The sequence below is a fragment of the Sphaerisporangium melleum genome, from assembly GCF_014646695.1.
GTDB lineage: Bacteria > Actinomycetota > Actinomycetes > Streptosporangiales > Streptosporangiaceae > Sphaerisporangium > Sphaerisporangium melleum.
Genome location: NZ_BMNT01000016.1, coordinates 52,144 through 109,814 on the forward strand (window position 1 = coordinate 52,144; position 57,671 = coordinate 109,814).

Sequence of the window (57,671 nt, forward strand, 5' to 3'; positions counted from 1 at the left end):
GCTCGGCCACGGCGGGGTCGATGCCGGTGAGGTCAACGCCGGCCAGCGGGTCGTCGGAGGCCGTGGGCGGCGCGCTCGGCTGATCGGAGGCCGCGGCGCTCGGCGCCGGGGTCGCCTCGCCGCTCGGCTTGGCCTTGCCCGAGACGGAGACCGAGGGAGCCGGGGTCGGAGCGGTCAGTCCGGACGACAGCGCGCGGCCCGCGGGGGTGGCGCTGGTGGCAGGCTTGGCCGTGGACTTCGGCGTGCTGGTCGTGCCCGGCTTCGGCGTGCCCGTGCCGGGCGAGGCGCCGGCGGAGGGCGTCGCGGGCGCGGTCGGCAACGCGCTCGGGGGCGTGATGACGGCGGGGGCCACCGCGAGCACTTGACGGAAGCGCAGCTCGGCCGTGGTGCCCAGCAGCCGGACGACCTCCGCCTGTCCGGCGCCCGGCACCTGGATGACGATGTTGTCACCCGCCTTGGCGACCTCGGCGTCGGAGATGCCCGTGCCGTTCACCCGGTCGCGGATGATGTTGACAGCGAGGTCGAGGCTCTCTTGCGAGGGGGCCGCGCCGGTCTGCGTGACGGGCGAGAGCGTCACCGTGGTGCCGCCTGCGAGGTCGAGGCCGTACTTCGGGACGAAGGCCTTCTGCAGGAGCATCACCCCGCCCATGGCGAGGATGAGCGCCAGCAGCGCCAGGAGCGTGCGTCCCGGCCTACTCTGGCTACTGGTCGATGGGGCCACTGGTGGTCAGTTCTTTCGTCAAGGGGTTTGCGGTGAGCCTACTCAGGACTTCTTGTCGGACGAACCCTCGTCTCCCCGGACCTCCGGGGTGGCGTCGGCCGGCCTGACGTCGGTGACGTCGCCCGGTGCGCCGTCTCCATTCTCCTCCGTCTCCTCCTCGACGGGGACCAGCACGCGGCCGATGGCCGACTTCGTCCAGCGGGTCTGCACGCCGGGGGCGACCTCGAGGATGAGGTCGTCGTCCTCGACGGCGGTAACGGTCGCGAACAGGCCGGTCGTGGTCATCACACGGCTGCCCGGCGTCAGGCTGTTCTGCATCTGCACTTGCTCCTGCTGCCGCTTGCGCTGCGGGCGGATCAGCAGGAAGTAGAACACCACGACCAGCAAGATCAGTGGCACGAACGATCCAAGGCCCTGCACGGGGCTTCCTTCCGGTAAAAATGGACCGGCCTGGCGCCGGAGGTCTGGCGACGATCGGCACGGCCACACTGATCACGTCAGCGTACACAGCCAGCCAAGCCACGGAGTTTAGGCGAGCTTGTCAAAGCCCGGCAACGAACCCACGCTCTGGCACGCAGGAAAGTTCCCGTTGTCACCGATCTGTGACCGGCGGATACGAGTATTTTGAAAGTTTCAGCGCCCCTCGGCGAGGATCCATTCAAGATCATCTGACGGCCGGACGATCCGGAACATCGCCACATAACCAATCAGACTTCCCCGCACCTCCGGGATGCCGGTCAAGCCCGCGGTCAAATCGCACCCCTCCCCGGCCACACTCCCCATCGGCCGCCCCGTCATCCCCCCGCGGCCCTCTCGCCGCGGGTGGGCCGGGCGGCCGAGCCGGGCGTCATCGGCAAGCACGGCCGCCGGCGCGAGCGGGCCGTCGAACGGCCCGGCGACCCCTGGACGCCAGCCGGACCGGGAGTTCGCCGGGCAGGTCAGAGGTGTCCGCGGTCCGGGGAGCCGAGCGGAGCAGGGCCCTCCTGATGCCCAGGAGCACCGCGCAGAGCGGATGCGCCCCAGCGGGCGGATGTCCCGCTCGGATGGACGTCGCGGTGCCGTTCGGCTCACGCGGGGCTGGGCGGGTCGTCGAAGAGAACGGGCTGGGCCGCTCCGAAGGCGTCGGGCGGCGGGGCGAGACCGAGGTGCGTCCAGGCCGAAGCCGTGGCGACCCGGCCCCGGGGAGTGCGGGCGATGAGGCCCTGCCGCACGAGGAAGGGCTCGGCGACGACCTCCACGGTCTCGGGCTCCTCCCCCACGGCCACCGCCAGTGTGGACAGCCCGACCGGGCCGCCGCCGAACTTGCGCAGCAGCGCGTTGAGGACCGCACGGTCAAGGCGGTCGAGCCCCTCGGCGTCGACCTCGTACAGGTCGAGGGCGGCGGAGGCGACATCCCTGGTGATCACGCCGTCGACCCGCACCTCGGCGAAGTCGCGCACCCGGCGCAGCAGCCGGTTGGCGATGCGGGGCGTGCCGCGCGACCTGCGGGCGATCTCGTGCGCTCCGGCGTCGGGGAGGTCGAGTCCCAGCAGGCGGGCCGAGCGGCGCAGCACCTGCTCGAGCTCGGGCACGTCGTAGAAGTCCATGTGCGCGACGAAGCCGAACCGGTCGCGCAACGGCGCGGGCAGCAGGCCCGCCCGCGTGGTGGCGCCGACCAGCGTGAACGGCGCGATCTCCAGCGGGATCGCGGTCGCGCCGGGCCCCTTGCCCACCACGATGTCGACCCGGAAGTCCTCCATGGCGAGGTAGAGCATCTCTTCGGCGGGGCGGGCCATGCGGTGGATCTCGTCGATGAACAGCACCTCGCCCTCGGACAAGGTGGACAGGATCGCCGCCAGGTCTCCGGCGCGTTCGAGCGCCGGGCCCGAGGTGAGCCGCAGCGGCATGGCCAGCTCGGCCGCGATGATCATGGCGAGGGTGGTCTTGCCGAGCCCGGGTGAGCCGCTCATCAGGACGTGGTCGGGCGGCCGGTTGCGGCGCAGCGCGCTCTCCAGCACCAGGGAGAGCTGCTCGCGCACCCGCCCCTGGCCGATGAACTCGGCCAGGCGCTTGGGCCGCAGAGCGGATTCGATGGCCTGCTCGTCTCCCTCGGCGTCCGGGGACACCAGATCGCGTTCCAGGCTCATCGCACCGGCTCCGTCCACCGCGCGGGACCCGCCGCCCACCGCACCCGGCCCGGCGACGGGCACGCCCGGTGATCGGCGCCCGCCGCGAGCGACGCCGCCGAAGGCCTTCCGCCGCGCGGATGAGCGGCCCGCCGGCGCGGCGCAGGCGGCACGACCTGAACGCCGGTTCTGGCTCTCCCACCTGGTCTCCGGGATGGACGGCGCCGGGCGGGAAGGTGCTCCTCGGGGATCACACCGGCCGCCCTCATCGGACGCTCAGCGCGCGAAGGGCCGACTTGAGCAGGGCCGCCACCGCCGGGGTGCGCCCGGCGGCGACCTCGGCGTCGGCCTCGGGCGTGACGGCGGCGATGGCCTCGTCGGCGTCCTTTGCGGAGTAGCCGAGCCCGACGAGGCCGGAGTGCACCTGCTCACGCCAGGCGGGCCGGCTCGCGGCGCCGTTCAGGGCCGCGGCGACGGCCCCGTCCGGAGTGCCGAGCTTGTCCTTCAGCTCCAGGATGATGCGCTGCGCGCCCTTCTGCCCGATGCCGGGGACCATGGTGAGCGCCTTGACGTCGGCCGCGGCCACCGCGACCCGCAGGGCGTTCGGCGCGTGGACGGCGAGCATGGCCAGCGCGAGCCGCGGGCCGACGCCGGAGGCGGTCTGCAGCATCTCGAACACCACCCGCTCGTCGTCGGCGGCGAAGCCGTACAGCGTGAGGGACTCCTCGCGGACCACCAGCGAGGTGGCCAGCCGTGCCTGCTCGCCCACCCGCAGCCCGGCCAGGGTGCCGGGCGTGCAGTGCACCAGGACGCCGACGCCTCCCACCTCGATGACGGCGGAGTCGGGGGCGATCGCGGCGACGCGGCCGGAGACCGACGCGATCAAAGGTCCGTTCCTTTCTCTGGGGACGCGGGGTCGGATGTCACCGGGGCCCCGGACCGCGCGGCACCGGCCTGATCACCCGCGGGCCGCACCGGACCCGCCTGCCCCCGCGCGGGGGGCACGAGGCCGGCCCGGCCCCGCGCGGGGAGGCCGGCGCCTGGAGCAGGGCGGGTCACCGCGTCGCGGGCGCCACGCGTGCCAGGAAGGGGCGTGCGGGCCTTGGCGAGCGCCTCGGCGAGGCGGCTCTGCGGGCCGCCGCGCCAGATGTGGCAGATGGCCAGGGCGAGCGCGTCGGCGGCGTCGGCCGGCTTGGGCATGGCGTCGAGCCGGAGCAGCCGGGTCACCATGGCGCCCACCTGGGCCTTGTCGGCCTTGCCGAACCCGGTGATCGCGGCCTTGACCTCCGACGGGGTGTGCAGGGCGACCGGGAGCCCCCGGCGGGCGGCGCAGACGATCGCCACGGCGGACGCCTGGGCGGTGCCCATGACCGTGCGCAGGTTGCTCTGGCTGAAGACCCGCTCGACGGCCACGGCGTCCGGGCGGACGTCGTCGAGCCATCGCTCGATCTCGGCCTCGATGGCCACCAGGCGGGCGCCGATGTCGTCGGTGGCGGGAGTGCGGGCGACGCCCACCCTGATCAGCGAGAGCGGAGCGCCCGCGCGCCCCTGGACGGCGCCGAGGCCACATCGGGTCAGCCCGGGGTCCACCCCCATCACCCGCAGCTCCGGCAGCCGCACCCGCTCTCCTCCACCATCGCCGAACACCTGTTCGGGGGAACTGTACCGGCATCGGCGGCCGGCCGCACGCACCACCGGCGCGTCGCGCCCGGCGCTTCACCGTAGCGGAGGACGGCCACGCGCGGCGGCCCGCTCGGGCCTCCCCTGCCCCGCCGGCGGGTATCGGGCAGGGGGCGGGGACCTGAGTTCGGCGGGCGGGTCAGAAGTAGTCGATCATGTAGGGCTTGGCGGCGAAGACCGCGCCCAGCAGGTCGTCCAGCTCGGTGGTGCCGCCGGTGAGCAGGCCGGCCCGGCGCAGGGAGCTCGTGTGGACCCCCGCGTAAAGGGCGGACATGCCGCCGATGGCGAGGCGGGGCACCTGGTGCCCGGCGGGGGCGGACGAAGGAGTGGCGGTGCCCGAGCCGCCGGAGACGCACAGCCGCCAGGCGCCGGAGTTGGCCGGGCGCAGCGGGTCGTCCACCACGATGACGGCGTCGGCCTCGACACCGGCCGGGTAGCCGCGCCCGGCGATGGCCATGGGCAGGTCGACCAGCCGGAACATCCAGCGCACCTGCTCGACGGAGTCGCGGGAGCGCTCGCGCAGCAGCCACAGCATCGGGTCGTCGGGCTCGACGATGGCCCGCACCGTCTTGGCGACCGAGGAGGCGGTGCCGACCAGGGACCACAGCGCCCGGGCCGTGGCGTGCGAACCGGCGACGAGGTTGTCCACGTCGATGTCGCCCTCATGCCAGCTGTACATGACGTACCCGTCCTCGGCGAGGTAGCCGTAGTCGTCGTCGTCCGACAGCCACAGGCGGGTGAGGCGCTCGTCCCAGCCGATGGGGCCGGAGGCGCGGGTGGCGGCGTAGACGCGGTCGAGGGTGGCGGCCAGCTCGGAGGCGTCGTCGGGGCCGAGCCGGCGGAGCTTGACGGGGGCGTCGCCGGCGGTGAGGGTGCGCAGCGCCTCGGCGGGGACGGTGACACGGTGGCGGGCGCCCGCGTGCTCGTAGCCGAGGCTCCGGTAGATGGGGGTGGTGGCCGGGTAGAGCGCGGAGGCGACGTGGCCGAGCTCGGCGCAGCGGTCGACGGTGGCGCGCATGAGCATGCGCCCGATGCCCCTCCCGCGGTCCTCTGGCGCGACGGTGACGCTCGCGACCCCGCCCATGGAGATGCGGCGGCCGTGCCACCACTGGTCGAACCGGTGGATCCGGCTGGTGGCGACCAGGCGATCGCCGTCGAAGACGCCGAGGTAACGCCCCTCGCCCAGAGAGGCGCTCACCATCGAGCGCCAGGTCTCGACGTCGCCGGCGGGGATGGGCCCGAAGGCACGTTTGCGGTTGTCCAGCACGGCGTCCAGGTCGCCGGCCGTCACGTCACGGATCTCCACAGCCGCCAAACATACGGCCGCCACGGCACCAAGGGCGAACCGATTTCCGCCGCCCGGGCCCGCGTACCGCCACGCCGGACCGTGCCCGCCGCCGGAACACCGTGCTCGGGCAGGCCCGACGCCGGCCGGCTCCCGTCACCACGTGCCCGGCCGCAGCCCCACGGGGCGCCTTCGCCGCCGGCCGCTGCGCCCGGCATGCTCCGCGCCCCCGCCGGGCGCATCGGCGGCGGGCTCACGGGCGGCCGTACCCCGCCGCCGCGACGACCCGGCCCGGGAGGATGGGAGCCGGAGTCAGGAGCGCGGCGACCTCAGTCGATCTTCGCCAGGACGTCGTCGGAGACGTCGAAGTTGGCGTAGACGTTCTGCACGTCGTCGCTGTCCTCGAGGGCCTCGATCAGGCGGAAGACCTTGCGGGCGGCGTCCTCGTCCAGCGGGACGCTCATGGTCGGCAGGAAGCTGCTCTCGGCCGAGTCGTAGTCGATGCCGGCCTCCTGCAGGGCCTTGCGCACCGGGACCAGGTCACCGGCCTCGGAGACGACCTCGAAGGAGTCGCCGAGGTCGTTGACCTCCTCGGCGCCGGCGTCCAGGACGGCCGCCAGCACGTCGTCCTCGGTCAGCACGCCGCCCCTGGGCACGATGACGACGCCCTTGCGGTTGAACATGTACGCCACCGAGCCGGGGTCGGCCATGGAGCCGCCGTTGCGGGTCATGGCGACGCGCACCTCGGAGGCCGCGCGGTTGCGGTTGTCGGTGAGGCACTCGACCAGGACCGCGACGCCGCCGGGCGCGTAGCCCTCGTACATGATGGTCTGGTACTCGGCGCCGCCGGCCTCCAGGCCGCCACCACGCTTACGGGCGCGCTCGATGTTGTCGACCGGCACCGAACTCTTGCGCGCCTTCTGGATGGCGTCGTACAGCGTCGGGTTGCCGTCCGGGTCGGGGCCGCCCGTGCGGGCCGCCACCTCGATGTTCTTGATGAGCTTCGCGAAGAGCTTGCCGCGCTTGGCGTCGATCACGGCCTTCTTGTGCTTCGTCGTCGCCCATTTGGAGTGGCCGGACATCGGCTAGAGCTCCCTCACCATCTCGACAAAATACGAATGAACCCGCGTGTCCCCGGTCAGCTCGGGATGGAAGGACGTCGCGAGCAGAGGTCCCTGCCGGACCGCGACGATCCTATCCCCCGGCTCGGCCCGTCCCAGCACTTCGACGCCCGTGCCCACCGACTCGACCCAGGGCGCCCGGATGAAGACGGCGCGGAGCGGGCCGCGCCCGGCGAAGTCCATGGACGCCTCGAAGGAGTCGACCTGGCGGCCGAAGGCGTTGCGGCGCACGACCATGTCGATGCCGCCGAGCGTCTGCTGACCCTCGATGCCGCCTTCGATGCGGTCGGCCAGCATGATCATCCCGGCGCAGGAGCCGTAGGCCGGCATGCCGGACTTGACGCGCATGCGCAGCGGTTCGAGCAGTTCGAACGCCTCGGCGAGTTTCCCCATCGTGGTGGACTCCCCGCCGGGGATGACCAGGGCGTCCACCGCCTCCAGTTCGGCAGGGCGGCGCACGGTCACGGGCTTGGCCCCCGCCGAGGCGAGGGAGCGCGCGTGTTCGCGCACGTCGCCCTGGAGGGCGAGAACGCCGATCGTCGGCGCAGAGGTCACCGGTCTTTCCTCTCACTTCGTCAACCGCTGGTGCCACCGGTTCCGCCGCTGTCCGCCTCGCGGGCGGGCCCGGAGCCGGGGCGCGGGCACGTGGCCGGCTCCCGGCCGGCACGGCGGCCGTGGCCCGGCCGCCTCGCGAACGGCGCCACGGGGGCGCCGGCTCCGGCCGGACGGATGCGGCGGCGGGGGATCCACCGGGCACGCACGTGTATCGAAGCGTACGGCCATGAGCGGCAACGCCCCAAACGGGCCCGGGCTTCCCTGCCACCGGCCATCAGGCCTGGCGGACCAGGCCGGGCATCTGGTCGGCGACGGTGAACCCGGCGGCGGTCAGCGCGGGGGCGCCCGGGGTGCGCACGTACCGCAGGATCTTGAAGTCCGCCGTGACGGCCGCGGGCTCGACCCTGAGCATCAGGTAGCCGCGCCGCCGCAGGTGGAAGTGCAGGTGCGGGTTGGTGTCCAGCAGACGGTCGCGGGCCTTGTCGTGGTCGTGGCCGTCGCCGCCGCTGCTGATCGAGGTGACCGCGAACTCGGTGCCCACCAGCGGGGAGTCCTCGTCGTCGTAGTCCACGGCCAGGTCGCCCGCCCAGTGCGAGTGGACGTCGCCGGTCAGCACGACGGCGTTGCGCACGCCGGCGTCGAGCCAGCCGCGCGTGACCCGGGTGCGCGAGCCGGAGTAGCCGTCCCAGGCGTCCTGGCGCACGATCTTCTCCTCGCCGGGGTGCTTGACGCGCTGGCCGAAGTAGACCTGCTGGCCGACGATGTCCCACCGCGCCCGGGACTCGCGGAAGCCCGCGAGCAGCCACCGCTCCTGCTCGGCCCCGGTGATGGAGCGGCCGGTCTCCTTCTCGGACTTCGGGCACTCGCGGAAGCCGGACCCGCAGACGGCGGGGTCGCGGTACTGCCGGGTGTCCAGCAGGTGCAGCGTGGCCAGGCTCCCCCAGTGCAGCCGGCGGTACAGGTGGATGGAGGCTCCGTGCGGCACGCTCGCGCGGCGCAGCGGCATGTGCTCGTAGTAGGCGCGGAACGCGGCCTCGCGCCGGGCGGCGGGCAGCTTGGCGGTCCAGTTGTTGCGGACCTCGTGGTCGTCCATGATCGGAACCCAGGGCGCCGCCGCGTGGGCGGCCCGCAGGTCGGGGTCGGTCTTGTACTGGGCGTGCCTGCGCCGGTATCCGGCCAGGGTCTGCGCCTCGGGTCCGTCGTGCTCGCGCACGTTCCCGCCGGGGCAGGGGTGCTCGCCTTTGCCGTGCTCGTAGATGTAGTCGCCGAGGTGCACGATCATGTCCGGGTGCTCCTCGGCGGCACGGGTGTAGGCGGTGAAGTGCCCGTGCTGGTAGTTCGCGCAGGAGGTCACCGCGAGAGTGAGCGATGTGACCGGGGCGCCGTGGGCGGGGGCGGTCAGCGCGCGGCCGATCGGCGAGATGTAGGGCCCGGCCTTGAAGCGGTACCAGTACTCGCGGCCGGGCTCCAGCCCCTCCACCTCGGCGTGGACGCTGTGCGCCCATTCGCGGACGGCCTGCTCGGTGCCGCGCCGGACGACGTGCGCGCAGGCGGGGTCGGTGGCGACCTCCCAGCACACCGGGACGGGTGCGGGGGGCATGCCGCCGAAGCCGTCCTCGGCCAGCGGCGTGGGCGCGAGGCGCGTCCACAGGACGAAGCCGTCAGGGGTGGGGTCGCCGCAGGCGATGCCGAGGGTGAAGGGCTCGCCGTAGTGAGCGCTCAGGGGCGGCACCCCCGGCACTCCCGCCATCAGCCCCATCACGAGGAACGATCGCCTGTCGATCACATGACGATCATCAACTATGCCCAGCAAACCACAGGTATAGCCACACCCAGGTCACAGGGGATATTTCCGGACGATCACCCCGTCGCCCCGCGCACCGCCACTTCCGCCGCGAATCGCCGGCCGGGTGTGCGGTGGCCTTCGCGACCCCGTGGACCCCCGCCGGCGGGACGCCTCCCCAAGCGCCGCGCGCGGCGGCGGGGCACCGGGGAGGCGTGGAAGACTACCAGCCGCGGGTGGCCAGGCGCTCGTTCTCCGGCAGCGTGGTGACGTTGATGCCCACCATCGCCTCGCCGAGGCCACGGGAGACCTTGGCGATGACGTCGGGGTCGTCGTAGAAGGTGGTGGCCTTCACGATGGCCGCCGCGCGCTTGGCCGGGTCGCCGGACTTGAAGATGCCCGAACCGACGAAGACGCCCTCGGCGCCGAGCTGCATCATCATCGCCGCGTCGGCGGGGGTGGCGATGCCGCCCGCGGTGAACAGCACCACGGGCAGCTTGCCGGTCTTGGCGATCTCGGCGACGAGCTCGTAGGGCGCGCGCAGCTCCTTGGCGGCACCGTAGAGCTCGGGCTCGTCCAGCGTGCTCAGGCGCTTGATGTCGGCACGGATCTGCCGCATGTGGCGGGTGGCCTCCACGACGTTGCCGGTGCCGGCCTCGCCCTTGGAGCGGATCATCGCGGCGCCCTCGGCGATGCGGCGCAGGGCCTCGCCGAGGTTGGTCGCCCCGCAGACGAAGGGGACGGTGAAGGCCCACTTGTCGATGTGGTTGGCCTCGTCGGCCGGGGTGAGCACCTCGGACTCATCGACGTAGTCGACGCCGATGGCCTGCAGGACCTGGGCCTCGGCGAAGTGGCCGATGCGCGCCTTGGCCATGACGGGGATCGAGACGGCGGCGATGATGCCGTCGATCATGTCGGGGTCGCTCATGCGCGACACGCCGCCTTCGGCACGGATGTCGGCGGGCACGCGCTCGAGGGCCATGACGGCGACCGCGCCGGCGTCCTCAGCGATCTTGGCCTGCTCCGGGGTGACGACATCCATGATCACGCCGCCCTTGAGCATCTCGGCCATGCCGCGCTTCACGCGGGCGGTGCCGGTGACGGCGGTGGTCTCGGTGACTTCGGGGGTGCTGTTGGACACGGTCTTACCTCACGAGCGTGACGACGGATTCCCACTAATGGTAGGCGCTGATCAGCCCATGCCTTGTGGGCCATGACGGCCATCCGGCGCCGGGAGCTTGGACACGCCGTACCAAGCACGGCCGCCTCCTTGGCCCACGACCGCTGACGGAGCCCGCAGCCGGCCCCCTATTCCCGCGCTCGCGGCGGCCAACGGACCCTTCCGGCGCCGCACCTGCCGCGGCGCGAAGGGGAGTCAGGGCTGGACGGGCTTGGGGGCGGCGAGGACCACCCACACCTGGCCCCGGCCGAAGTTCATCGGCTCGCCGCTCTCGGTGGTGAACTCCGTGCCCTCCTTCTCGTCCGGGCGCGACCACCTCGCCTGGTAGGCCTTGCCGTCCCGCAGGACGACGGCCTTGCCCTTCCCCGTGCTCTGGATCAGCGGCGTGTAGCTACCGGTGAAGTCGTGGAACTCCGAGCGGGTGGTCTTGGCGTACTGCACGACGATGGTGGGCGCGCCGAGCTGGCCGCCCTCGGCCGCCATGTCACGCTTGCCGTCCTGGGCGACCAGCCAGCGCTTCTGGTCGGCCGACCAGGTGAAGGTGAAACGCGCGGCCGGGTAGCGGACGGAGAACGACTTGCGCGGCGTCCCGCCTTCGGGCGCGTCGCCGAAAGTGAAGCCGATGTCGCGCGCCTTGGTGGCCTTCGGCGCCTTGGCCAGCAGCTTCTTGGTGTCGGCGAACAGGTTGTAGGGGGCCACGCGGCCGGGCTGGCGGAAGTAGGCGCCCGGCGCGGCGCTGTCGGACACGTCGTACAGGGACGCCTGCTGCACCAGCGGGATCATCTTGCTCTGCACGCCCGAGTAGGCCAGGGCGGGCTTGCCGAACATGGGCAGCAGGTGCAGGTCGGAGATGCGGGCACTGCGCACCGGGCCGATCTTGGCGGGGAATTTCGAGGAGAAGACCGCCATGATGCGGGTCAGGCCGCCCTCGACCTGCTCGACGTACACCACGTCGGCGCTGCGCAGGCCGAGCTGCGGCTTACCCGAGGCGGTGTTCTCGATCTTCACGGCGAGCACCGGCCTGCGGGCCGCCACGGGTTGCCCGGTGAAGGGGTGTTCCGGGGGCGGCTCGGGCGAGGCGGACGGCGAGATGGCGGGCTGCTGCCCCTGGGACGCGGGCTTCGCCCCGCCACCGGAGGAGGAGCAGGCCACGGCGGGCGCCAGGACGGCGGTGCCCGCCAGCGCGATGCCAATCACCCGTTTTACCGGCACAGCAGGTGCTCCTCCCGATTTCTCCCTCGAATCGGGACGAAGCTTACCGACGGCTGGCCGGGCGGATACCCAAGATCAGCCCTAACGGTCCGATAACCGACAAGTCATTGCCGAAACTTTCCCGATTCGCGACCCATCGGACCGGCGGCCCCCGTCAGGATGGACGGTCCAATGGTCACCCACAGTGATCGGCTGGGCCGGTAAACCGCCGCCCGGCGTCCGTAACGACCGGAAACGACCACTCGGCGCGCAGACCGGCGCGGCGGGCGACGAAAGGTTCGCCGGAGGCTTGGCGGGCAGGGCGAACGGCGACGCCGAGTAAGGGACCTGGGCTGCGGGCGCCCGATCAGGTCTCCTGCTGAGCACCGGCGTGACGATCGAGAGCAAGGAGAGGCCATCCCCGATGCGGCAGATCCCCCACGGCCCAGCGGACACGCCCCGCCCCCTCCCCGGACGCCCGACCTTCCCCAGCCCCGGCATCATCGGCATCATCGGTCCCGGCGGACATCCGGTCCACCTCCAGGCGGCCGGCCATGGCTTCGGCGGCACGGTGGCCGACGGTCCCCCGTTCGGCGGTGTCTCTCCCGGCCCCGAGCGTGGCGGGCAGCGCCGGCACGCCGGCGAGCGGCCCCCCTCCCGCCAGGAACACGACGCCGCCGAGGACTCCTGGCAGACGCCCGCCGACGACGCGGCGGCAGACCGGGCCGCCGAGGGAACCCGGCCGGGGCGGCACGGCACCGACCAGGCCCGGCCGGGTGACCGTCCCGGGGGGCAGGGCGTCGATCCCCTGCTCACCCTGGTGAGCGTGACCGTGGCGCTCCTGGTCCCCGGCTCGGCGTACGGCAGGGCCCGGTCCCTGATCCGCGACGTGCTCAACGGCGAGGGCGTCTCCACCGAGGAGATGCTGGACGCCGAGACGATCGTCGCGGAACTGGCGGCCAACGCCGAGCGGCACGGCCGGCCACCGTACGAGCTGCGGATCTACGAACTGGGCGGGGTGCCGACCTGGTGCGAGGTGGTGGACGGCGACCCGGACCTGCGGTGGATCCCCTCCGTCCTCGACCGCACGACCGGCCAGATGACCCCGGACCTGTTCTCCGAAGGGGGCAGGGGCCTGATCCTGACCCGGGAGCTGTCACAGGGCCACTGCCGGGCGTACGTCACCACGACCTTCGCCGCGGGGGAACCGGCCAAGGCGGTCGCCTTCGCGCTGCCCACCCGTTCGGGGACCCGCCTGACCTGTCCGCCGCTGCTCCGCCACGCCCGCTCCCACGCCCGCCTTCTCCCCTGAAACGTACGGCTTCCCGAGCGCGATCGACCGGACCCGCCCACCGCACGGCTTCGCCATGTCAGCGACGCCGGAGGCCGGCATCGGGACCGGGCCGGCGAAGCGCCGCCTCGGCCACCGCGACGGCGATGGCGTGCCGGTGCGCGCCGGATGCCAGGACGTCCGGGAGTCAGGCGCGCTGGGCGAAGGAGGCGGGTTCGGCGTCGTCGATCTCGAAATACGAGGGAGGATCGGTGTGACCGGCCAGGCGCAGGGTGCGGGCGAGCCATCGGCGCTGGTGGTAGCGGGTCACCTCGGCGGCGTTGTTGTAGAACCTGCGGGAGTAGATGACCTTGGTGACGGCCGTGTCGAGATCGGCCATCAGGGTGGCACCACCGGGGGTCTCGGCCAGCCGCTCGCGGAAGCGGTCCTGGTCCATGACGGCCCTGATCGTGCGGGACAGGTCGCTCTCGGCGTGCTCGCGCTCCTCGGGGCCGGCCGTACGCGCCTCGTGGGTGGCCGTGGCCAGCACCAGGCTGGTGGCCGGGTCGAGCACCCGTGAGGCGGCCAGTTCCATGCAGACGGCGGCGCGGCTGATGAGGGCGGCGTCCAGCGCGGCGCGCGCGGTCTCCAGGCGGATGTGCATGCGGTCGAGCCGCCCGGCGCGCCAGGAGATGTAGACGGTGGCGAGCACGATCACCGCACCGACGAGCAGGCTGACGGTCATGGCGTTCATGAGCGGTCACCGGGGGACGTGGCGTGGGCGGTCACAGGACGGCTCCCCCGCGTTCCTCCTGGACGCCGCCGGCCGCGGTCGCCGTCACCGTCTCGTACACCCGCACGACATCGCGGGCGACGGTGGACCAGTCGTACTGGCGGACGGCCACACGGGCCTCGTCGGAGAGCTTGGCGCGCCGCTCGGGGGCGTCGAGCAGCGCGGCGGCCTCGCGGGCGAGCGAGGCGGCGTCACCGGTGGTGAACAGTGCTCCCGCCTGGCCTTCGCCGAGCACCTTGCGGAAGGCGGGGATGTCGCTGGCCAGCACGGTCGCCCCGGCGGCCATGGCCTCGGCGAGCACGATGCCGAAGCTCTCGCCGTGGGTGTTGGGCGCGCAGAAGACGTCCACCGAGTGGTAGGCGCGGGCCTTGTCGTCCTCGCTGACCATGCCGAGGACGCCGACCCGGTCGCGCAGCGCCGGGGGCACCTTGCCGAGCACCTCTTCGGCGTCGCCGGGCCCGGCGACGAGCAGCCGCAGGCCCGGCCGCTCGGGGGCGAGCAGCGTGAACGCCTCCAGCAGCACCGGCAGCCCCTTGCGCGGCTCGTCCATGCGCCCGAGGAAGCCGATGACGCCGCCGTCGGGGCCCCAGCCGGGCAGCGGCTCGGCCTCGGCGTACCGGCCGACCGTGACGCCGTTGGGGATGAGCACCGCGTCACCGCCGATGTGCTCCACGAGCGTCTTGCGCGCGGCCTCGGACACGGCGATGCGGCCGGTGATCTTCTCCAGTGCGGTCTGCAGCACCGGAGCGGTGACCGCCACCACACGCGAGCGCTGGTAGGAGGCGTGAAAGGTGCCCACGATGGGCCCGCGCGCCGCCCACACGGCCAGCAGGCCGACCGAGGGGACGGCGGGCTCGTGCACGTGGAGCACGTCGAATCGGCCCTCGCGCAGCCACTTGCGCACGCGGCCGGCCGACAGGAAGCCGAAGGCGAGGCGCGCCACCGAGCCGTTGTAGGGCACGGGGACCGCCCGGCCGGCCGAGGTCACGTAGTAGGGCAGCGGGGCGTCGTCGGCGGCCGGGGCGAGCACCGACACGTGGTGCCCGTCGGCGATGAGCGCCTCGGCCAGGTCACGGACGTGGGCCATGACCCCGCCCGGGACGTCCCAGGTGTAGGGGCAGACCATGCCCACCCTCACGGCGCGGCCACCGGATCCATCGGGCCCCGGGCCGGGAACACCGGCGCCGTCATCGGGGCTCCAGATCGTCGAGCCACAGGCGCTGCAGCATGTGCCAGTCCTCCGGGTGCTGGGAGATGCCCTCCTGGAAGACCCGGGCCATGGCCTGGGTCATGACGGCCACCTTCTCCTGGCGGCCGCCCTCGGCCGGGACGGGGATCTCTTCGTGGATGTGCAGGCCCCAGTCGTCGCCCTCGAACCAGAGCGTGGCGGGGTGCAGCGCGGCGCCGGTCTGGAGGGCCAGGAGCGCCGGTCCGGCCACCATGCGGGTGCGGCCGTCGAAGAAGTCCACCTCGATCCCCCGCTCGGTCAGGTCTCGCTCGGCCGGCAGGCAGACCGCCCGTCCGGCGCGCAGTCGCTGGGCGAGGGTGCCGAAGGCGTGGGCGGTGCCGCCTCCCTTGGCGGTGAGCGGCAGCACCTCCATGCCGAGACTCTCGCGGAAGGCCACGAACCGCTCGTACAGCGACTCGGGCTTGAGCCGCTCCATCACAGTGGTGAAGGTGTGCCCGTTGTGGATCAGCCAGGCGCCGGCCAGGTCCCAGTTGCCCATGTGCGGCAGGGCCAGCACGATGCCCCGGCCGCTGTCGAGCACCTGGAAGATGCGCTCGCCGTGCACCACGTGGGTGCCGGAGAGGATGCGCTCCTTGCCGATCGCGGGCAGGCGCAGGGCCTCCATCCAATAACGGAAGTAGGACCGCATCCCCGCCCTGCTGAGGTCGCGGATCGAGGGGTCGGCGGCGTCCTTGCCGGTCACGCGGGCGAGGTTGGACTCCAGCCGGCGCACAGGCTTTCCGTGCCGCCACCACAGCACATCGGCGACCAGGCGGAACAGCCATGCGGCCACCGGCCCGGGCAACTTGGGCACGAGAACCCAGCCGGCGTGCAGCGCCCAGACGACGAGCCGGTCGGTCAAGGCGAGGATCACCCCCAGAGTCGGTCACGGGCCGGCGCGGTGGACCCGGTCATGCTGATCGGATCGGGCCGGGAACGCCGTCGGGGGACGGCGGACGTTACGTTCATGTTGGCACCGTCTGGCGGTAGACGTGCATGATCCGCTGCCCCGCGGTGAACGCGCTCGCGGCGGCCAGCAGCCACAGCCCGGCCGGCAGGATGTACGGCACGCCGAGTCCGCCGAGTCCGGCGGCGACGAGCACGACCACCAGCCGCTCCGACCGCTCGGCCAGGCCGACGTCGCAGGACAGGCCGAGCCCTTCGGCGCGGGCCTTGACGTAGGACACGACGGCCCCGGCGACCAGGCAGAACAGCGCGACGGCGGCGAGGACGCGCTCGCCGGTGGAGACGAACCAGAAGATCAGCCCGGAGAACACCGCGGCGTCGCCGACCCGGTCGAGCGTCGAGTCCAGGAACGCCCCGAAGGTGCTGCCGTTGCCGAGCATGCGGGCCAGGACGCCGTCGAGCAGATCGGCGAGCACGAAGAAGGTGATGACGACCGAGCCGAGGAAGAGCTGGCCGCGCGGGTAGCAGACCAGCGCGCCGGCGGTGACCCCGAGCGTGCCGAGGACGGTGATGACGTTCGGGCTGATCCCCATGCGGGCCAGGGCCCGGCCGAGCGGGGTGAGCACACGGGTGACGGCGGGCCGCAGGAGCTTCAACATGGCGGTCCGATCGTAGGCCACCGGGTCGCGCGCCATCGAACCGAAGCCCCGGAGCCGTGCGCGGGCGAGGCGGGCACGCGGAGAGCGCCGATGCGGACGGGAACGGCCGGGCGACGCGTTCGCGACGTCCCGGCGACGCCGTTGTGGACGTCCGGGAACGGCACGGAGACCGCGGAGGAACGGCCCGCCGGCGGCGAGCTGAACCGCGGGCGACCGCGCAGGTCTTCGCACAGAGCACTTTTGCCTTTAGGCCCTTGTGATCCGCGCCGCGGAGGTGAAGGGTGAAGTCACCGCGCTCTTCTCGGGCGGCGGGCGCGGCGGCGGACGATGCGACCGCGCGCGGCCGCATCTCACGGCAAGACGCGGGAGGCGAAATGCCAGAGAGAACAGCGGGAGGACCAGCGGGAGCCGCGGGCAGGGCACCCTCGGCCGACCGGCCGGACGCGGTGCGCAACGTCGTGCTGGTCGGCCATTCCGGTTCCGGGAAGACGACCCTGGTGGAGGCGCTGCTCGTCGCGACGGGCACCGTCCAGCGGGCCGGCCGGGTGGAGGACGGCGGCACGGTCACCGACTTCGACGAGGTCGAGGTGCGCCAGCAGCGCTCGGTCAATCTGGCCGTGGCCCCGATCGTGCACAACGGCATCAAGATCAATCTTCTGGACACCCCGGGATACGCCGACTTCGTCGGCGACCTGCGGGCGGGCCTGCGGGCCGCCGACGCGGCACTGTTCGTGATCTCGGCGGCCGAGGGCGTCGACGGGCTGACGCGGATGCTCTGGGACGAGTGCGCACAGGTCGGCATGCCGCGGGCCGTCGTCATCACCAAGATCGACCATCAGCGGGCGGACTTCGACGATGTGGTCGCGGCCTGCCAGGACGCTTTCGGCGACGGCGTGGCTCCGCTCTACCTGCCGGTGACGGCCGGCGGCTCGGTCACCGGGCTGGTCGGGCTGCTGACGGAGAAGCATTTCGACTACGCCACCGGCACGCGCGTGGAGCGCGAGGCGGGGGCGGGCCAGCGGGACCAGATCGACGCCTACCGGGGCACCCTGATCGAGGCGATCATCCAGGAGAGCGAGGACGAGTCCCTCATGGACCGTTACCTCTCCGGCGAGGAGATCGACACCAAGGTGCTGATCGAGGACCTGGAGAAGGCCGTGGCCCGGGGCGGCTTCTACCCGGTGCTCGCCACGTGCGCCGTCCCGGGTGCGTGCGCGGTCGTCGGCATGCAGGAGCTGCTCGAAGTGATCACGCAGGGGTTCCCCTCTCCGATGGAGCACCCGCTCCCCGAGATCACCACGATCGCCGGCAAGCCGGTGCCCGGCCTGACCTGCGACCCGGACGGGCCGCTGGTCGCCGAGGTCGTCAAGACCACCAGTGACCCCTACGTAGGGCGCATCAGTTTGGTGCGGGTCTTCTCCGGGACGCTGCGCCCCGACATGGTGGTCCACGTCTCCGGGCACGGCCTGGCCGAGCGGGGCCACGAGGACCACGACCTGGACGAGCGCATCGGCGCCCTGTCCTCTCCGCTGGGCAAGCAGCAGCGCACCACCACCAAGTGCGTCGCCGGCGACATCTGCGCGGTGGCCAAGCTGAGCAGGGCCGAGACGGGCGACACCCTGTCCGACAAGGACCAGCCGCTGCTGGTGACGTCCTGGACGATGCCCGAGCCGCTGCTGCCGGTCGCCATCCGGGCCAGGTCGAAGGCCGACGAGGACAAGCTGTCGCAGGCCCTCGGGCGGCTGGTGGCCGAGGACCCGACCCTGCGCCTGGAGAACAACCCGGAGACCCACCAGCTCGTCCTGTGGTGCATGGGCGAGGCGCACGCCGACGTGCTGCTCGACCATCTGGCCGGGCGGCACGGCGTCGAGGTCGAGCGGATCGAGCTGCGCGTGCCGTTGCGTGAGACGTTCGGCGGCAAGGCCCAGGGCATGGGGCGCAACGTCAAGCAGACCGGCGGGCACGGGCAGTACGCCATCTGCCATGTCGAGGTCGAGCCGCTGCCGTCCGGTGGCGGGTTCGAGTTCGTCGACAAGATCGTGGGCGGTGTGGTGCCGCGCCAGTTCATCCCCTCGGTCGAGAAGGGCGTGCGGGCCCAGATGGAGCGCGGGGTGCTGGCCGGCTACCCGGTCGTGGACATCCGTGTGTCGCTGTACGACGGCAAGGCGCACTCGGTGGACTCCTCCGACATGGCCTTCCAGATCGCCGGGCAGCTCGCCCTCAAGGAGGCCGCGGCCAAGGTTCCCGCCCTGCTGCTCGAACCGGTGGACGAGCTGTCGGTGCTGGTCGAGGACGAGTACGTCGGCGCGGTGATGTCGGACCTGTCGTCACGCCGTGGCCGTGTGCTCGGCACCGAGCCGGTGGGCACCGGGCGCACTCTGGTCAAGGCCGAGGTCCCGCAACTGGAGATCACCCGGTACGCCATCGACCTGCGGTCCATGTCGCACGGCACCGGGACCTTCCACCGGTCCTTCCTGCGCTACGAGCCGCTGCCCTCCCACCTGGCCGACAAGCACAGGTCGGCCGCGGAGTAACCGGCCGGGCGGCCCGCGGTGGGGCGGCGCCCCACCGCGAGCCGCGGATCCGCCCCGGAGCCCGATGGCGCCCGGGAAGACTGCGGACCTGCGCCCGGCCGCCGCTTGCGCACGATGAGCCGGTCGCAGGTGCCGCGCGGTCCCTCGGCGGACCCAGGTGGCGACCGCCACGTGAGAGAGGGGCCCATCGCATGCCGTCAGGAGCGCTCACCGCGCCTCGGTCAGGGCGTACCGGCCACAGGCCGCCGAGCACAGAGCGGGTAAGGCAGTTGTCACCGCCCGCGCCGCCCGGCGGCGGCGTCCGGACGGGGCGGCCGCTTCGGGACTCCACCCCGCCGCATCGGCCCAGGTGACCGCGCGATGGCCGGACCCGCACCGCCGGCCGGACGGCCGGCCGGCGGATGTCACATCCGCCTCAGATCTTTCTCCGGACACCCCCGCCGCACCGCAGGATTTCTTACATCAGGTCCTTACCGGCCCTTTACCGGTGCCACACTGATGTCCCATGCGAAACGGACATGGGCCCCTGCTCGTCGCGACCACCATCGCGGTGGTGACCACGGGCGTCGCCTACACCTTCGGGCCGCACACCGCTCCCGGCAAGGCCCGCGCCGCGACCACGACCGCCACGGCGAAGCCGTCGGCCACCGGCCCGGCCAAGACCGCGACCGGCAGGGCCAAGCCGGCCACGACCGGGCAGGCGGGACGCGCGGCGAGCGAGCAGGAGTGCCAGGTGAGCGGCGACTTCCCCAAGCGCCAGCTCCGGGGCGTGTGGATCGCGACGGTGCACAACGTGGACTGGCCGACCAAGCCCGGCCTCACCCAGGCCCGCCAGCAGGCGGAGTATCTCCGCATCCTGGACAACGCGGTGAAGCGCAAGCTCAACGCCGTGTTCGTCCAGGTCCGCCCGGCCTCCGACGCGATCTACAAGTCCCCCTACGAGCCCTGGTCGCAGTGGCTGGCCGGCGCTCCCGGCCGCGACCCCGGCTGGGAGCCGTTGCCCTTCCTGATCGACGAGGCGCACAAGCGCGGCCTGGAGTTCCACGCCTGGTTCAACCCCTACCGCGCCGCCGACAAGGACGACCTGACCAAGCTGCCCGCGAACCACCCGGCCCGGCAGCACCCGAGCTGGGTGGTCAAGCACGAGGGCAGGCTCTACTACAACCCCGGCCTGCCGCAGGTGCGCGCGCACACCGTCAAGGTCGTGAAAGACGTCGTCCAGCGGTACGACATCGACGGCGTGCACTTCGACGACTACTTCTACCCCTATCCCGGCAAGGGCACGAAGTTCGCCGACGCCGCCGCCTTTACAAAGTACGGCAAGGGCATGTCGCTGGCCGACTGGCGGCGGGAGAACGTCAACACGCTGGTCGCCCAGGTCGGTGCGGCCGTGCACGAGGCCAAGCCGTACGTCAAGTTCGGCATCAGCCCGTTCGGCATCTGGCGTAACAAGTCCGACGACCCGTCCGGCTCGGACACCAAGGGCCTGTCGGCCTACGACGCGATCTACGCCGACGCCCGCGCGTGGATCAAGGCCGGGTCGGTCGACTACATCATGCCGCAGCTCTACTGGCCCCGGGGCTTCGCCGCCGCCGACTACGCCAAGCTGGTGCCCTGGTGGGCGAACGAGGTCAAGGGCACCGGTGTCCACCTCTACATCGGCCAGGCGCTCTACCGGGTCGGCAGCAAGGACGTGCCCGCCTGGACCAAGGCCGGCGAGCTGCCCGCCCACCTGACCCTCAACCGCAAGCACCCCGAGGTGCGCGGGGACGTCTACTTCAGTGCCGCCCAGCTCGCCGGCAACCCGCTCGGCGTGCTGGACGCCCTGGTAAAGGGCCACTACTCCCGGCCCGCGCTCCCGCCGCTGATGGCCGCCCGCGGCGGCGCCGCGCCGGCGGTCCCGGCCGCGCCCCGGCTGGCCGGCGGGACACTGCGCTGGAAGTCCTCCCCCGGGGCCCACTCCTACGCGGTCTACCGGGTGGCGGACGGCAAGCCCGACGCCTGCGCCACGGGCGACGCGCGCAACCTGGTGGCCGTGGTGCCGGCCGCCGAAGGCGCCGAGCAGGCCTTTCCCGCCGGGGCGGCCGGCACGTACCTGGTGAGCGCGCTCGACCGGCTCGGCAACGAGAGCGGCCCGGCCACCGCCACCCTGCCCTGATCGCACGGTGCGGAGGTAGGTGCGCGCCTCCTGCCCGCCCCAGGGTCTTCGACGCGATCCGCCGGCCCTTTCCGGGAGGCGCTCACCTGCACTCAGCGGACGCGGCGCACGTCCCCTGTCTCGTCCGGCGCACCTGGCCGTGCGCCCCTGCCGGCGTCTGCGCGCACCGGCCCGCCCACTCGGCAAGGTGACCACCCCGCGCCTCGTACCGCGGACCGGCCGCCGTGATCGCTCGCGAGGAGGGGCACCGGCCGGGCCGTGGGGCCGTCCGGCACGGACCTCTTCCGCCCGGGCGAGGGCGTTCCCACCGATTCCCTGGACCGGGTGAGCCGCTTTCCCGTACGGTTCCAGGGGTTTCGCGGGTGGACGTCACAGGAGGTCATTCAGTGGTGAGGCGGGCGCTGGGCGCATTGGCGGTGATCACGCTGCTGCTGATCACGACCGGCGCTGCGTGGGCGGAGACTCCCGGGCGGGCGAGCGCCCCTGGGCGGGTGGCGCTGATCGGCGTGCCCGGCCTGCGCTGGGACGACGTGTCCGCCGACGGCACACCGAACCTCTGGCGGCTCGCCGGGCAGAGCGCGATCGGTTCGATGTCGGTGCGCACCGTGGGCCGCGTCACCTGCCCCTACGACGGCTGGCTGACCGTGTCCTCCGGCGTGCGCGCCTCGGTGGGCGCCCGCTGCGGCCCGCCGCCCGCGGTGGAACAGCGGGGCGGCGCGGGAGTCCTTCCCGGGTTCGACTGGCTCTGGACCGTGCGCGACGCCGACCAGGCCGGCTCGCTCGGCACGGCCCTGCGCGCGGCGGGCACCTGCACCTCCGCCGTCGGCCCCGGCGCCGCGCTGGCGCTGGCCGACCGGTCCGGCCGGGTCGACCGCTACGCCCCCACCCCCGAGGCGGTCGCCGACTGGTCGGCCTGCCCGGTGGTCGCCGTCGACATCGACGCCCTGGTCCGCCCCTACATCGACGGGGAACTGCTGGCCGACGCCGCCGAACGGCTCTCCCCCGCCGACCGCCGGGCCGCCGTCCGCGCCGCCGACGCCGCCGCCGGCCAGGTCCTCGCGCGCCTGCCCGCGGGCACCGAGATCCTGCTGGCCGGGCTGTCCGACCACGGCTCCGAGCCGCACCTGCGGGTGGCCATGTGGCGGGCGCAGGGCACGCAGGGCCACTTCCTGGGCGCGCGGTCCACCCACCGCGACGACATGGTGATCCTGCCCGACCTGACCGCCACGGTCCTGCGGGCCGCCGGAGCCGCCGTCCCCGCGACGGTGATCGGCGTGCCCTGGGGGCCGACCCGCCCGACCGGTCTGGACGACGGCGTGGCGGCGCTGCGGCACGCCGATGTGGCCGGGCAGACCATCCGCGCCGTCGGCGGCGGGTTCTTCACCGGCCTGGCCGTGCTCCAGGTGCTCTTCTACGCGGTGGCCTTCCTGCTGCTGCGCCGTCGCCGCGGCCTTCCCGGTGTGCGGGTCGCGGCGCTCGCCCTCGCCTCGCTGCCGGTGTCGACCTATCTGGTCAACCTCACCCCGTGGGAACGGACGGCCGAGCCCGCGCCGGTGCTGGTGGGCGGGGTGCTGCTGTGCGCCGCGGTACTGACCGGCCTGGCCCTCGGCCTGCCGGCCGCCTGGGCGCGGCTGCGCGGACGGCCGGGGGCGGGCGCGGTGCTCGGCCCGCCGGCGGTGATCGCGGGCGTCACGGCCGCCGTGCTGGTCGGCGACCTGCTGACCGGTACGCCGCTGCAACTCGACAGCATCATGGGCTACACCGGCGTGGTGGGCGCCCGCTACTACGGACTGGGCAACATCCCCTTCGCTCTGCTGGCCACCGCCGTGCTGCTGCTGACCACGACCGTCGCCGACGGCCTGCTGCGGGCGGGGCGCCGTCGCCTGGCCGTCATCCTGGTCGCCGGGCTGGGCGGCTTCGCGATGATCCTGGACGGCTGGCCGGGCGTCGGGAGCGACTTCGGCGGGGTGATCGCCTTCGTGCCCGGCATCGCGGTCACCGCTCTGCTGGTGGCCGGCCGGCGGGTCTCGGTGGTCCGGCTCGGCGCGTTCTGCGCGGCCGGCGGGGTGCTGGTGATGGGCATCGCCTACCTGGACCACCTGCGCCCGCCCGCCTCGCAGACCCACCTCGGGCGCTTCGCCGGCCAGGTGATCGACGGCACGTTCCTGCCGGTGATCGGGCGCAAGCTGGCCGCCATGCTGAGCACGCTGCTGTCGCCCAATCTGATGCCGATCGTGATCGCGGCCTTCGCGTTCCTGGTGTTCGCCCTGCTGCGGCCGGACACCGCGAGCGCCGGGGTGCTGCCGGTGGCCTTTGAGCGGGCGCCGACGTTGCGCGCGGGCCTGGTCGGCGCCCTGGTCAGCGGCGTGGTCGGCATGCTGGTCAACGACTCGGGTGCCGCGGTGCTGTCGATGGCGCTCGCCCTGGCGGTCCCGCTGGTGCTGTCGGCGGGCATCCGGGCCATCGGCGCGGGCGAGGCGCCGGCCCGTCCGGCTCCCGTGCTCAGCCCGCTGCCCACCTGAGGCCGGGGGACGGCGCGGTCCTGGCCGTACCTGATCACCGGATGCCAGAAGGCCGGCCCGGGATGCGCCCCCGGTGAGAGCCGGGGGCGTCGGGCCGCTGGGCCGCGCCGGTCAGGCGGGCCAGGCGCCGGCGAGCAGTTCGCGGGTGTCCTGCAGGAGCTGCGGCAGCACCTTGGTGTGCCCGACCACCGGCATGAAGTTGGTGTCGCCGCCCCAGCGCGGCACGATGTGCTGGTGCAGGTGGGCGGCGATGCCCGCGCCCGCGACGTGGCCGAGGTTCATTCCGACGTTGAACCCCTGGGCCCCGCTGGCCTTGCGCAGCGCGAGCAGCGCGCGCTTGGTGAAGTCGGCCAGCTCGGCGGTCTCCCCCTCGTCCAGCTCGGTGTAGTCGGCGACGTGGCGGTAGGGCACCACCATCAGGTGGCCGGAGTTGTACGGGTAGAGGTTGAGCACGGCGAACACCGAGGAGCCGCGGGCGACGATCAGCCCTTCCTGGTCGCTCATCTTCGGGATCTCGCAGAACGGGCAGCCGTCACCGGGCCCGGTGCCGGTCGGCTTGTTCTCCCCCTTGATGTACGCCATGCGATGCGGGGTCCACAGACGCTGGAAGTGGTCGGGATCTCCCGCACCGGGCTGCTCAATCGGCTCCTGCATGCCATGCAGCATAGGACGAGGGCGACGGCGGCGCCTCCCCGGCACCGCCGTCGCCCCGGCGGCCTTCGATCAGACCTGGACGCGGCGCTCCACGGCGTCGACGATCTTCGCGATCGCCTCCTCCACCGGCACGCCGTTGTCCTGCTCGCCGCTGCGGTAGCGGAAGGAGACCGCGCCTGCGGCGATGTCCTCGTCGCCGGCCAGCAGCATGAACGGCACCTTGGACTTCTGCGCGTTGCGGATCTTCTTCTGCATGCGGTCGGCCGAGGAGTCCACCTCGACCCGGATGCCGCGTTCACGCAGCCGCGCGGCGACCTCCTCGAGGTAGGGCGCGTGGGCGTCGGCGATCGGGATGCCGACCACCTGCACCGGGGCCAGCCAGGGCGGGAACGCCCCGGCGTAGTGCTCGACCAGGACGCCGAAGAACCGCTCGATCGACCCGAACAGCGCCCGGTGGATCATGACCGGCCGCTGGCGTGCCCCGTCCGCTCCCTGGAACTCCAGCTCGAAGCGCTCGGGAAGGTTGAAGTCGAGCTGGATGGTCGACATCTGCCACGAGCGGCCGATGGCGTCCCGCGCCTGCACGGAGATCTTGGGACCGTAGAACGCCGCCCCACCGGGGTCGAGCACCAGCTCGAGCTTCTCGGACTCGGCGACCTCGCGCAGCGTCTCGGTGGCCTCCTCCCAGTCTTCGTCGGTGCCGACGAACTTGACCGGGTCCTTGGTGGACAGCTCCAGGTAGAAGTCGTCCAGGCCGTAGTCGCGCAGCAGGTCGAGCACGAAGCGCAGCAGCGAGGTCAGCTCGCCGCGCATCTGGTCGCGGGTGCAGTAGATGTGCGCGTCGTCCTGGGTGAGCCCGCGCACGCGGGTCAGGCCGTGCACCACGCCGGACTTCTCGTAGCGGTAGACGGTGCCGAACTCGAACAGCCGCAGCGGCAGCTCACGGTAGGACCGCCCGCGGGCCCGGAAGATCAGGTTGTGCATCGGGCAGTTCATCGGCTTGAGGTAGTAGCGCGCGCCCTCGAGCTCCATGGGCGGGAACATGCCGTCGGCGTACCAGTCGAGGTGGCCGGAGACCTGGTAGAGGTGCTCCTTGGTGATGTGCGGGGTGTTGACGAAGGAGTACCCGGCCTCTTCGTGCCGCTTGCGGGAGTAGTCCTCCATCAGCTTGCGGATCACCCCGCCCTTGGGGTGGAACACCGGCAGGCCGGAGCCCAGCTCGGGCGGGAAGGAGAACAGGTCGAGCTCGGCGCCGAGCTTGCGGTGGTCGCGCTTCTCGGCCTCCTCCAGCAGGCGCAGATATTCGTCCTGCTTGTCGCGGGACTCCCACGCGGTGCCGTAGATGCGCTGGAGCTGCGGGTTCTTCTCACTGCCCCGCCAGTAGGCCCCACCGGAGCGCATCAGCTTGAACGCCGGGATCACCCGGGTGGAGGGCAGGTGCGGCCCGCGGCACAGGTCCTTCCAGCACAGCTCGCCCGACTTGGGGTCGAGGTTGTCGTAGATGGTGAGCTGGCCGCCGCCGACCTCGACGCTCTCCTCGTCGGCGGCGCCGCCCTTCAGGCCGATGAGCTCCAGCTTGTAGGGCTCGGCGGCGAGCTCCTCGCGGGCGGCCTCGTCGCTGACCGGACGCCTGCTGAACAGCTGGCCCTGCTTGACGATCTCGCGCATGCGCTTCTCGACGCGCTTGAGGTCGTCGGGGGTGAAGGGCTCGGCCACGTCGAAGTCGTAGTAGAAGCCGTTCTCGACCGGCGGGCCGATGCCGAGCCGGGCCCCGGGGAAGATCTCCTGGACGGCCTGGGCCATGACGTGCGCGGTGGAGTGGCGCAGGATCGCCCGGCCCTCGCCGCTGTCGATGGTGATCGGCTCGACCACGTCGCCGTCCTCGACGACGGCGGCCAGGTCGCGCGGCTCGCCGTTGACGCGAGCGGCGATGACGGTGCGGCCGTCGGCCTCGAGTGCCTCGCCGGCCGTCGTGCCGCCCGCCACCACACGCTCGGCTCCGGCGAGGGTGATGCGTATTTCGAGGGCGGCAGACACGGTTGGCTCCAAGGAGGTGATGGGCTGTCGCGGACGCGTTCCGCTTGTCGTGCCGATGCTACCGGGAAACCGTGGCGCGTCACGCGGCACCGCGTGCTCCGCCCGCTCGCCCGGCGCCACCCCCTCCGGGGCTGCCCGCCGCCCTTCCTTCAGGCCTTGCGGCGGCGGTCCTCGACGGGCCGCAGGCCCAGCCCGGTCAGCTGGGCACGGGTGCCGCGGAAGACGTTGCGGTCGAGAGAGCCGTGCGCGTACTGGTGGATGGCCCAGCGCTCCCAGGGCGGCGGCACGACCGGCCGGCCCTTGGGATGGCTGGGGGCCGCGATCCACAGCGGGTAGTCCTGCAGGCCCGCGCAGTAGCCCTTCTTGGCGAAGGACAGGAAGGTGTAGATCAACGGCCGCACTCCGGTGACCACGCTGACGACGTAGCACCAGCGCCGGGCGAACGCGGCGACCCGGTGCGGCGGCAGGTGCCCGGAGCGCTCCAGGTCCAGCGCGATGAGGTCGCCGGCCCGCAGGCCGCCCGCCGCGTCGATCACGTCCAGGAAGTGGCGCACCTGGTCGTCGGGGTCGCCCTTGGGGTGGGCGAAGTGGTAGGCGCCGCACACCAGCCAGTTCTCCCGCATGGCCGCCCAGTTGCGGGCGAACCACTTGTCGGTGAAGCCGGTGCCCTCGGTGGCCTTGGCGAAGCCGAAGTCGACGCCGTCCCCCGCGTGCCTGCCCCAGTCGACGGAGCCCTGCCAGTTGGACACATCGATGCCGTGCAGCATGAAGCGATCCACTCCCCCGAAGCCGCCTCACCGAGAGTCTAGTGAGACCGGCTCCCGCGGCCCGGCGGGACACACCCCGGCCTGGCCAGGAGCATCTCAAGAACGACCGGTCCCCGGAGTCCCTGGGCCCTGGTGGCCTGCAGGGCCGCCGGGACCGGCGGGGCGCCACACCCGGGGCACGGGCAGGGCGGCCCGCACGGGCCTCGCGCACGAAGCGGCCTCGCAGGGGCTCGCGCCCAAGCGGTCGCGGGCGGAGCGGTACGCGGGGCCTGCCGGGGCACTGGATCCGCGGTTCGCGCGGGACGCGGCGGGCGGTGCGGTCACCGATAGGGTTGCGGGATGGAGCCCGACGGAGTGGCCAGGCTGCTGGCCGAGGCCGGGGTGGACGCCAGACGGCTGCGGGCGGCCCTTGAGCTGCTGTGCGACGGCGCCTGGTGGACGACGGCCGATCTGGTGCGCGAGAGCGCGACCTCCCGGCGCGGCGTCGAGGCGCTGCTCGGTGTGCTCGGCCCGCAGCGCGCGGAAGACCGGTTCCGGCTGGGCGAGGAGCAGGCACGCGCGTGCCGCGCGCTGCTCGGCGGCGGCTTCCCCGCGGCGGCCGATCCGGTCGCCCACCTGCTGCCCGCGCACGCCGGCGTCGTTGCGCGGATGCGCGAACTGATCGAGACCGGGCCGCGGGCCCGGCGGGCGCTGGACCACGTGGCCGCGACGCCCGAGACCGTCGTGCGCAGGGCGCTGCTGCTGGGCGCCCGGTTCTGGCTGCCCGGGGCGCGGCTGCTGTGCGTGGGCGACCACGACCTGACCTCGCTCGCGGTCGCCATGATCCACCCGGGCGTCCAGGTGACCGTGGTGGACGTCGACGACCGCATCCTGGCCCACATCGACGGCCAGGCCCGGCGGCTCGGCCTGGACGTACGCGCCCGGTGGGCCGACCTGCGGCTCGGCCTGCCGCCCTCGGCCCATGGCCAGGCCGACCTGGCGATCACCGACCCGCCCTACACCCCCGAGGGCGTCGGGCTGTTCGTGGCCAGGGCGGTCGAAGGGCTGGCCGATCCCGAGCGCGGACGGGTGCTGCTGGCGTACGGGGTGAGCGAGCGCACGCCGATGCTCGCACTGAAGGTGCAGAATGCCCTGCACGCCCTCAACCTCGTGCTTGAGGCGATGTATCCAGACTTCAACCGCTATTTCGGCGCGGAGGCCATCGGCTCGGCCGCCGACCTGTACGTGCTGCGCCCCACCACCAAGACACGTCCGGCGGTGGCCGCCCGGGTCGAGGGCTACGGCACGGCGATCTACACCCACGGTCCGCAGTCGGTGGAGACGGCCCGGCCGGCCGGCGCGCGACCGGCAGGGCCGGCGTCCCTGCTGGACGAGGGGTTCGCGCCGGAGGTGCTGGTGGGCGACTGGCCCAAGGACGTGCTGCCGCGGCTGCCGCGGGCCAGGCCCGCGACCTGGCTCGCCAAGCCGTACGCCTCATCGCCGGACCGGGTGGCGATCGCCCTGCCGGCCGGGCTGGAGGCCGCCCTGCCCCGCCTGCTGCTGGCCACTCGCGCCCGGCACGTGCGCGCCTTCCTCGCCGCGCCCGGCCCTTCCCTGGTGTCCGCGCTCTCCGCGCTGTCCCCGGTGTACGAGATCGCCGTCCAGGGGCAGGCGGTGGACGCCGTGCGGCTGCCGCCCGCGCAGGACGAGGCCGGGCGCCTGGTGCGCGCCGTGCTGGACAACGCGCACGGCAAGGTCGCCAACACCTGGCGTGAGGCGCTGATCAGAGCCCGCGGCCACCTCACCAAGCGCCAGGCCAGGGCGCTCGTCACCGCGACGGCGCCCTGGGCGGCCGAGGCGACGCCGCTGGAGCTGCCCGCGCACCTGCTGCGCGAGCTCCCGGTGGCGGTCGCCGCCTCGCTGCGCGAGGCCGGGGTGACGTCGGAGCGCGCCGGCGGGTGAGAGATGGTGGAGGGAGGACACCGAAGGGAGGTCCCCCTCATGCAGGTCAAGCAGTGGACCGTCGAGGTCCAGATCACCGAGGACGACAACGACGACCGCACCGTCGCGCGGGCCGTGCTGCTCACGCCCGACGGCACGCGGCACGAGAGCGTCGGGTACGCCCGCCGCAACCCGATCGACCGGCCGATCCCCGACATCGGCGACGAACTGGCCGCCGGGCGGGCGCTCGCCGACCTCGCGGGCAAGCTCACCGAGGACGCCGCCGAGGACGTCGCGCAGATGGCCGGGCCGGCCGGGCGCACCTGACCGTCCGCACGCCGGGGAACGCCGCCGCGGGCGCGCGCCCGTCGCGGCGGGGCGGCGGGGCGAACGTCCTGGCCATTCGGGACCTCCGCCCGTGACCGCCGCCCCCCGCTCCGGCGTGGGATGGAGGTGTAGGTCGAAGAGAAGACCCAGGGAGGTTCTCATGGCCATGCCGACGCGCAGGGGGTCCAGAGGGCTGGTACCCGATCTGCTGGACTGGCTGGAGACGCCGTTCACCGGTGGCGGCCGGCCGTTCTACACCGGCCAGATGGTGCGGTTCGAGGACACCGTCCGGGACGGCCACTACATCGTCCGCGCCGAGCTGCCCGGCATCGACCCCGACCAGGACGTCGAGGTGCTCGTCGCGGGCGGCATGCTGACCATCCACGGTGAGCGCAAGGAGGAACGGTCGGAGGCCCACCGCACGGAGTTCAGGTACGGCGAGTTCAGCCGCTCGGTCCCGCTGCCCCCCAACGCGGGCGAGAAGGACGTCAGGGCGACCTATCACGACGGCATCCTGGAGGTGGACATCCCGCTGGCGGAGGAGCAGCAGCCCGAGAGCAAGCGCGTGCCGATCGAGAAGGCGCCCTAGCCGGTGGGGCCGGTGTGCGCCGGGTGCCCGCCGCAGGCCGGCACCGGGGCCCGCCGTACTCCGTCCCGCCGGCGCGGCGCCGAAGACGGGAGCCATCGCGGGCGGAACGAACCGGCCGGTGAACACCGCACCGCCGGGGCGGCTCTCACCCGCCCCGGCGCCCAGCGGTGGAGGCTTGCCGAGACTCATGCGCGGCGACGCCGCTCATGCCGGGCGGTATCACTCACCGCCGGCGGCGGGCGGCGGTGGGTCAGGTGGGGCGTCTTCGCCCCGGCAACCGGGCCGCATGGGCGAGAGGTCCACTGAACTGGGACTTTGGTCCCTTCCGCGTGCTCGGCGTGGATCAATAGGGTCGCCTTATGATTCGCGTGTTCCTTCTGGACGATCATGAGGTGGTGCGGCGGGGGGTGGCCGCGCTGCTCTCGTCCGAGGGCGACATGGAGATCGTCGGGGAGGCCGGCACGGCCGAGCAGGCTCTGGCCCGCATCCCCGCGCTCAAGCCCGACGTGGCCGTGCTCGACGTCCGCCTGCCGGACGGCAACGGCGTCGAGGTGTGCCGCGAGGTGCGGTCGAGGACGCCCGGGGTGGCGTGCCTGATGCTGACCTCCTTCGCCGACGACGACGCGCTGTTCGACGCCGTGATGGCGGGCGCGGCCGGGTACGTGCTCAAGCAGATCCACGGCTCGGACCTGGTCGGGGCGGTACGGACCGTCGCGGGCGGCCAGTCGCTGCTCGATCCGGAGACGACCGCGTCGATGTTGCGGCGCCTGCGCGACCAGGCGGTGAAGAAGAGCCCGCTGGCGGCGCTGACCGGCCAGGAGCGGCACATCCTGGAGCTCATCGGCGAGGGCATGACCAACCGGCAGATCGGCGAGAAGCTGTTCCTGGCCGAGAAGACCGTCAAGAACTACGTCTCCAACCTGCTGGCCAAGCTCGACATGCAGCGCCGCACGCAGGCGGCGGCCCTGGCGGCCCAGCTCAAGGCCGAACGCCACGACTGACCCGCCGGCTCCGCCCGCCACACCCTCCGGCGGACGTCCCTCCCAGGGGACGTGCGTCATGCCATGCGGCCCATCGGGACCTACGGGACGACCGGAACATGGGAGAAGGACCGTACGCTCCAGCGGCCGGCCCAGCCGAACAAGCAAGGGCATGTCCCGGAACGTGGGCCCTTCCTCCGTCCGGGAGCGGTGAAGATCGGCGCGAAGCCGGGCGGTCAGCGGCTTTCGGGGGCCGAGGTGTGGCGCCAGGTCATGCGGGCACCGATCGGCGGCGCTCCGGAGCCGGCCGGGCGCTGCAGCGCGAAGATCGTGGCGCGGATCCGCCGGATGGTGGCGTCCAGCTCGTCGACCGCGCGCCGCACCCGGCAGGACGCCTCGGGCCGGTCGATCAGGCGCAGCGCGCCCATCAGCGTCATCGCCACGCCGAACAGCCGCTGGATCACCACGTCGTGCAGGTCCTTGGCGATGCGGTCGCGGTCCTCCAGCAGCCGCAGCCGCTCGGCGTCGGCGCGGGCCTCGGCCAGCTCCAGCGCGAGTGAGGCCTGCCCGGCGAAGGAGCACAGCATGCGCACGTGCGGCCGGTCGAAGGGCGCCCGGCCGGGACGCCTGGCGAGCGACAGCACTCCGCGCGGCGCACCCGGCGTGCCGAGCGGCACGGCGACGGCCGGCCCGGCCGGGAAGGGGTGGTGCGCCTCCGGCGTCCCGGCGGTGGCGGGGCCGGCGACGACGACCGGCTCGCCCGCGGTGAACGCCCGCCCGGCCGGCGAGCCGGTGACCGCGACCTCCACCGGGGCGAGCCTGCCGTCCGGCACTCCGTCGGCGGCGGCGACGCGCAGCCGGGTGCCACCGGCGCACGGGAGCAGCACCGCGGCGGCGTCCGCACCGGTCATCTCACGCGCCCGCCGGGCCACCAGCGCGAGCACCTCGGTCGCGCCGGCTCCGGACAGCAGGGTGGTGGTGACCTCCGATGACGCCCGCAGCCACACCTCGCGCCTGCGGCTCTCCTCGTACATTCTGGCGTTGTCGATCGCCACGCCCGCGGCCGCGGCCAGGGTGGCGACCATGGCGGCGTCCTCCTTGCCGAAGTCGCCGCCACCGTGCCTGCCCCCGAGGTAGAGGGTGCCGAGAACCTCGTCGCGGACGGTGACCGGCACACTGAGGAAGGCGTGCTCGAACGGACCCGGGGCAGGGCGGGTTCCCGGACCGGCGGGCGGCCACCACACGGGGGCCTCATCGCCGCCGGTCAGCTCCAGCGCTCCGTAAGCGGCGCCGACCAGGGCGGTGGCCGTCTGCACGACGCGGCGCACGACGGTCCGCTGGTCCAGGTCGCCGCCGACCGAGACGACGGCCTCCAGCAGCTCGCGGACGCGGTCGCGGTGGGCGGGCGCGGTGGGCGGCCGGGCCCGCGGCTCCGGCAGCGAGTCCTGCCGCCCGGGCTGCGGGCGTGGATGGATCTGCGCCATACAGGGAGTGTCCCCATCGGAGCTATCGGACGAATCCCCACAAAAGGGATGCCCGATATCTTTACCTGCTATCTCCGCAAAATTGCCGCTCAGTGCGGTGAGGGGACGATCGCGACCGGGCAGTGCGCGCGCCGCAGCACTCCGTGCCGCACCGGGCCGATGCCGCCCGCGCCCAGCTCGTCCCCGTGCGGGCCCGACCCCACCACGACGATGTCGGCCCGCCGGGAGGCCCGCGCCAGCACCGGGACCGGATGCCCGCGCACGGCGCGCTCACCGACCTGCACCCCCTCGAACCGTTCACGCCAGACGGCGACGCGCAGCCGCACCTCGCGGGTCACCTCACCCAGCGCCTCGGCCAGGCCGCCCGCGGTGGCGGTGGCGTACGGCGAGAACGGCGGCGAACTCCAGGCGTGCAGGACGCGCACCCGCGCCCCGCGCAGTTCCGCCTCCCGAAGGGCGTACCCCATGGCCGCCTCCGCAGCAGGCGAGCCGTCGTACCCGACGACGATCTCCCCGTACCGGACGGGCGGGTGCCGGCGGACCACGACCACCGGCGCCGCCGAGCGCGCGGCGACCGCGCGGCCCACCGAGCCGAGCACCGCCCCGGCGAAGCCGCCGAGCCCTCTGCTGCCCAGGATGAGTTCTTCGGCGTCCTCGGACTCGCCGGCCAGCCGCTCCGCCGCGGCCCCGGTGACCATCGCCGCGCTGACCTCGACCCCGGGCGCGTAGCGGCGGGTCCACTCGACGGTCGCGGCCAGCACCGACCGCCAGTAGGCCGGCAGCGCGTCCCGGAACCAGGGCGCCGCCCGGTACGGATAGTCCCAGGTCCACGGCTCACGCACGTGCACGATGCGCAGCCGGGCGCCCCGCCGCTTCGCGTCGTCGGCCGCCCACTCCACCGCCGCCGCGGCCGACGGTGAGCCGTCCACCCCGACGACGATCCGTCCGGCCATGGCGCACCTCCCCTTCCACCATCACACGCGGGCGCGCGGCCCCGCGACGCGGGGGGACGGGCAGGGTTCGTCACAGCTACAGCGGAGGCGCGCCTACCAGGTCGTCGGCGGCGAAGCCGAGCCGGTCGTCCACCTCGATGACGCCGTCCACCGCGTGCACGGCGTCCACCACCCGCGGGATCTGCGAGCGCAGCGGGACCGTGCCCGACAGCGACACCAGGCCGTGCTCCACCACGACGGACAGGCCATCGGGGTCGGCGCCCGCGCGGCGGACGGCCTGTTCGACGTCGGCCCGCACGTCGGCGAGCGGGCGGACGAAGATCTTGAGCAGGTCGGCCTGGTGGACGGTGCCGGTGATCCTCCCGCTGACCTCGTCCACGACGGGGAGCTGCCTGATCCGGTGCTGGTGCATGAGCCGCGCCGCCTGCCCGACCGAGGTGCCCTCGGTGACGGTGATGGCGGGGCTGGTCATCACCTGGGCGGCCGTGCCGCCGGCCGCCTTGGCGTGCTCCCTGCGCCTGCCGCGGCTTTCGAAGAAGGCGCCCACCCGCTCGGCGTCGATCTCCTTCAGCAGCAGGTCGTCGGCGGAGACCACCCCGACCGGCCGCCGTTCGCCGTCGACGACCGCGACGGCTCCCACCTTGAAGCGGCGCATCGTCTCCACCACATCGGCGAACGAGGTGTCCAGCCTCACCGCGATGGCGACCCTCCCCATGACGTCGCCGACCTTCATGATCATCGCTGCCTCCCCTGGTCACCGCCCTTGATTCGAGCATCGCCGCAGGCCGGAGGCGTCCGTCACCGGCGAAGGTCCCCAGGTGGCGGGGACCTTGGCCTCGCCCCTGACCAGGACCGGCGCAAAGCGAGGCCGGCGACGCGCGCAGGACGAGGGGCCGGCGCCGCCCGCGGCGGCACCGGCCCCCTTCGCCCGATCAACGGGAGCGCGGAGCCGTTGGCCCCGCCGGCCCGGTCAGGCCCAGGGACGGAAGACCGCGCGCACGCAGCCGTCCTTCTTGTTCTTGAACAGGTCGTAGCCCCTCGGCGCCTCGTACAGCGGCATGGTGTGCGTCGCCATGTGCGCCAGCCGCAGCTCTCCCCGTGAGACGAGGTCGAGAAGCCTCGGCACGTAGCGCTGCCCGTGCTGCTGGGCGGCCCGGAACGTCAGCCCCTTGTTCATGATCGCGCCGAGCGGGAACTTGTCGACCAGCCCGGCGAAGACGCCGAGCACGAAGACCGAGCCGCCCTTGCGGCAGGCGTAGATGGCCTCGCGCACCGCGACCGGCCGGTCGAGTTCCAGCCCCATCCGCTGCTTGACCTTGTCGTACAGGTGATGCGGCCCGGCGCTGTGCGCCTCCATGCCCACCGCCTCGATGCACACGTCGGGTCCCCGGCCGCCGGAGCGCTCCAGCAACTCGGCGATCACGTCCGTGCGGGTGTAGTCGATCGTCTCCGCGCCGACGTGGCGCTCGGTCATCGTCAGGCGTTCGGGATAGCGGTCGATGGCGATGACCCGCTCGGCGCCGAGGAGCATCGCCGCGCGCGCCGCGACCTGGCCGACCGCGCCGCAGCCCCAGACGGCGACGACGTCACCGGGCTTGACCCCGCCGAGCTCCGCGCCCATCCAGCCGGTCGGCGCGGCGTCCGAGCAGAACAGCGCGTCCAGGTCGCTCACCTCGTCGGGCACCGAGAAGGCGCCGAAGTCGGCGAACGGGACGCGCACGTACTGCGCGTGGCTCCCCTTGTACTCCCCCATGGCGTGGGAGTAGCCGTAGATCCCGCCGGGCGCCCGGCCGTAGAGCATCTCGCCGATCGCCGGGTTGGTGTTGCTGTTGTCGCAGGCGGACCACAGATCGTTCTCGCAGTACCAGCACCGCCCGCAGCCGATGAACGAGGTGACCACGACCCGGTCGCCGACCTTGTGCCTGCGCACCTCGGGACCCACCTCGACGATCTCGCCGAGGAACTCGTGCCCGATCACGTCACCCGCCCGCATCGCCGGGATGTAGCCGCCCAGCAGGTGCAGGTCGGAGCCGCAGGTGGTGGTGAGGCCGACCTTGACGATGGCGTCCTGGTCGTTGATGACGCGCGGGTCGGGGACGTTCTCCACCGACAGTTCGTTCACGCCCTGCCAGCACAGTGCCTTCACAGCCGCCCCTCTCCGCCCGCGCGCTCCACCGCGAGGTCCACGAGCCTGCCCGCGGGGGTGGGCCTGGTCGTCACCGTCTTGTCCGCCCGCAGCACCTCACCGGTCTCGACCAGGCACCTGGACTCTCGAAGCGCCCTGCGCACGGCTTGGCGCGGGTCCTCGCCGCCCAGCCGGGCGAGCACCTCGGTGACGCCCGTGGGCACCGGCGCGAGCGGCCGGGCGGCCAGCTCGGTGCCGCGCCCGCCGGGCGCCTCGCGCACCCGCACCTCGACGGCGTCGCCCAGCCGCGCCAGCGGCTCGGGAAGCCGCCCGCCGGGCACCACCTCGTCGGGACGCCGGTTGACGGTGACCACCAGCCAGCGGCTCGCCGCCCGCCTCGTCCGGGCGGTGGTGCGGCGCGACGAGAGCCAGCGCCATGCGCCGACTCCGGCTCCGCCGAGCGCCGCCGCCCCCAGAACAGCACGTTTCATTGCCCTCTCCCCCTCGACGGACAACTGCTCCGATGGCTACCCGTTCCCACCCAGGGCTACCTCGGGCACCGGGCACTTGAGGAGGAGTTGACGCCGCACAGATCGAGGCGTGGGCGCCGGAGGCCGCGGGACATCGCGGCATCGCCCGGCGTGGCCGGGGTACCGGCCACGGACAGGTCACCGGCGGCCCGTCCGCGATGCGAAAAGTTCGACATTGGCGGGTACCGCGGGCGGGAACGGGGCCGGCTTTCGAGCGGGGCGGGCACGCCCGGCAATACCTGCGATGTGGCATTGCGTTATGGAACGATCGCTGGAAGGTGACGCAATGTGCCGGGGCCGAGGGCGGCGAATGTCCGCAAGCGGACAGCCGGCGGCCCGCCGGGCGACCGGCGAAATGCCAGGACAATCACCGGCGTCCGGGACCGGCGCATTAGGGCTACCGGCCGGGCCCCCGGTCGCCCGGGGCGGCCACGGCAATGACGGCGCCGGGCCTGCCGAGTAGGCACGGCGCGGCCCGTTGATAGCCGGTATCGGGCGGCGGGAGGCCCGTTATCGCAAGATGGTGACGGGCCGGCACCGGTGCCGTCAAGCGCCGGATGTGGTCGGCGCGGACGGTATTGGCACGAGCACCGCCCGCGGGCATACCCGACGCTCGGGTGCACCGAGACGCGGGAGCTCTTGTGAAGCCGCGATCGGTGCCCTCTCACGCCTGTTAAGCGCGGAAAGCGACCCTGCTTGAGGGGTGCGGCCTGCCACTGATTTCCGGGAACTCCTCCAGAGCCGGGCGGGCGGCACGGGTAACACGTTGCCACGGTAAGGAATAGTGCTCATAGTGACAAAATCGATGAAGTCGGCACTACTCCGTCGCGAATGACGACCCGCGAGCGCGCGGACGAACCGGACGCACCGGCCCGCACGGGCACCGCGGATCCGCAGGTCGGACCCGTCGCCCGTCGGCGGCTGAGCTCGGGCGGGGCCGTCCTCCCCACTCGGACGGCCTCTGCCCGCTGCGAGCACGGCCACCGCAAAGGCGGTCGGCGTACCGGGATCCGGGCGGGCGGATCACCTGCTCGCCGGGCGGTTAAACCTGGCGCGAGGGGTTAATCTTTCACTGCGCCGCTTCGTACTGCGCCACGATGTGCGAGGCGATGCGGCCACGCTCGCTGACGTTCAGGCCGTGCGCCTTGGCCCAGGCCCTGATCTCCGAGCTTTTGTCGCGGGCGGAACGCTGGGTGCCGCCCCGCTTGCGACCGCCCCGCGCGGGGGCGGTGTCGGCCCGGCGGGCGCTGCTGACGAAAGGCGAAAGCGCCTCGCGGAGATTCCTGGCGTTTTTGTCGTTCAGATCGATCTCGTACTGGGTGCCGTCAATCGCGAAGGACACCGTCTCTTTTGCTTCGCCACCTTCCAGGTCGTCGATGAGAAGCGTCTGGATCTGCGTCGCCATCTCCACTCCTTATCCCCAGGGTTAGTTGAACACGACAAGAATATACCCGGTTTCCGCCGTCGCCCACGCGTGGAACTGGAGGACGCATTGGCGCGCGCTCGGCCTAACTTAGCGGGTTTCCGGCCTCCGCTCGGTTTATCTGCGCGGACGGACGCCCGGATGCCGTCGCGACGGCCCGCATCGCCGCCCCAAACTGGTGTCAGCACTACTGAAATAGGTCATCCCGGATAGCGCCGACTACAGACCGCCCGCCACAGGTCGCGTTTCGGGCACGCGCGGCGACACTGCGCGACAACACGCACGGCGCGGTGAAGGCGGGGGAACAGGCGCGGAGCATCACCCGGCGCGAGGAGGAGGGGCGGCATGAGGAGGGCCCGGGCCCCCGTACAGTTGCGTCCATGGGGATGGTCAAGACCGTAGGGCTGGTGCTGCACCCGCAGCGGGACTCCAAGGAGGCCATCGACACGATCGTCGAGTGGGCCCGCACCAGAGACGTCACGGTGCTCGGCCTGCCGGACGAGGTGGGCCGCATCGACTGCAGCGCCGTACGCGTCGACGCCGCCACCCTCGCCGAGCGGGCCGACCTGCTGGTCAGCCTGGGCGGTGACGGCACCATGCTCCGCACCATGCGGCTGGCCTCGGGGCGCTCGACCCCCGTTCTCGGAGTCAACCTCGGCAAGCTGGGCTTCCTCGCCGAGATCGACGTCGCGGAGCTGCCGCCGGCGCTGTCGGCCATCGACAACCACCATTTCACCGTCGAGCCCCGCATGGCGGTGCGCGCGGCGCTGCCGGGCGACCAGACCGTGACCGCGTTCAACGACATCGCCCTCGTACGCATCCCGGGCGACCGGCTCTCGGCGGTGGCGATCTCGGTGGCCGGCGATCCGTTCGTCCGCTACGCCTCCGACGCGGTCATCGTGGCCACCTCCACCGGCTCGACCGCCTACAACTTCTCCGCCGGAGGTCCGCTGGTCTCCCCGCTGGTCGAGGGCTTCCTGGTGGTGCCGGCCGCGGCGCACTCGTCCTTCAACCGGGCTCTGGTGCTGTCGGCCGACGAGGTGGTCACCCTGGAGCTGCTCCCGGCCAGCGGGCAGCTGGCCATCGAGGTGGACGGCTCGGTGGCCGGGCGGCTGTCACCCGGCGACCACCTCACCGTGAGCGCGATGCGCGCGGCCGGCCGGGTGGTCCGGCTCGGCACCACGAGCTTCTACGAGCGGGCCCGGCGCAAGCTGCGGGTCAGCGGCAGCGCCGAGGTCGACTAGCCCCGTCCTTCCGGGGCCTTGAGTCCGGGAGGACGCGCCGGCTTCGCTAGGGTCGGTTCCATGCCTGCGCCGCCGGTCCCCTGGGCCACGCTCGCCGCGATCTCGGCGGGCGGAGTGCTCGGCGCCCTGGCCCGGTTCGGCCTGGGCCTGGCCTTTCCGGTCGCACCCGGCGGCTTCCCCTGGACGACGTTCGCCATCAATGTCACCGGCTGCCTGCTCATCGGGATCCTGATGACCACGATCGGCGAACTCGGCCAGGTCCATCGGTTGCTGCGCCCCTTCTTCGGCACCGGGGTGCTCGGCGGGTTCACCACCTTCTCGGGGTACGTCGTGGACATCGGCCGCACCGCCGCGAGCGGCGAGCCGGTCACCGCGCTCGCCTACCTGGCCGGCACGGTGGTCTGCGCCGTCCTCGCGGTGTACGCCGGGGCCGTGCTCACCCGCGCGGCCCTGCGGGTGATCCGGGCGGGGCGGCCATGATCGGCGGCCGTGCGGAGGAGGAAGGCGCGATGGACGTGAGCATGAAGATCGAGCAGCCGGCCGTCCGCCTGTCCGTCTTCGTCGGCGAGTCCGACCAGTGGCACCACCGGCCGCTCTACCACGAGATCGTGCGCAGGGCACATGAGGCCGGGCTGGCCGGGGCGAGCGTCGTGCGCGGCATCGAGGGCTACGGCGCCGGCTCGCGCATCCACACCTCGCGCATCCTGTCGCTGTCGGAGGACCTCCCCATCCTGATCATCATCGTGGACGCCGAGGAGCGCATCCGCGCCTTCCTCCCCCAGCTCGACGAGCTGGTCACCGAAGGCCTGGTGGTCCTCGACCCGGTCGAGGTGATCCGCTACGTCGGCGGGACGCCCTCGTGATCGTGACCGTGCTTCTCGTGGCCGCCGGCGCCGCCGTGGGCGCCCCCCTGCGCTACCTGACCGACCTCGCCGTCCAGGGCCTGCACGACGCGGCCTTCCCCTTCGGCACGCTGACCGTCAACGTGGCCGGCTCGGCGCTGCTCGGCTTCCTCGCCGCGCTGCCGGCCGGTGACGGGGTGATGGCGCTGCTCGGCAGCGGGTTCTGCGGCGCGCTCAGCACGTACTCGACGTTCGGCTACGAGACGCTGCGCCTGGCCCAGAACGGCGGGCGGCTGCCCGCCGTGCTGAACGTGGCCGTGAGCGTGGCGGCCGGGCTCGCCGCCGGGGGCTGCGGCGCGCTGCTGGCCCGCCTACTGGCCTGACCTCGGCTCGCCGGCGGGCGGAGCGGCGTCCTCAGCGGGCGAACGCGCGGCGCAGTGCGGCCAGACGCCGCGCGGCGGCCGCGCGGCTGAGCTCGGCGCCGGGCACCAGCGCGTCGAAGCCGTGGAAGGCCCCGGGATACAGGTGCAACTCGGTGGACACCCCCGCCTGGACCAGGCGGGCGGCGTAACCGAGGCATTCGTCGCGGAAGATCTCCAGCTCGCCGACGTCGAGATAGGCCGGCGGCAGCCCTGAGAGGTCCTCCGCTCTGGCGGGCGCCGCGTACGGCGAGACCTGTGCGCCGCCGGCCGCCTCCCCCAGCAGCGCGCGCCAGCCGAAGGTGTTGGCGGCGCGGTTCCACATGACGGCGTCCTCGAACGCCCGGGACGAGGGGGTCGTGCCGCGGTCGTCGAGCATCGGGGACAGCAGAAGCTGGAAGGCGACCGCAGGCGTGCCGCGGTCGCGGGCCAGCAGGGCGATGGCCGCCGCCAGGCCGCCCCCCGCGCTCGAGCCGCCGACGGCGACGCGGCCGGGGTCGACGCCGAGGTCGCCCGCGTTCTTGGCCGTCCACACCAGGCCGGCGTAGCAGTCCTCGACCGGGGCGGGGTGCGGGTGCTCGGGCGCCAGGCGGTACTCCACCGACACCGCGACGCAGCCGGTCTCCCCGGCGATGGCGGACAGCCGGGCGTCCTCCATCTCCAGCAGGCCGAGGACCATGCCGCCGCCGTGCATCCAGTACAGGCACGGCAGCGCGCCGCCCCGCCCGCGCGGCCGGTAGACGCGGACCCGGATCTCGGGCGCGCCGTCCGGCCCGGGGACCCGATGGTCCTCCACCGTGACGGCGCCCGCCGGCCGCGGCGCGGAGGTGAACCCGGTGGCCATGCGGCGGCGCAGCTCGGGCAGCTCGTCCGGGGACAACCGGGCGAAGTCGACCGGCGGCACGAACGCGCGGGACAGCCCCACGGCCAGCTCGGGGTCGGTGTTCGGGTGCAGCGGCATGCGGGTCACCTCGTGGGATCCGCCGCCCGCGGGGCGCGGCCCACTGGCGGGCGGTGGGATGGGCGGCGGTCCGCGCCGTCCCGCGGAAACGGCGGCGCCGGGCGGCGCCGATCTCATCCTCCGCGGGGCACGCCCGCGACGAGGGCGGCGACACGCGCCGCATGACCCGCCGTTTCCGCGCTCATCACCGCTCCAGGACCGTCCCGGCGGCCCCCTTCGCCCACCGGGCGTCCGGCCCGGCCGGCACGGGGGCCGTCGTCCAGGCTCAGCCGCGCCGGCCGGACGCGCGGGCCCGGGCTCGCCGGGCGGCGTGCCAGGCCTGGTGCGCGGTGCCCGGGCGGACGCGCCGCTGGGCCCAGGTGAGCAGGCCGACTCCGGCCATGGTGGCGGCACCCGCGGCGATGATCATTTCTGGGCGGCGTCGTGCCTGCTCGGAGACCTGCCCCGCCATGTCCTTGAGCCGGCCGGGAGCGGTCTCGGCCGACGGGCCGGCGGCCCCCGCCTCCGTGCCCGCGCCGGACGGGCGGGAGCGGCCGCCGCCGCGCAGCCGGTCGGCCATCCCGGCGGCCTTCTCCTTGGCCGCGGTCCTGGTCTCGGCGATCTTGCGCTGGGCGCGGGATTTCACGTCGACCTTGTGCGCCAGGGCCTCGACCGTACGGCCGAGCTCCTCGCGGGTGCGCTCGATGTCGTCGCGCAGCCGGTCGGCCTCGGCCGTGCGGCCGTGCCCGCTCCGGCCGTCCGGCGGCGCCTGGGCGGGTCCGGTCGCGACACTCCCGGCTCCGCCTGGTTCGCCGGACTCCTCCGGTTCCGCGGCGGCCCGGACGGGGGTGCCGGCGAGCCCCGCGAGCGGGTCTCCCCTGCCGTGGCTGACCACGGGCTTGACGTACGGCTTGTGCGGCGCGTGGACCTCGGGAACATTGAGCGAGGGCCCGGCGGACTCCGGCGTCGCCGTCCCCGGCTCCTGGCGGTGCAGGCCGACCTCGCCCGCGGTGGGGCGCTGGGTGGCGCGGAGGATGGGATCCTCTGTCATCGGTGTGCACTCTCCTTCACGGCGTCGACATCGGCCTTGATGCTGCGCAGGGTCTCCTTGGGAAGCGGCGGCGCGGCCTTTTTCACCTGGCTCTTGCCGGCCAGCGCGAGCACCGCCGCGACGACCAGCAGCGCCACGCCGACGACCAGTGCGGCGATCCAGGGCGTGAGCACCTGGGCCACCAGCAGGATCAGCGCGGCGGCCAGCGCCCCGCCGCCGTACAGCGCGACGACCCCGGCTCCGCCGAACAATCCCGCGCCGAACCCCGCCTTGCGGCCCTTGGTGGTGATCTCCAGCGTGGCCAGGCGGATCTCGTCCCTGACCAGCCGGGACACGTCCTCCGACAGGTGCCTGACCAGCTCCGCGGTCGAGCGGGAGTCGTATGGGTTCGCGGCCGGCCGCAGGTCCTTCAGTTCGGTCATGGCGGTGTCCCCTTCCTTGCTCTCGGCTTGCGTGTCCCGGCACCGGGGCCGGCGCCGGCCGGGAGTTGCTATGTGCGGCGGAGCAGGCCGATCACGGCGCGCTCGACCTCGCCGTGCGTCGCGAGCCGGCCGAAGCCGACCCCGGCGCCGAGCCGGCCCAGCGCCCGCTCGATGGTGCGTCCCCGCTCGAAGGCCTCGATCACCCGGGGATCGACGTAGGAGGCCCGCGCGACGGCCGGGGTGTTGCCCAGGTAGTCGGCGACCTCGTTCATGACGCGGCTGACCGCCCGCTTGCGGCCGGTCCGGTGGTGGGCCCGCAGGGAGACGGCCAGGCCCACCGCCGCCAGCACGGTGGCGTGCCAGGTGCGGAAGTCCTTGGCCGTGACCTCGAAGTCCATGGTCTCGCGCAGGTAGGCGTTGATGTCCTCGCTGCGGACGTCCACCCAGGTGGACCCCTCCTGGTAGCGCAGCAGTTCCCCCTCGCCGCCCTTGCGGCGCAGCGTGGTGACGATCTCGCAGACGTCGGCGTCGACGAGCCGGACCTCCCTGAGCTTGCCGCCCTTGGCCGGGTAGGCGCAGACGACCTGCCCGTCGCCGCAGCGCACGTGCTCGGTGCGCAGGGTGGCGAGCCCGTAGGAGTCGTAGGACTCGCCCCCGACGCGGAAGAAGCCGATGTCCAGCATCCGGGCCGCGGCGGCGAGGACGCGGTCGCGGGGCAGGCCGCGCCGATCGAGGTCCTTGCCGACGCGTTCCCGGAAGGCCGGCAGACGTGCGGCCATCCGGCACACCCGGTCGAACTTCGCGCGGTCCTGCTCCTCCCGCCACACGTCGTGGTAGCGGTACTGGCGGCGTCCGGCGGTGTCGGTGCCGACGGCCTGGATGTGGCCCTCGGCCTCGCGGCAGATCCAGACGTCATGCCATGCCGGTGGGATGGCGAGAGCCCTGATCCTGTTCAGGGTGCGCTCGTTGCGCACCGGCCGGCCGTCCGGCCAGTGATAACTGAATCCGCGTCCCCGGCGCCTGCGGCGGATGCCCGGTTCGGCGGGGTTGCTCTGACGCAGCTCCACCACGACCCCATACCCGGCCTGAGCGTGGCAAACGGCCGGGCGGCCTGTTGCGGGCCGCCGGGCCGCCGCGCGAAACGGCGCGGAGGGTGCGGCGCCGCACCCTCCGGCCGCCGCTCTAGTGGCGCATCGGCATCGGCATCTTCCGGCTGCCCACCGCCATGGCGCCGAGGCCGAGCAGCAGGATGACGATGCCGGTGACGACGTTGTTCCAGATCGAACCGGTCGTGGCGGACCGGATGACCCACGGGGAGATGATCGTCCAGATCCCCAGGATCGGGGCGATCCACGTCAGCCCGTACGTCCTGCCGAACGCGGACGCGAACCCCAGGGCCAGGGCGGCCAGGGCGAGCCCGGTGACCAGGTTGCTCACCGACAGCCGGGATAGGCCGTTGAATCCGACCACCCACGGGGATATCGCCAGGTAGAGGCCTGCCAAGAGCGACAGCCCATCGATCACCTGCGCCCCCATGCTGGAGCTGGCCCGCTCGTACTTGGCCCGCATCGCCACGATGTCGGGGTGCGCTTCCAGGCCGGTCGGTCTAGTCATGACCTCACCGCCTCCTGTTTTCCTTCGCGGAACGGATCAATTTCGCCATACCCGTCAAGAAGGCCAGGGTCACGGTGACCTGGGCAAATAATTCCATTTGTCGCATTCGATCATCAGATCGGACCCGACCAGAAGATCACCCATGACCGCCTCGCGCGCGGGACGCCGGTGACCCCGGCCGCACCGGGAGAGGCCCGGACAGAGCTTGACAGCCATGGAGGCGCGATGATTACTTAGGCATGCCTTACCTAATTTAGGTTAGCCGTGCCTAATCTTTGCCTCCGCATCACCCACGACGCCGATCGCACGAACGGAAGGACCGCGCGCATGAAGGAGCGGACGACGTGACCCACGTCCACGATCTGGCCGGCATCGGCTTCGGCCCGTCCAACCTCGCCCTCGCGGTCGCCCTGTCCGAGCGGGACGGCGCCCCGCTGGACGCCGTGTTCCTGGAGAAGCAGCCGCGCTTCGGCTGGCACCGGGACATGCTCATCGACGGCGCCACGATGCAGGTCTCCTTCCTGAAGGACCTGGCCACCATGCGCAATCCGCTGAGCCGCCACGGGTTCATCAACTACCTGCACGCCAAGGGCCGGCTGGCCGACTTCATCAATCTCAAGACCGTCTACCCGACCCGGGTGGAGTTCCACGACTACCTGTCCTGGGTGGCCGCCGACTTCGCCGGCCAGGTGCGGTACGGCGCCGAGGTCGTCACCGTGCGGCCGGTGCAGGACGCGGACGGCGTCGTGCGGCTGCTCGACGTGGTCGTCCAGAGCGGCGGCCCGGACGGCGAGCTCACCACCTACCGGGCCCGCAACCTGGTGGTCGCCGCGGGTCTGCGCCCCGCGCTGCCGGAGGGAGTCCTCCCGGGGGCGCGGGTGTGGCACAGCCGGGAACTGCTCTCCCGGCTGGCGGCCCTTCCGGCCCCGCCGCGCCGGTTCGTCGTGGTCGGCGCGGGGCAGAGCGGGGCGGAGGTCGCCGAGCACCTGCACACCAGATACCCGCAGGCCGAGGTGTGCGCGGTCTTCGCCCGCTACGGCTACAGCCCGGCCGACGACAGCCCCTTCGCCAACCGTATCTTCGACCCCGCCGCGGTGGACGACTTCTACGACGCCCCCGAGGGGGTGAAGCGGATGCTGCTCGGCTACCACGCCAACACCAACTACGCGGTCGTCGACCTGGACCTGCTGCGCGAGCTGTACCGCCGGGTCTACGAGGAGCGCGCGGCCGGGACCGAGCGCCTGCGCGTCATGAACATGTCCCGCGTCGGCGAGGTGCGCGAAGAGGACTCCCACGTCACCGTGACCGTGCGCTCGCTGGCGACCGGCCGGGAGGAGCGGCTGCGGGCCGACGCCGTGGTGTACGCGACCGGGTACCGCCCGGTCGATCCGCTGGACCTGCTCGGCGCGGCCGGGGCGTACTGCCTGCGCGACGAGCACGGCGGCCTCCAGGTGGGACGCGACCACCGCGTGCGCACCGGCCCCGGCATGCGATGCGGCATCTACCTGCAGGGCGCGACCGAGCACACCCACGGCATCACCTCCACGCTGCTGTCGACCACGGCGGTCCGGGCGGGGGAGATCGTGCGGTCGATCACCGGCGCGGCGGCCCGCCCGCCCGTCCCCGCGGCCGCCTCCCCGACGGCCGTCACGTGAGCGGCTCCGGTGCCGGGCCGATCGGCGCGCCGGGGCGGGAGGTCCTCCTTGGCGCCGTCCGGGGACAGCGGCGGGACGTCGCCCTCGGAGCGGTCCTCGGCGCCGCGCACCAGACCGGTGAGGCGCTGGTCCCGGTCCTGATCGGCGTGGTGATCGACCAGGCCGTCGCCGGGGGCGACGCGGGGGCGCTGGCGCGCGGGCTCGCCGTGCTCGCCGTCGTCTACGTGGGCCTGTCGTTCGGCTTCCGGTTCGGCGCCCGGGCCGGCGAACGGGCCGCCGAGCAGGCCGCCCACACGCTGCGGACGCGACTCGTGCGGCGTGTGCTGCACCCCGGTGGCGGGGCCGAGCAGGGCAGGCTGCCCGGCGCGCTGGCGACCATCGCGACCGAGGACGCCAAGCGGGTCGGCGCCGTCGCCATGGCGGTGATGGCCGGGACGTCGGCGCTGGCGGGACTGCTGGTCGGCGCCGTGGTGCTGCTGCGGATCTCGGTGCCCCTCGGCCTGGTGGTCCTGCTCGGCACCCCGCTGCTGCTCTGGCTCGGGCACCTGCTCGGCAAGCCCCTGGAGCGCCGCAGCGAGGCTGAGCGCGAGCGCGCGGCGTACTCCTCCGGCGTCGCCGCCGACCTGGTGACCGGGCTCCGGGTGCTCAAGGGGCTCGGCGCGGAGCCGGCGGCCGTCGCGCGCTACCGCCGTACCAGCCGTGACTCGCTGGTGGCGACCCTGCGGGCGGCCCGGGCCGAGGCCGCGCAGAACGGCGTGGTGCTCGCCCTCACCGGATGCTTCATCGCGCTCGTCGCGCTGACCGGCGGGCGGCTGGCCGCCGAGGGCCGGATCAGCCTGGGCGAGCTGGTCTCGGCGCTCGGGCTCGCCCTGTTCCTGCTCGGCCCGCTGGAGGTGTTCGCCTGGGTCAACGCCGACCTCGCCCAGGGACGGGCCTCCGCGCGGCGCGTCGCCGAGGTCCTGGCCGCGCCGCCCGCCGTCACGGCGGGCGGCGCGCTGCCACCGCGCATCGTGCGGGGGGCGGTACGGCTGCGCGGGGTCGCTCACGGCGGGCTCCGCGAGGTGGACCTGGAAGTGGCGCCCGGCGAACTGCTCGGCGTGGCCGCCACCGACCCGGCGGACGCGACGGCGCTGCTGCGGTGTCTCGGCCGCCAGGCCGACCCCGGCACCGGGACGGTCGAACTGGACGGCGTCTCCCTGCGTGAGCTGGACCCGGCCGACGTCCGCGCGGCGGTGCTCGTCGCCGAGCACGAGGCGGACCTGTTCGAGGGCACCCTCCGCGACAACGTCGCCGCGGCGATGCCGGGCGACGCACCGCCCGGCACGCTGGACCGTGCGATGGCCGCGGCCGGCGCGGACGAGATCGCCCGCGCGCTGCCCCGCGGCGCCGACACGGTGGTGAGCGAGCGCGGACGCTCGCTGTCCGGCGGCCAGCGGCAGCGCGTGGCCCTCGCCCGGGCCCTGGCCGCCGACCGCCCGGTGCTGGTCGTCCACGACCCGACCACCGCGGTCGACGCGGTCACCGAGGCGCGCATCGCGGCCGGGATCCGCGAGCTGCGGCGCGGGCGCACGACGATCCTGCTCACCACCAGCCCCGCGCTGCTCGCGGTGACCGACCGGGTGATCCTGCTGCACGAGGGCCGGGTCGGCGACGCGGCGACGCACGCCGACCTGGTACGGCGACACCCCGGGTACCGCGCGGCGGTGCTGTCATGACCCGCGCGGCCGGCCACCGCCGCTCCCCTGCTCTGTCGTGCACGACCGGCCGGAGGCGGGGGCGATGAGCGAGGAGACGCCGTCAGCGGAGCGGGTGCTGCTCCCCACCGCCGGCGCGGCGCGAACCTGGGCGGCCGCTCGGGAACTGGCACGACCGCACCGCCGTCTGGCGATCGGCGCCTTCGCGGCGCTGGCCGCGGCCACGGGCGTCGGCCTGCTCACCCAGCCGCTGCTCGGCCACATCGTCGACCTGGTCGCCGAGTCGCGTCCGCCGCAGGCGCTCACCGTGCCCGCCGTCGCGCTGGTGCTGGTCGCCATCGCCCAGGGATCGGGCACCGCGCTCGGGCTGTCGCTGGTGTCGCGGCTCGGCGAGTCCATGCTCGCCCGGCTGCGTGAGCGCTTCGTCGAGCGCGCCCTGCGGCTGCCCCTGGACCAGGTGGAGCGGGCCGGGTCGGGCGACCTGGTCGCCCGGGTGACCGGGGACGTCTCGCTGGTGGCCGAGGCCGTGCGCACCGCCCTTCCCGAACTGGCCCGCTCGCTGCTGACCATCGTGCTGACCTTCGGGGCGCTCGCCGTGCTCGACTGGCGGTTCCTGCTCGCGGCGCTGCTGGCGGTGCCGATCCAGGCGCACACCGCGCGCTGGTACGTGCGCAACGCCGTGCCGCTGTACCGCCGGCAGCGCGTCGCCGACGGGGTCCGGCAGCAGCGATTGCTGGACGCCATCGGCGGCGCTTCCACCGTGCGGGCGTTCCGGCTGGAGGACGAACACGCCAGGCGGGTGACCCGGAGCTCGTGGTCGGCGGTGGAGCTGACCATGCGGGGCGTGCGCCTGGTGCTGCGGTTCTACAGCCGCCTGCACCTGGCGGAGTACACCGGCCTGGCGGCGGTGCTGGTCGCGGGGTTCCTCCTGGTGCGCTCGGGGTCGGCCTCCATCGGGACGGCGACGGCCGCGGCGCTGTACTTCCACAGCCTTTTCGCGCCGGTCAATTCCGCGCTCGTCCTGCTCGACGACGCGCAGTCGGCCGCCGCGAGCCTGGCCCGGCTGGTGGGCGTGGCCGACCGGCCCTCCGACGAGGGGCCGGAGGCGTCCGGGGTCGCGGCGCAGGCAGTGCGGGAGAGCGGCGGCCTGAAGGAGCCGGCCGTCACGGTGCGCGGGGTCCGGCACGCCTACGAGGCCGGACGGCCGGTGCTGCGCGGAGTGGACCTGGTGGTCGGCCACGGCGAACGGGTCGCCCTCGTCGGCGCCACCGGGGCGGGCAAGACGACGCTCGCCAAGCTCATTGCCGGCATCCACCGGCCGACGGCGGGCTCGGTCCAGGTGTCCGCGCCGGCCGGGCCCGGGCCGGCGGTGGTGCTGGTCACCCAGGAGGTGCACGTCTTCGCCGGGCCGCTCGCCGGCGACCTGCGGCTGGCCCGGCCGGATGCCTCCGACGGCGACCTGCGCGAGGCCCTGGCCCGCGTGGACGCCCTGACCTGGGTGGACGCGCTGCCCGAGGGGCTGGTGACCGTCGTCGGCGACGGCGGGCACCGCCTCACCGCCACACAAAGGCAGCAGGTGGCCCTGGCCCGGCTGATCCTCGCCGACCCTCCCGTGGCCGTGCTCGACGAGGCCACGGCCGAGGCGGGCAGCGCGGGGGCCCGCACGCTGGAGCGGGCCGCCGACCGGGCCCTCGCGGGCCGCACCGCCCTGGTGGTGGCCCACCGCCTCACGCAGGCCGCGACCGCGGACCGGATCGTCGTCATGGAGGGCGGCCGGATCGTGGAGTCCGGCGGCCATGACGAGCTGCGCGCCGCCGGCGGGCGCTACGCCGCGCTCTGGGAGTCCTGGTCGGACGCCCGTTCCAGCACGCCATGACCTCCCCAGCCCGCAATCCACCGACCATCCCGACGACACGATCGAGGACCTTCGATGCTCCGTTCCACGAGAGGCGCCCGGCTCGCCGCGGCCTTCGCCTCCGCCCTGCTCCTGTGCGGCGCCCTCGCCTCCTGCGGCTCCGGCTCCGGCACGGCCGGCGACGCGGCCTCCTCCGCGCCCGGCGCCGCCGCACCGGAGGGCGGGTCCTTCCCGGTGACCATCGACCACAAGTACGGCGCCACCACCATCGCCTCCCCGCCCAAGCGGGTGGTCACGGTCGGGCTCACCGACCAGGACGCCCTGCTGGCCCTCGGCACGGTGCCGGTCGCCACCACCGAGTGGATCGGCGGCTACCAGGGGGCGATCGGCCCCTGGGCCGCGGACCGGCTGGGCGGCGCCGCCGTCCCCGCCGTGCTCAAGGACACCGGCACCGGACCACAAGTGGAGAAGATCGCCGCGCTGGCCCCCGACCTGATCTTCGCGGTGTACTCGGGGCTGACCAAGGAGCAGTACGACATGCTCTCCAAGCTCGCGCCGGTGGTGGCCCAGCCCAAGGAGTTCGCCGACTACGGCGTGCCCTGGCAGCGGCAGACCGAGATCATCGGCAGGGCGCTCGGCAAGGAGACCGAGGCGAAGAAGCTGGTCGAGGGCGTCGAGGCCGAGTTCACCGCCGCCAAGGCCGAGCATCCCGATTTCGCCGGGGCCACCGCCGTAATGGCCACCCCCTACGAGGGGATCTTCGTCTACGGCCCGCAGGACAACCGCTCGCGCGTGCTGTCCGCGCTGGGCTTCGCCCTGCCGTCCGGCCTGGAGCAGGCCGTCGGCGGCGCGTTCGGCGCCAACATCAGCAAGGAGCGCACCGACCTGCTGGACACCGATGTGCTGGTCTGGATCGTCGCCGACCCGGCGGCGGACGCGGCCAAGCTGCACAAGGACAAGCTGTACGCCGACCTGAACGTGGTGAAGCAGGGCCGCGAGGTCTTCGTCAAGGAGACCGGCGACTACGGCAACGCCGTCTCGTTCGTCTCGGTGCTGAGCCTGCCCTACACCCTCGACCGCCTGGTGCCGCAGCTCGCCGCGGCCGTCGACGGGTCCACCGCCACCGAGGTCACCCAGCCGGCCTCCTGACCCTGTCCCGCCCTCTACGGAAAGGGGCCGGGCCGCGAAGCGAATTCGCGGCCCGGCCCCTTTCGCCGTCTCACGCCGCCGGCGTGATCAGGCCTGCTGCTCCCGCAGGCTCCTGGGCCGCAGGTCGGTCCAGTTCGCCTCGATGTAGGACAGGCACTCCTGCCGGGCGGCGGGCCCATGGACCGGGGTCCAGCCTGCCGGGACCTCGGCGAAGTCCGGCCACAGGCTGTGCTGCCCCTCGTCGTTGACCAGCACGGAGTAGACGCCGTCGGGGTCGTCGAAGGGGTTGGTCATCTCGTTCTCTCCTTTGTCGGGGAAGTGCGGAACATCGGGCGGGGGGACAGGGGGTCAGCGGCCCGGCGCCTCGGCGCGGGCGGTCAGGGCCGCCAGCATGCGGAACCAGGTGGCGGCGAGGTCACCGACCTCCTCCTCGGAGAGCACCTCGGAGGCGTAGGACCAGTGCGCGACCAGCTCGGGACCGCCGGGATGGTCCTCGGTCAGGGCGTTCACGGTGAGCGCGTGCGACAGGGGCATGCCCGGATCGGCGTCCAGGTCGGCGGCGTCGTCCTCCGGCGCGTACGACCAGTCGGCCGCCTCGGGCCGGGCGAAACGTCCCATGTAGTTGAACTCGATCGCCGGCTCGCCGAGCCGGGCCAGCTCCGGGCCGGTCACCGGGTTAAGGTGACGCAGCAGCCCGTGGCCGATGCCCGCCGCCGGCAGCGAGGCCAGGTGCCGCCGGATCCGGCGCACCGCCTCGTCGAGCGCCGGTCCGCCGGCGATCGCGTCGTCCAGGTCCACCGGGCCGGGGTCGAGGCGGACCGGGACGACGCTGGTGAACCAGCCGACCGTGCGCGACAGGTCCGCGCCGCCCGCGAGCTCCTCCTCGCGGCCGTGGCCCTCCAGATCCACCAGGACCGCGCCGCCGCCCGCCCCGCCCGTGCGGCGGCGCCGATCGGCGACGGCCAGTGCCAGCGCGGTGAGCAGCACGTCGTTGACGCTCGCGCCGAAGGCCGCGGGCACCCGGCCCAGCAGCGGAGCCGTCCGGTCGGCGGGCAGGGTCAGGGACACATGCCGGGTGGTGGCCACCACGTCCCGGGCGGGGTCGAGCGGCGGGGCCACCCGGACCGCCTGGTCACCGGCGAGAATCGCGGTCCACCGGGGCAGTTCGTCCTCGCGGGCGGGGTCCTTGGCCCGCTCCCCCAGCAGATGCGACCAGCGGCGGAACGACAGGCCGACCGGGGCGAGCGCGGCGGGGCGGCCCGCGGCGACCTGTCGCCAGGCGGCGGCCAGGTCCGGCAGGAGGATCCGCCAGGACACTCCGTCCACGACCAGGTGGTGGACCATCAGCAGCAGCCTGCCGGGGACGCCGCGCCCGGCGTCGAACCAGACCGCCGCCACCATGGCCCCGGCCTCGGGGTCGAGCCGGGAGCGGGCCGCGTGGGCGTGCTCGGCGATCGCCGCGCGCAGCGCCTCCTCGCCGGCCCCCGCCGTGTCGACCCGCGTGAGCCAGGACGCCACGTCGGCCGTGCCGGGCGGGGGCACCTGCAGCGACCAGCGCTCGTCCGCGCCGTCGCCGCCGGTCCGGGTCAGGCGGGCGCGGAGCATGTCGTGCCGGTCCGCGACGGCCTGGAGCACCGGCACCAGCCCGCGCGCGTCCAGGCCGGCGGGGGTGCGCAGCAGCGCCGCCTGGTGGTAGCCCCGGATGGGGCCGCCGCGCTCCAGCGTCGCGTGCATGATCGGGGTCAGTGGCACCTCGCCCGTGCCGTCGTCGTGCGCGGGGCCCGCGGTGTCCGGGCCGGCTGCGGTGGCGGCGGCCGCCAGCGCCGCGACCGTGCGGTGCCGGAACACCTGGCGGGGGGTGAGGCGCAGGCCCGCCGCGCGGGCCCGGCTCACCAGTTGCATCGCGACGATGCTGTCGCCGCCGAGGGTGAAGAAGTCGTCGTCGGCGCCGGCCTCGGGCACCCCGAGCACGTCGGCGACGATCGCCGCGAGCGCGCGCTCGGTGCCGGTGGCCGGCCGGCGGCCGCCGCGGGTGGCGAAGTCCGGCGCGGGCAGCGCCGCGCGGTCGAGCTTGCCGTTGGACAGCAGGGGCAGCGCGGGGAGGACGACCACCGCCGCGGGCACCATGTGCTCGGGCAGCGAGGCGGCGGCGAACGCGCGCAGCGCGGCCGGGTCGGTGGGCCCGCCTTCCGCGGCGGCGACCGCGTAGGCGACCAGCCGCCTGACCCGCGGGCGGTCCTCGCGGGCGACGACCACGACCTGGGCGACGGACGGGTGCCGTTCAAGCATGGCCTCGACCTCACCGGGCTCGATGCGGAAACCGCGGATCTTCACCTGGTCGTCGGCCCGTCCCGCGTACTCGAGCCGGCCGTCGGCGGTCCAGCGGGCCAGGTCCCCCGTGCGGTACATGCGCGCTCCGGCCTGGCCGGACAGGTCGCCGAACGGGTCGGCGACGAACCGCTCGGCGGTCAGGCCCGGGCGGCCGAGGTACCCGCGGGCCAGCCCCGCCCCGGCGAGGTAGAGCTCACCGGTGACGCCGGGCGGGACGGGCCGCAGCGCCGCGTCCAGCACGTAGGCCCTGGTGCCGGCGACCGGGCGGCCCACCAGCGGGGACGCGCTGTCCTTGACCCGTGCGACGAGGGCGTCCACGGTGGCCTCGGTCGGGCCGTAGAGGTTGACCGCCTCGGTGGCGGGCAGGCCGGCCAGCTCGCGCCAGAGCGACTCCGGCACCGCCTCGCCGCCGACGCCGACGAGGGCGAGCGGGCACCGCCCGCCCTCGAACAGTCCGGCGTCGGCCATCTGCGCGAGGAACGACGGGGTGACCTCGATGAAGTCCAGGCTCTGCTCGCGGACGGCGGCCACGGCCCGCTCCGGGTCGCGGCGGGTCTCCTCGTCCATGATGTGCACCGCGTGCCCGTCCAGCAGCCACAGCTGGGGCTGCCACGAGGCGTCGAAGGAGAACGACCAGGCGTGGCCGACGCGCAGGTGGCGGCGCCCGGTGGCCAGCTTGACCGGGTCGTGCAGCGCCCGCCGGTGGCTGTGGAAGAGGTTGACGACGCTGTCGTGGCAGACCACCACGCCCTTGGGCCGGCCGGTGGAGCCGGAGGTGTGAATGACGTACGCCGGGTGGCGCGGGCCGGGCCCGGTGCCGAGGTCGTGCCCGGGCAGCGCGGCGAGGCGGCCGGCGGTCTCCGGGGCGTCGAGCGCGATGAGCGGGACCCCGGCGTCCGGGAGGCCCGCGGCGAGCTTCTCGGTGGTCAGGACGAGGATGGGCCGGGCGTCGCCGAGCATGCCGAGCACCCGCTCGGCGGGCAGGCCGGCGTCCACCGGCAGATAGGCGGCGCCGGACTTCAGCACGGCGAGGACGGCCAGGATGAAGTCCGCCGAGCGCGGCAGCGCGAGCGCGACGATCCGCTCGGGGGCGGCGCCGTGCCCGGCGAGGAGCCGGGCGAGCCGGTTGGCCCGCTCGTTCAGCTCACCGAACGTCCAGGTGACCGTCCCGCACACCACGGCGACGGCGTCGGGGGTGGCGGCGGCCTGCGCCTCGAACAGGCCGCAGATGGTGCCGGGGACGGGGACCGGGGCGCCGCTTGCCGCCGCCGCCGGCTCGGCCGCGCGGCCGGCGCCGGTGTCGTTCCAGGTGCGCAGGATGGTGTGCCGTTCGGCGCGGGTGAGAATGTCGATCCGCCCGACGGGCCGCTCCGGGGCGGCCGTCATCGCCTCGAAGATCCGTACCATCGACGCCGCCATCCGCTCGGCGGTGGCGCGGTCGAACAGGTCGGGACGGTACTCGGCGGTCAGGGCGAGGCGGTCCCCCGGCTCGGCCGCCCAGGCGAACGGGTAGTGCGTGGAGTCCCGGTGCTCCAGCAGGGCGGCGCGCGGGCCGCCAGGGCCGAACGCCGGTCCGTCGCCGCCGGGGTAGGACTCGAAGACCAGCAGCGTGTCGAACAGCTCCGCGAGCCCGGCCCGTCGCTGGATGCCGGCGAGACCGGCGTGCTGGTGGGCGATGAGCCGCGACTGCTCCTGCTGGAGGCGGCGCAGGAACGCCGACACGCTCTCGCGGTCGCGGACCCGGACGCGGACCGGCACGGTGTTGATGAACAGGCCGATCATGGATTCCACGCCGTCCAGCTCCGGGGGCCGGCCGGAGACGGTCGCCCCGAAGACCACGTCGTCGCGGCCGGTGAGCCGGGACAGCAGGATGCCCCAGGCCCCCTGTACCAGGGTGTTGACGGTCAGCCCGCGGGAACGGGCGAGGGCCGCCAGGGCCCCGGTCAGCTCCGGGGTGAGCAGGGTGGTGTGCGTCTCGGGCACGACCGCGGCGCGGCCGGGGCCGGCGGGAGCCAGCCGGGTGGGCTCGGTCAGGCCGTCCAGCGCCCGCGCCCAGGCGTCGGCGGAGGCATCGGCGTCCTGCCGTGCCAGCCAGGAGAGGTACTCCCGGTAGGGCACGACGGGCGACGGTGCGGAGCCGTCCGCACCGCCCGCGTACAGCTCGCCGAGCTCGCGTACGAGCCGGGGGACCGACCAGCCGTCCAGCAGCAGGTGCTGGTGGGACAGGGTCAGCCGGTGGCGGCCCGGCCCGAGGCGGGCCAGCAGCATCCGCAGCAGCGGCGGCTCGGCCGGGTCGAAGCGGCGCCGTTCCTGGCCGAGCAGGACGGTCCACCGTTCCTGCCGGGCCGGCTCGCCGAGTTCCGATAGGTCCACCGCACGCCACGGCAGGGCGGCCGTGCGGGGCACGACGGCCACCGGGCGGCCGGAGGACAGGTGCCGGAAGCCGGCGCGGAGGTTGTCGTGCCGGTCGAGCAGCGCCTGCCCGGCCGCGCGCAGCCGGGCGGCGTCCAGCGGGCCGTCGATCTCGTAGGACACCTGGACGGTGTAGACGTCCGGCCCGTCGTCGCCCTGGTCCAGCGCCGCGTGGAACAGCAGGCCGGTCTGCAGCGGCGTGAGCGGCCAGACATCGGCGGCGCCGGGCAGCTCGGCGCGCTCGGCCTCGGTGAGGGTGAGCAGCGCCGTGGCCGGCGGGATGTCCTGCTCGGCGCCGGCCGTGCCCGCGACGGCGGCCAGCGCCGCCACGGTCTTGTGCCGGAAGACGTCGCGCGGGCTGATCACCAGCCCGGCCGCCCGCGCCCGGGCGACCAGTTGCATGGCGACGATGCTGTCGCCGCCGAGGGTGAAGAAGTCGTCTCCGGCGCCGACCCGGGGCAGGCCGAGCACGCCGGCGAACAGCGCGCAGAGCAGTTCCTCGCGCGGGCCCGCCGGGAGCGTGCCGGTCGTCTCGGCCGCGAAGTCGAACGCCGGCAGGGCTGCTCGGTCCAGCTTGCCGTTGGGAGTGAGCGGGAGCGCGTCCAGTACGGCGAATCCGGCGGGGACCATGTACTCGGGGAGCGCGGCCGCGGCGTGCTCGCGCAGCTCGGCGGCGCTCGGCCGGGCCGCGCCGGGCGCCGGGGCGAGGTAGGCGATGAGACGCCCGTCCCGCATGGTGACCACGGCGTGCGACACCGCCTCGTGGCGGGCCAGGACCGCCTCGATCTCGCCCGGCTCGACGCGGAACCCCCTGATTTTGACCTGGTCGTCGGCCCGGCCGAGGAACTCCAGCACCCCGTCGCGCCTCCAGCGCGCCAGATCACCCGTGCGGTACATGCGGGTGCCGGGCGGCCCGCAGGGGTCGGCGACGAAACGCTCGCCGGTCAGTGCGGGGCGGCCGAGGTAGCCGCGGGCGAGCTGGATCCCGGCCAGGTACAGCTCGCCGGGCACGCCGGGCGGCACCGGGCGCAGCGCGGCGTCCAGCACGTGGACCCGCGTGTTCCACACCGGCCGGCCGATCGGCACGACCTTGGCCCCGGCGGGGACCCGGGCGGCCGTCACGTCGACGGAGGCCTCGGTGGGCCCGTACAGGTTGTGCAGCTCCGCGGGCAGCACCGCGTGGAATCGGGCGGCGAGTTCGGCGGGCAGCGCCTCGCCGCTGCACAGCACCCGGCGCAGCCCGGTGCACCGGGCCGCCCGCGGCTCGTCCAGGAACGCGCGCAGCATCGACGGCACGAAGTGCGCCGTGGTGACCACCTCGTCGTGCATCAGCCGGGCGAGGTAGGCCGGGTCCTTGTGACCTTCCGGTTCGGCCACCACCAGCGCCGCGCCGGTGATCAGCGGCCAGAAGAACTCCCACACCGACACGTCGAAGCCGGCGGGCGTCTTCTGCAGCACGCGGTCGGCCGGGGTCAGGCCGTACTCGTCCTGCATCCACAGCAGGCGGTTGACGATGCCCTCGTGCGGCACCACCACGCCCTTGGGGCGGCCGGTGGAGCCGGAGGTGTAGATCACGTACGCCGGGTGCCGGGGGTCGTGGCTCGCCGGCAACTCGCCGGCGGGGCCGTCCGGCAGCCCGCCCCGCAGCACGTGGACGGCGCCGGCCTCCTCGATCATGAAGTCGGCCCGCTCGCGCGGCAGCCCGGGGTCCAGCGGCAGGTACGCCGCGCCCGCGCGGTGCACCGCCAGCAGGGCGATGACCAGGTCGGCCGAGCGGGGCAGCGCGACCGCCACCACGCGCTCGGGCCCGGCTCCGAGGCCGGCGAGCACCCGTGCCGTCCGCTCGACCCGGGCGTCCAGCTCGGCGTAGGTGAGGCGCTCGCCGCCGCAGACCAGGGCGAGCGCGCCGGGGGTCCGCGCCGCCTGGGCGCGGAAGAGCTCGGGCAGGGTGACGTGCGGCACCGGGCGCGCGGTGTCGTTCCACTCCCGGGCGACCAGCCGCCGCTCCGGCTCGTCCATGATCTCCAGCTCGCCCACCCGCACGCCGGGGTCGGCGGCGACCTGCTCCAGCAGCCGCACGAGCCGCCGCGCCATCGCCTCGGCCGTCTCCCGGTCGAACAGGTCGGCGCTGTACTCGATCCAGCCGTCGATGCCCTCGCCGTCGCCCCGCTCGACGAAGTCGAAGCCGAGGTCGAACTTCGCGGTCCGCTGACCGAGCTCCTCCCGGCGGGCGTCGAGCCCCGGGAAGGCGGGAGCGGCGCCCTGGCCGGGCAGGTAGACGACCATGACCTGGAACAACGGGTGCCGGGCCAGTGAGCGCGGCGGGTTGAGCGCCTCGACCAGCCGTTCGAACGGCAGGTCCTGGTGCTCGAAGGCGGCCAGGTCGGTGTCGCGCACCCGGGCGAGCAGTTCGGCGAAGGTCGGCGCGCCGGACAGGTCGGTGCGCAGCACGAGGGTGTTGACGAAGAACCCGACCAGGTCGGTGAGGCTCTCCTCGGTCCGCCCGGAGATCGGCGCGCCGAGGGGGATGTCCTCCCCCGCGCCGAGGCGGTGCAGCAGCGCG

45 protein-coding genes and 2 pseudogenes (1 of these 47 running past the window's edge) are annotated in these 57,671 nt (G+C 73.8%); 16 read left to right on the top strand and 31 right to left on the bottom strand.

The window, feature by feature from the left end:
- The 11 genes and pseudogenes from IEY93_RS38170 to IEY93_RS15800 form a co-directional block, all read right to left on the bottom strand.
- Positions 1-721: pseudogene (locus IEY93_RS38170) on the bottom strand (protein translocase subunit SecD); the annotation flags it as partial.
- Between the two features lie 42 nt (positions 722-763).
- Positions 764-1,141 carry a preprotein translocase subunit YajC gene (gene yajC, locus IEY93_RS15755; RefSeq protein ID WP_189163811.1) on the bottom strand — a complete coding sequence of 126 codons (378 nt, stop codon included), beginning with the start codon at positions 1,139-1,141 and terminating at the stop codon, positions 764-766.
- Positions 1,142-1,788: 647 nt separating this feature from the next.
- Positions 1,789-2,847: a Holliday junction branch migration DNA helicase RuvB gene (ruvB, locus tag IEY93_RS15760; RefSeq protein WP_189163812.1), complete on the bottom strand. Its 1,059-nt coding sequence runs from the start codon at positions 2,845-2,847 to the stop codon at positions 1,789-1,791.
- A gap of 244 nt (positions 2,848-3,091) precedes the next feature.
- On the bottom strand, positions 3,092-3,712 hold the full coding sequence (gene ruvA / locus IEY93_RS15765) for a Holliday junction branch migration protein RuvA (RefSeq protein ID WP_189163813.1): 621 nt from the start codon (positions 3,710-3,712) through the stop codon (positions 3,092-3,094).
- Between the two features lie 206 nt (positions 3,713-3,918).
- Positions 3,919-4,431, bottom strand: a pseudogene (gene ruvC / locus IEY93_RS15770) (crossover junction endodeoxyribonuclease RuvC); the annotation flags it as partial.
- A 214-nt stretch (positions 4,432-4,645) separates the two neighbouring features.
- Positions 4,646-5,812 (bottom strand): GNAT family N-acetyltransferase, encoded by a 1,167-nt coding sequence (locus IEY93_RS15775; protein ID WP_229691168.1) that lies wholly within the window; start codon positions 5,810-5,812, stop codon positions 4,646-4,648.
- A gap of 308 nt (positions 5,813-6,120) precedes the next feature.
- On the bottom strand, positions 6,121-6,873 hold the full coding sequence (locus tag IEY93_RS15780) for a YebC/PmpR family DNA-binding transcriptional regulator (RefSeq protein ID WP_189163814.1): 753 nt from the start codon (positions 6,871-6,873) through the stop codon (positions 6,121-6,123).
- 3 nt (positions 6,874-6,876) lie between these two features.
- A complete protein-coding gene (gene pdxT, locus IEY93_RS15785; RefSeq protein ID WP_189163815.1) occupies positions 6,877-7,467 on the bottom strand; it encodes a pyridoxal 5'-phosphate synthase glutaminase subunit PdxT in 591 nt (196 codons plus the stop codon).
- 274 nt (positions 7,468-7,741) lie between these two features.
- Positions 7,742-9,253 (bottom strand): alkaline phosphatase D family protein, encoded by a 1,512-nt coding sequence (locus IEY93_RS15790; protein WP_229691169.1) that lies wholly within the window; start codon positions 9,251-9,253, stop codon positions 7,742-7,744.
- 220 nt (positions 9,254-9,473) lie between these two features.
- Entirely contained in the window at positions 9,474-10,391 is a 918-nt protein-coding gene (gene pdxS / locus IEY93_RS15795) for a pyridoxal 5'-phosphate synthase lyase subunit PdxS (RefSeq protein WP_189163816.1), read from the bottom strand.
- Positions 10,392-10,625: 234 nt separating this feature from the next.
- On the bottom strand, positions 10,626-11,642 hold the full coding sequence (locus IEY93_RS15800; RefSeq protein WP_189163817.1) for a DUF3048 domain-containing protein: 1,017 nt from the start codon (positions 11,640-11,642) through the stop codon (positions 10,626-10,628).
- Between the two features lie 403 nt (positions 11,643-12,045).
- Here IEY93_RS15800 and IEY93_RS15805 point away from each other — a divergent pair, with 403 nt between their 5' ends.
- Complete coding sequence (locus IEY93_RS15805; protein ID WP_189163818.1) at positions 12,046-12,933, top strand: ATP-binding protein; 888 nt, start codon at positions 12,046-12,048, stop codon at positions 12,931-12,933.
- A 166-nt stretch (positions 12,934-13,099) separates the two neighbouring features.
- On the opposite strand, the gene IEY93_RS15810 is transcribed toward IEY93_RS15805, so the two are convergent.
- From IEY93_RS15810 to pgsA, 4 genes are all read right to left on the bottom strand, one after another.
- The gene (locus IEY93_RS15810; protein ID WP_203968614.1) at positions 13,100-13,645 is read right to left on the bottom strand and encodes a hypothetical protein; all 546 of its coding nucleotides are present in this window, start codon (positions 13,643-13,645) and stop codon (positions 13,100-13,102) included.
- A 31-nt stretch (positions 13,646-13,676) separates the two neighbouring features.
- Entirely contained in the window at positions 13,677-14,822 is a 1,146-nt protein-coding gene (locus IEY93_RS15815; protein ID WP_189163819.1) for a glycosyltransferase family 4 protein, read from the bottom strand.
- A 49-nt stretch (positions 14,823-14,871) separates the two neighbouring features.
- Positions 14,872-15,786, bottom strand: coding sequence for a phosphatidylinositol mannoside acyltransferase (locus tag IEY93_RS15820; RefSeq protein ID WP_229691170.1), 915 nt, complete (start codon positions 15,784-15,786; stop codon positions 14,872-14,874).
- A gap of 91 nt (positions 15,787-15,877) precedes the next feature.
- Positions 15,878-16,477, bottom strand: a complete 600-nt coding sequence (pgsA, locus tag IEY93_RS15825) for a phosphatidylinositol phosphate synthase (RefSeq protein WP_189163820.1) — start codon at positions 16,475-16,477, stop codon at positions 15,878-15,880.
- A gap of 374 nt (positions 16,478-16,851) precedes the next feature.
- Here pgsA and IEY93_RS15830 point away from each other — a divergent pair, with 374 nt between their 5' ends.
- The 3 genes from IEY93_RS15830 to IEY93_RS15840 all read left to right on the top strand — a co-directional run bounded on the left by IEY93_RS15830 (position 16,852) and on the right by IEY93_RS15840 (position 23,691).
- On the top strand, positions 16,852-19,011 hold the full coding sequence (locus IEY93_RS15830) for an elongation factor G-like protein EF-G2 (protein ID WP_189163821.1): 2,160 nt from the start codon (positions 16,852-16,854) through the stop codon (positions 19,009-19,011).
- A 505-nt stretch (positions 19,012-19,516) separates the two neighbouring features.
- A complete protein-coding gene (locus tag IEY93_RS15835) occupies positions 19,517-21,169 on the top strand; it encodes a glycoside hydrolase family 10-like protein (protein WP_189163822.1) in 1,653 nt (550 codons plus the stop codon).
- 389 nt (positions 21,170-21,558) lie between these two features.
- A complete protein-coding gene (locus IEY93_RS15840; protein ID WP_189163823.1) occupies positions 21,559-23,691 on the top strand; it encodes a hypothetical protein in 2,133 nt (710 codons plus the stop codon).
- A gap of 111 nt (positions 23,692-23,802) precedes the next feature.
- Here IEY93_RS15840 and IEY93_RS15845 read toward each other — a convergent pair whose 3' ends face one another.
- The 3 genes from IEY93_RS15845 to IEY93_RS15855 all read right to left on the bottom strand — a co-directional run bounded on the left by IEY93_RS15845 (position 23,803) and on the right by IEY93_RS15855 (position 27,149).
- Positions 23,803-24,345, bottom strand: a complete 543-nt coding sequence (locus tag IEY93_RS15845; protein WP_229691171.1) for an HIT family protein — start codon at positions 24,343-24,345, stop codon at positions 23,803-23,805.
- 69 nt (positions 24,346-24,414) lie between these two features.
- Positions 24,415-26,382, bottom strand: a complete 1,968-nt coding sequence (thrS, locus tag IEY93_RS15850) for a threonine--tRNA ligase (protein WP_189163825.1) — start codon at positions 26,380-26,382, stop codon at positions 24,415-24,417.
- 149 nt (positions 26,383-26,531) lie between these two features.
- Complete coding sequence (locus IEY93_RS15855) at positions 26,532-27,149, bottom strand: glycoside hydrolase family 25 protein (RefSeq protein ID WP_189163826.1); 618 nt, start codon at positions 27,147-27,149, stop codon at positions 26,532-26,534.
- Between the two features lie 339 nt (positions 27,150-27,488).
- Here IEY93_RS15855 and IEY93_RS15860 point away from each other — a divergent pair, with 339 nt between their 5' ends.
- From IEY93_RS15860 to IEY93_RS15875, 4 genes are all read left to right on the top strand, one after another.
- Positions 27,489-29,090: a bis-aminopropyl spermidine synthase family protein gene (locus IEY93_RS15860; protein ID WP_189163827.1), complete on the top strand. Its 1,602-nt coding sequence runs from the start codon at positions 27,489-27,491 to the stop codon at positions 29,088-29,090.
- Between the two features lie 39 nt (positions 29,091-29,129).
- Positions 29,130-29,396: a DUF1876 domain-containing protein gene (locus tag IEY93_RS15865; RefSeq protein WP_189163828.1), complete on the top strand. Its 267-nt coding sequence runs from the start codon at positions 29,130-29,132 to the stop codon at positions 29,394-29,396.
- A gap of 160 nt (positions 29,397-29,556) precedes the next feature.
- Complete coding sequence (locus IEY93_RS15870) at positions 29,557-29,985, top strand: Hsp20/alpha crystallin family protein (RefSeq protein WP_189163829.1); 429 nt, start codon at positions 29,557-29,559, stop codon at positions 29,983-29,985.
- A gap of 359 nt (positions 29,986-30,344) precedes the next feature.
- Complete coding sequence (locus tag IEY93_RS15875) at positions 30,345-30,986, top strand: response regulator transcription factor (RefSeq protein ID WP_189163830.1); 642 nt, start codon at positions 30,345-30,347, stop codon at positions 30,984-30,986.
- 215 nt (positions 30,987-31,201) lie between these two features.
- Here IEY93_RS15875 and IEY93_RS15880 read toward each other — a convergent pair whose 3' ends face one another.
- From IEY93_RS15880 to IEY93_RS15905, 6 genes are all read right to left on the bottom strand, one after another.
- Positions 31,202-32,449: a GAF domain-containing protein gene (locus tag IEY93_RS15880; protein ID WP_189163831.1), complete on the bottom strand. Its 1,248-nt coding sequence runs from the start codon at positions 32,447-32,449 to the stop codon at positions 31,202-31,204.
- 89 nt (positions 32,450-32,538) lie between these two features.
- Complete coding sequence (locus IEY93_RS15885) at positions 32,539-33,402, bottom strand: universal stress protein (protein ID WP_189163832.1); 864 nt, start codon at positions 33,400-33,402, stop codon at positions 32,539-32,541.
- A 76-nt stretch (positions 33,403-33,478) separates the two neighbouring features.
- A complete protein-coding gene (locus tag IEY93_RS15890) occupies positions 33,479-34,141 on the bottom strand; it encodes a CBS domain-containing protein (protein ID WP_189163833.1) in 663 nt (220 codons plus the stop codon).
- 231 nt (positions 34,142-34,372) lie between these two features.
- On the bottom strand, positions 34,373-35,548 hold the full coding sequence (locus tag IEY93_RS15895) for a zinc-dependent alcohol dehydrogenase (RefSeq protein ID WP_189163834.1): 1,176 nt from the start codon (positions 35,546-35,548) through the stop codon (positions 34,373-34,375).
- Positions 35,545-36,018 (bottom strand): hypothetical protein, encoded by a 474-nt coding sequence (locus IEY93_RS15900; RefSeq protein WP_189163835.1) that lies wholly within the window; start codon positions 36,016-36,018, stop codon positions 35,545-35,547. Before IEY93_RS15900 ends, IEY93_RS15895 begins: the two co-directional genes overlap by 4 nt.
- A 1,108-nt stretch (positions 36,019-37,126) precedes the next feature.
- Entirely contained in the window at positions 37,127-37,462 is a 336-nt protein-coding gene (locus IEY93_RS15905; protein ID WP_189163836.1) for a histone-like nucleoid-structuring protein Lsr2, read from the bottom strand.
- Between the two features lie 398 nt (positions 37,463-37,860).
- Here IEY93_RS15905 and IEY93_RS15910 point away from each other — a divergent pair, with 398 nt between their 5' ends.
- Genes IEY93_RS15910 through IEY93_RS15925 form a run of 4 tightly spaced genes read left to right on the top strand, consistent with a single transcriptional unit; the run spans position 37,861 to position 39,949 of the window.
- Positions 37,861-38,724 carry an NAD(+)/NADH kinase gene (locus tag IEY93_RS15910; RefSeq protein ID WP_229691172.1) on the top strand — a complete coding sequence of 288 codons (864 nt, stop codon included), beginning with the start codon at positions 37,861-37,863 and terminating at the stop codon, positions 38,722-38,724.
- A 60-nt stretch (positions 38,725-38,784) separates the two neighbouring features.
- A complete protein-coding gene (locus tag IEY93_RS15915) occupies positions 38,785-39,204 on the top strand; it encodes a fluoride efflux transporter FluC (RefSeq protein ID WP_189163837.1) in 420 nt (139 codons plus the stop codon).
- Positions 39,205-39,233: 29 nt separating this feature from the next.
- Positions 39,234-39,587, top strand: a complete 354-nt coding sequence (locus tag IEY93_RS15920; RefSeq protein ID WP_229691173.1) for a DUF190 domain-containing protein — start codon at positions 39,234-39,236, stop codon at positions 39,585-39,587.
- A 2-nt stretch (positions 39,588-39,589) separates the two neighbouring features.
- Positions 39,590-39,949, top strand: coding sequence for a fluoride efflux transporter FluC (locus IEY93_RS15925; RefSeq protein WP_189163838.1), 360 nt, complete (start codon positions 39,590-39,592; stop codon positions 39,947-39,949).
- A 31-nt stretch (positions 39,950-39,980) separates the two neighbouring features.
- Here the strand turns inward: IEY93_RS15925 and IEY93_RS15930 are convergent, their stop codons facing one another.
- From IEY93_RS15930 to IEY93_RS15950, 5 genes are all read right to left on the bottom strand, one after another.
- Entirely contained in the window at positions 39,981-40,946 is a 966-nt protein-coding gene (locus IEY93_RS15930; RefSeq protein ID WP_189163839.1) for an alpha/beta hydrolase, read from the bottom strand.
- A gap of 265 nt (positions 40,947-41,211) precedes the next feature.
- Positions 41,212-41,976: a DUF3618 domain-containing protein gene (locus tag IEY93_RS39350; RefSeq protein ID WP_189163840.1), complete on the bottom strand. Its 765-nt coding sequence runs from the start codon at positions 41,974-41,976 to the stop codon at positions 41,212-41,214.
- Positions 41,973-42,398, bottom strand: coding sequence for a phage holin family protein (locus IEY93_RS15940; RefSeq protein WP_189163841.1), 426 nt, complete (start codon positions 42,396-42,398; stop codon positions 41,973-41,975). Before IEY93_RS15940 ends, IEY93_RS39350 begins: the two co-directional genes overlap by 4 nt.
- 68 nt (positions 42,399-42,466) lie before the next feature.
- Positions 42,467-43,465, bottom strand: coding sequence for a DNA topoisomerase IB (locus IEY93_RS15945; RefSeq protein ID WP_189163842.1), 999 nt, complete (start codon positions 43,463-43,465; stop codon positions 42,467-42,469).
- Between the two features lie 115 nt (positions 43,466-43,580).
- Entirely contained in the window at positions 43,581-44,012 is a 432-nt protein-coding gene (locus tag IEY93_RS15950; protein ID WP_189163843.1) for an SPW repeat protein, read from the bottom strand.
- A gap of 344 nt (positions 44,013-44,356) precedes the next feature.
- Between IEY93_RS15950 and IEY93_RS15955 the strand changes: the two genes are divergently transcribed.
- From IEY93_RS15955 to IEY93_RS15970, 4 genes are all read left to right on the top strand, one after another.
- Positions 44,357-45,667, top strand: a complete 1,311-nt coding sequence (locus IEY93_RS15955; RefSeq protein WP_189163844.1) for a lysine N(6)-hydroxylase/L-ornithine N(5)-oxygenase family protein — start codon at positions 44,357-44,359, stop codon at positions 45,665-45,667.
- Positions 45,664-47,382 carry an ABC transporter ATP-binding protein gene (locus tag IEY93_RS15960; protein WP_229691174.1) on the top strand — a complete coding sequence of 573 codons (1,719 nt, stop codon included), beginning with the start codon at positions 45,664-45,666 and terminating at the stop codon, positions 47,380-47,382. Before IEY93_RS15955 ends, IEY93_RS15960 begins: the two co-directional genes overlap by 4 nt.
- Positions 47,383-47,446: 64 nt before the next feature.
- Positions 47,447-49,237 (top strand): ABC transporter ATP-binding protein, encoded by a 1,791-nt coding sequence (locus tag IEY93_RS15965; protein ID WP_189163845.1) that lies wholly within the window; start codon positions 47,447-47,449, stop codon positions 49,235-49,237.
- A 54-nt stretch (positions 49,238-49,291) separates the two neighbouring features.
- On the top strand, positions 49,292-50,365 hold the full coding sequence (locus IEY93_RS15970) for an iron-siderophore ABC transporter substrate-binding protein (RefSeq protein ID WP_189163846.1): 1,074 nt from the start codon (positions 49,292-49,294) through the stop codon (positions 50,363-50,365).
- Between the two features lie 87 nt (positions 50,366-50,452).
- On the opposite strand, the gene IEY93_RS15975 is transcribed toward IEY93_RS15970, so the two are convergent.
- Positions 50,453-50,659 carry an MbtH family protein gene (locus tag IEY93_RS15975; protein WP_189163847.1) on the bottom strand — a complete coding sequence of 69 codons (207 nt, stop codon included), beginning with the start codon at positions 50,657-50,659 and terminating at the stop codon, positions 50,453-50,455.
- Between the two features lie 54 nt (positions 50,660-50,713).
- On the bottom strand, positions 50,714-57,671 hold the final stretch of the coding sequence (locus tag IEY93_RS15980) for a non-ribosomal peptide synthase/polyketide synthase (protein ID WP_229691175.1). It continues 14,879 nt past the right edge of the window; 6,958 of the gene's 21,837 nt are visible here — the last part of the coding sequence; its start codon lies beyond the right edge, outside the window; the stop codon is at positions 50,714-50,716.

Excerpts from the sequence above, each read along its gene's own strand:
- ruvB (WP_189163812.1), bottom strand. The coding sequence starts at position 2,847 with ATGAGCCTGGAACGCGATCTGGTGTCCCCGGACGCCGAGGGAGACGAG.
- IEY93_RS15780 (WP_189163814.1), bottom strand. The coding sequence starts at position 6,873 with ATGTCCGGCCACTCCAAATGGGCGACGACGAAGCACAAGAAGGCCGTG.
- IEY93_RS15805 (WP_189163818.1), top strand. The coding sequence starts at position 12,046 with ATGCGGCAGATCCCCCACGGCCCAGCGGACACGCCCCGCCCCCTCCCC.
- IEY93_RS15810 (WP_203968614.1), bottom strand. The coding sequence starts at position 13,645 with ATGAACGCCATGACCGTCAGCCTGCTCGTCGGTGCGGTGATCGTGCTC.
- pgsA (WP_189163820.1), bottom strand. The coding sequence starts at position 16,477 with ATGTTGAAGCTCCTGCGGCCCGCCGTCACCCGTGTGCTCACCCCGCTC.
- IEY93_RS15830 (WP_189163821.1), top strand. The coding sequence starts at position 16,852 with ATGCCAGAGAGAACAGCGGGAGGACCAGCGGGAGCCGCGGGCAGGGCA.
- IEY93_RS15835 (WP_189163822.1), top strand. The coding sequence starts at position 19,517 with ATGCGAAACGGACATGGGCCCCTGCTCGTCGCGACCACCATCGCGGTG.
- IEY93_RS15845 (WP_229691171.1), bottom strand. The coding sequence starts at position 24,345 with ATGCAGGAGCCGATTGAGCAGCCCGGTGCGGGAGATCCCGACCACTTC.
- IEY93_RS15855 (WP_189163826.1), bottom strand. The coding sequence starts at position 27,149 with ATGCTGCACGGCATCGATGTGTCCAACTGGCAGGGCTCCGTCGACTGG.
- IEY93_RS15860 (WP_189163827.1), top strand. The coding sequence starts at position 27,489 with ATGGAGCCCGACGGAGTGGCCAGGCTGCTGGCCGAGGCCGGGGTGGAC.
- IEY93_RS15865 (WP_189163828.1), top strand. The coding sequence starts at position 29,130 with ATGCAGGTCAAGCAGTGGACCGTCGAGGTCCAGATCACCGAGGACGAC.
- IEY93_RS15870 (WP_189163829.1), top strand. The coding sequence starts at position 29,557 with ATGGCCATGCCGACGCGCAGGGGGTCCAGAGGGCTGGTACCCGATCTG.
- IEY93_RS15875 (WP_189163830.1), top strand. The coding sequence starts at position 30,345 with ATGATTCGCGTGTTCCTTCTGGACGATCATGAGGTGGTGCGGCGGGGG.
- IEY93_RS15880 (WP_189163831.1), bottom strand. The coding sequence starts at position 32,449 with ATGGCGCAGATCCATCCACGCCCGCAGCCCGGGCGGCAGGACTCGCTG.
- IEY93_RS15885 (WP_189163832.1), bottom strand. The coding sequence starts at position 33,402 with ATGGCCGGACGGATCGTCGTCGGGGTGGACGGCTCACCGTCGGCCGCG.
- IEY93_RS15890 (WP_189163833.1), bottom strand. The coding sequence starts at position 34,141 with ATGATCATGAAGGTCGGCGACGTCATGGGGAGGGTCGCCATCGCGGTG.
- IEY93_RS15900 (WP_189163835.1), bottom strand. The coding sequence starts at position 36,018 with ATGAAACGTGCTGTTCTGGGGGCGGCGGCGCTCGGCGGAGCCGGAGTC.
- IEY93_RS15905 (WP_189163836.1), bottom strand. The coding sequence starts at position 37,462 with ATGGCGACGCAGATCCAGACGCTTCTCATCGACGACCTGGAAGGTGGC.
- IEY93_RS15910 (WP_229691172.1), top strand. The coding sequence starts at position 37,861 with ATGGGGATGGTCAAGACCGTAGGGCTGGTGCTGCACCCGCAGCGGGAC.
- IEY93_RS15915 (WP_189163837.1), top strand. The coding sequence starts at position 38,785 with ATGCCTGCGCCGCCGGTCCCCTGGGCCACGCTCGCCGCGATCTCGGCG.
- IEY93_RS15920 (WP_229691173.1), top strand. The coding sequence starts at position 39,234 with ATGGACGTGAGCATGAAGATCGAGCAGCCGGCCGTCCGCCTGTCCGTC.
- IEY93_RS15930 (WP_189163839.1), bottom strand. The coding sequence starts at position 40,946 with ATGCCGCTGCACCCGAACACCGACCCCGAGCTGGCCGTGGGGCTGTCC.
- IEY93_RS39350 (WP_189163840.1), bottom strand. The coding sequence starts at position 41,976 with ATGACAGAGGATCCCATCCTCCGCGCCACCCAGCGCCCCACCGCGGGC.
- IEY93_RS15940 (WP_189163841.1), bottom strand. The coding sequence starts at position 42,398 with ATGACCGAACTGAAGGACCTGCGGCCGGCCGCGAACCCATACGACTCC.
- IEY93_RS15950 (WP_189163843.1), bottom strand. The coding sequence starts at position 44,012 with ATGACTAGACCGACCGGCCTGGAAGCGCACCCCGACATCGTGGCGATG.
- IEY93_RS15965 (WP_189163845.1), top strand. The coding sequence starts at position 47,447 with ATGAGCGAGGAGACGCCGTCAGCGGAGCGGGTGCTGCTCCCCACCGCC.
- IEY93_RS15970 (WP_189163846.1), top strand. The coding sequence starts at position 49,292 with ATGCTCCGTTCCACGAGAGGCGCCCGGCTCGCCGCGGCCTTCGCCTCC.
- IEY93_RS15975 (WP_189163847.1), bottom strand. The coding sequence starts at position 50,659 with ATGACCAACCCCTTCGACGACCCCGACGGCGTCTACTCCGTGCTGGTC.